The 57671-nt window shown below is 40.6% G+C and carries 55 protein-coding genes (1 of these 55 running past the window's edge); 5 read left to right on the forward strand and 50 right to left on the reverse strand.

The window, feature by feature from the left end; all coding sequences use genetic code 11:
• Nucleotides 1-21 precede the first annotated feature (21 nt).
• The gene (locus FZF09_RS11550; protein ID WP_158736751.1) at nt 22-459 is read right to left on the reverse strand and encodes a hypothetical protein; all 438 of its coding nucleotides are present in this window, start codon (nt 457-459) and stop codon (nt 22-24) included.
• A 172-nt stretch (nt 460-631) separates the two neighbouring features.
• Between FZF09_RS11550 and FZF09_RS11555 the strand changes: the two genes are divergently transcribed.
• On the forward strand, nt 632-1750 hold the full coding sequence (locus FZF09_RS11555; protein WP_158736752.1) for a cysteine desulfurase family protein: 1119 nt from the start codon (nt 632-634) through the stop codon (nt 1748-1750).
• Nucleotides 1751-1936: 186 nt separating this feature from the next.
• Here FZF09_RS11555 and FZF09_RS11560 read toward each other — a convergent pair whose 3' ends face one another.
• The 25 genes from FZF09_RS11560 to FZF09_RS11680 form a co-directional block, all read right to left on the reverse strand.
• Entirely contained in the window at nt 1937-2845 is a 909-nt protein-coding gene (locus tag FZF09_RS11560) for a cation diffusion facilitator family transporter (RefSeq protein WP_158736753.1), read from the reverse strand.
• A 628-nt stretch (nt 2846-3473) separates the two neighbouring features.
• Nucleotides 3474-4220 carry a glutamine amidotransferase gene (locus FZF09_RS11565; protein WP_158736754.1) on the reverse strand — a complete coding sequence of 249 codons (747 nt, stop codon included), beginning with the start codon at nt 4218-4220 and terminating at the stop codon, nt 3474-3476.
• Between the two features lie 17 nt (nt 4221-4237).
• Nucleotides 4238-5347 carry a M28 family metallopeptidase gene (locus FZF09_RS11570; RefSeq protein WP_158736755.1) on the reverse strand — a complete coding sequence of 370 codons (1110 nt, stop codon included), beginning with the start codon at nt 5345-5347 and terminating at the stop codon, nt 4238-4240.
• Nucleotides 5347-6378 (reverse strand): phosphotriesterase family protein, encoded by a 1032-nt coding sequence (locus FZF09_RS11575; protein WP_158736756.1) that lies wholly within the window; start codon nt 6376-6378, stop codon nt 5347-5349. Before FZF09_RS11575 ends, FZF09_RS11570 begins: the two co-directional genes overlap by 1 nt.
• 9 nt (nt 6379-6387) lie before the next feature.
• Nucleotides 6388-7395 carry an ABC transporter permease gene (locus FZF09_RS11580; protein WP_199256781.1) on the reverse strand — a complete coding sequence of 336 codons (1008 nt, stop codon included), beginning with the start codon at nt 7393-7395 and terminating at the stop codon, nt 6388-6390.
• Nucleotides 7392-8147: an ATP-binding cassette domain-containing protein gene (locus tag FZF09_RS11585; protein ID WP_199256782.1), complete on the reverse strand. Its 756-nt coding sequence runs from the start codon at nt 8145-8147 to the stop codon at nt 7392-7394. Before FZF09_RS11585 ends, FZF09_RS11580 begins: the two co-directional genes overlap by 4 nt.
• A gap of 39 nt (nt 8148-8186) precedes the next feature.
• Complete coding sequence (locus FZF09_RS11590; protein ID WP_233269479.1) at nt 8187-9212, reverse strand: substrate-binding domain-containing protein; 1026 nt, start codon at nt 9210-9212, stop codon at nt 8187-8189.
• 219 nt (nt 9213-9431) lie between these two features.
• A complete protein-coding gene (locus FZF09_RS11595; RefSeq protein WP_158736757.1) occupies nt 9432-10352 on the reverse strand; it encodes a ribokinase in 921 nt (306 codons plus the stop codon).
• The gene (locus FZF09_RS11600; RefSeq protein ID WP_158736758.1) at nt 10345-11208 is read right to left on the reverse strand and encodes a BtpA/SgcQ family protein; all 864 of its coding nucleotides are present in this window, start codon (nt 11206-11208) and stop codon (nt 10345-10347) included. Before FZF09_RS11600 ends, FZF09_RS11595 begins: the two co-directional genes overlap by 8 nt.
• A 133-nt stretch (nt 11209-11341) precedes the next feature.
• Nucleotides 11342-12103, reverse strand: a complete 762-nt coding sequence (locus FZF09_RS11605) for a GntR family transcriptional regulator (protein ID WP_158736759.1) — start codon at nt 12101-12103, stop codon at nt 11342-11344.
• Nucleotides 12104-12229: 126 nt separating this feature from the next.
• Nucleotides 12230-13342, reverse strand: a complete 1113-nt coding sequence (locus tag FZF09_RS11610) for a M20 family metallopeptidase (protein ID WP_158736760.1) — start codon at nt 13340-13342, stop codon at nt 12230-12232.
• A 43-nt stretch (nt 13343-13385) separates the two neighbouring features.
• A complete protein-coding gene (gene rbsK / locus FZF09_RS11615) occupies nt 13386-14288 on the reverse strand; it encodes a ribokinase (protein WP_158736761.1) in 903 nt (300 codons plus the stop codon).
• A gap of 15 nt (nt 14289-14303) precedes the next feature.
• On the reverse strand, nt 14304-15287 hold the full coding sequence (locus tag FZF09_RS11620; RefSeq protein ID WP_158736762.1) for a LacI family DNA-binding transcriptional regulator: 984 nt from the start codon (nt 15285-15287) through the stop codon (nt 14304-14306).
• Between the two features lie 203 nt (nt 15288-15490).
• Entirely contained in the window at nt 15491-15637 is a 147-nt protein-coding gene (locus FZF09_RS11625; protein WP_158736763.1) for a hypothetical protein, read from the reverse strand.
• A gap of 90 nt (nt 15638-15727) precedes the next feature.
• The gene (locus FZF09_RS11630) at nt 15728-16999 is read right to left on the reverse strand and encodes a murein hydrolase activator EnvC family protein (protein ID WP_158736764.1); all 1272 of its coding nucleotides are present in this window, start codon (nt 16997-16999) and stop codon (nt 15728-15730) included.
• A gap of 40 nt (nt 17000-17039) precedes the next feature.
• Nucleotides 17040-17936, reverse strand: coding sequence for a permease-like cell division protein FtsX (gene ftsX, locus FZF09_RS11635; RefSeq protein ID WP_158736765.1), 897 nt, complete (start codon nt 17934-17936; stop codon nt 17040-17042).
• Nucleotides 17926-18612 (reverse strand): cell division ATP-binding protein FtsE, encoded by a 687-nt coding sequence (gene ftsE, locus FZF09_RS11640; RefSeq protein WP_158736766.1) that lies wholly within the window; start codon nt 18610-18612, stop codon nt 17926-17928. The genes ftsX and ftsE overlap by 11 nt, the downstream gene beginning before the upstream one ends.
• 613 nt (nt 18613-19225) lie before the next feature.
• Nucleotides 19226-19552, reverse strand: coding sequence for a c-type cytochrome (locus tag FZF09_RS11645; protein ID WP_158736767.1), 327 nt, complete (start codon nt 19550-19552; stop codon nt 19226-19228).
• A 50-nt stretch (nt 19553-19602) separates the two neighbouring features.
• Nucleotides 19603-20463, reverse strand: coding sequence for a YitT family protein (locus tag FZF09_RS11650; protein ID WP_158736908.1), 861 nt, complete (start codon nt 20461-20463; stop codon nt 19603-19605).
• 127 nt (nt 20464-20590) lie between these two features.
• Nucleotides 20591-21376 (reverse strand): SDR family oxidoreductase, encoded by a 786-nt coding sequence (locus tag FZF09_RS11655; protein ID WP_158736768.1) that lies wholly within the window; start codon nt 21374-21376, stop codon nt 20591-20593.
• Between the two features lie 91 nt (nt 21377-21467).
• Nucleotides 21468-22572, reverse strand: a protein-coding gene (prfB, locus tag FZF09_RS11660) for a peptide chain release factor 2 (protein WP_158736769.1) whose coding sequence is annotated in 2 segments (ribosomal slippage) — nt 21468-22499 and nt 22501-22572 — 1104 coding nt in all. Because the reading frame shifts where the segments join, the coding sequence is not laid out codon by codon here.
• Between the two features lie 170 nt (nt 22573-22742).
• Nucleotides 22743-25271 carry a preprotein translocase subunit SecA gene (gene secA, locus FZF09_RS11665; protein ID WP_158736770.1) on the reverse strand — a complete coding sequence of 843 codons (2529 nt, stop codon included), beginning with the start codon at nt 25269-25271 and terminating at the stop codon, nt 22743-22745.
• 332 nt (nt 25272-25603) lie between these two features.
• A complete protein-coding gene (gene hpf, locus FZF09_RS11670; protein WP_158736909.1) occupies nt 25604-26188 on the reverse strand; it encodes a ribosome hibernation-promoting factor, HPF/YfiA family in 585 nt (194 codons plus the stop codon).
• A gap of 220 nt (nt 26189-26408) precedes the next feature.
• On the reverse strand, nt 26409-26606 hold the full coding sequence (locus tag FZF09_RS11675) for a cold shock domain-containing protein (protein WP_158736771.1): 198 nt from the start codon (nt 26604-26606) through the stop codon (nt 26409-26411).
• Between the two features lie 492 nt (nt 26607-27098).
• Complete coding sequence (locus FZF09_RS11680) at nt 27099-28526, reverse strand: NAD-dependent succinate-semialdehyde dehydrogenase (protein ID WP_158736772.1); 1428 nt, start codon at nt 28524-28526, stop codon at nt 27099-27101.
• Nucleotides 28527-29480: 954 nt separating this feature from the next.
• On the opposite strand from FZF09_RS11680, the gene FZF09_RS11685 reads away from it, so the two are divergent.
• Entirely contained in the window at nt 29481-30542 is a 1062-nt protein-coding gene (locus FZF09_RS11685; protein ID WP_158736773.1) for a DUF6612 family protein, read from the forward strand.
• 95 nt (nt 30543-30637) lie between these two features.
• On the opposite strand, the gene FZF09_RS11690 is transcribed toward FZF09_RS11685, so the two are convergent.
• From FZF09_RS11690 to FZF09_RS11735, 10 genes are all read right to left on the reverse strand, one after another.
• Entirely contained in the window at nt 30638-31033 is a 396-nt protein-coding gene (locus FZF09_RS11690; protein ID WP_158736774.1) for a DUF8042 domain-containing protein, read from the reverse strand.
• A gap of 764 nt (nt 31034-31797) precedes the next feature.
• Nucleotides 31798-32160 (reverse strand): flagellar protein FliT, encoded by a 363-nt coding sequence (gene fliT / locus FZF09_RS11695; RefSeq protein ID WP_158736775.1) that lies wholly within the window; start codon nt 32158-32160, stop codon nt 31798-31800.
• A 1-nt stretch (nt 32161) separates the two neighbouring features.
• Nucleotides 32162-32719, reverse strand: a complete 558-nt coding sequence (fliS, locus tag FZF09_RS11700) for a flagellar export chaperone FliS (RefSeq protein WP_370514454.1) — start codon at nt 32717-32719, stop codon at nt 32162-32164.
• A gap of 45 nt (nt 32720-32764) precedes the next feature.
• Nucleotides 32765-34969, reverse strand: coding sequence for a flagellar filament capping protein FliD (fliD, locus tag FZF09_RS11705; protein WP_158736776.1), 2205 nt, complete (start codon nt 34967-34969; stop codon nt 32765-32767).
• Between the two features lie 553 nt (nt 34970-35522).
• Nucleotides 35523-36368, reverse strand: a complete 846-nt coding sequence (locus tag FZF09_RS11710; protein WP_158736777.1) for an alpha/beta hydrolase family protein — start codon at nt 36366-36368, stop codon at nt 35523-35525.
• A gap of 59 nt (nt 36369-36427) precedes the next feature.
• Complete coding sequence (tatC, locus tag FZF09_RS11715; RefSeq protein ID WP_158736778.1) at nt 36428-37138, reverse strand: twin-arginine translocase subunit TatC; 711 nt, start codon at nt 37136-37138, stop codon at nt 36428-36430.
• A gap of 264 nt (nt 37139-37402) precedes the next feature.
• Complete coding sequence (locus tag FZF09_RS11720; protein ID WP_158736779.1) at nt 37403-37642, reverse strand: twin-arginine translocase TatA/TatE family subunit; 240 nt, start codon at nt 37640-37642, stop codon at nt 37403-37405.
• Nucleotides 37643-37665: 23 nt separating this feature from the next.
• Nucleotides 37666-38250: a RidA family protein gene (locus FZF09_RS11725; protein WP_158736780.1), complete on the reverse strand. Its 585-nt coding sequence runs from the start codon at nt 38248-38250 to the stop codon at nt 37666-37668.
• A gap of 26 nt (nt 38251-38276) precedes the next feature.
• Nucleotides 38277-39896, reverse strand: a complete 1620-nt coding sequence (locus tag FZF09_RS11730) for a flavin monoamine oxidase family protein (protein ID WP_158736781.1) — start codon at nt 39894-39896, stop codon at nt 38277-38279.
• A 644-nt stretch (nt 39897-40540) separates the two neighbouring features.
• Nucleotides 40541-40804 (reverse strand): hypothetical protein, encoded by a 264-nt coding sequence (locus FZF09_RS11735; RefSeq protein WP_158736782.1) that lies wholly within the window; start codon nt 40802-40804, stop codon nt 40541-40543.
• Between the two features lie 365 nt (nt 40805-41169).
• On the opposite strand from FZF09_RS11735, the gene FZF09_RS11740 reads away from it, so the two are divergent.
• On the forward strand, nt 41170-41664 hold the full coding sequence (locus FZF09_RS11740) for a L,D-transpeptidase family protein (protein ID WP_158736783.1): 495 nt from the start codon (nt 41170-41172) through the stop codon (nt 41662-41664).
• A 580-nt stretch (nt 41665-42244) separates the two neighbouring features.
• Here FZF09_RS11740 and FZF09_RS11745 read toward each other — a convergent pair.
• The 12 genes from FZF09_RS11745 to FZF09_RS11800 form a co-directional block, all read right to left on the reverse strand.
• Nucleotides 42245-43825: a flagellar hook-associated protein 2 gene (locus FZF09_RS11745; RefSeq protein WP_158736784.1), complete on the reverse strand. Its 1581-nt coding sequence runs from the start codon at nt 43823-43825 to the stop codon at nt 42245-42247.
• Nucleotides 43826-43966: 141 nt separating this feature from the next.
• Nucleotides 43967-44326, reverse strand: coding sequence for a flagellar protein FlaG (locus tag FZF09_RS11750; protein ID WP_158736785.1), 360 nt, complete (start codon nt 44324-44326; stop codon nt 43967-43969).
• Between the two features lie 67 nt (nt 44327-44393).
• Nucleotides 44394-44630 carry a hypothetical protein gene (locus tag FZF09_RS11755; protein WP_158736786.1) on the reverse strand — a complete coding sequence of 79 codons (237 nt, stop codon included), beginning with the start codon at nt 44628-44630 and terminating at the stop codon, nt 44394-44396.
• A 54-nt stretch (nt 44631-44684) separates the two neighbouring features.
• Entirely contained in the window at nt 44685-44885 is a 201-nt protein-coding gene (locus FZF09_RS11760) for a YjfB family protein (protein WP_158736787.1), read from the reverse strand.
• A gap of 90 nt (nt 44886-44975) precedes the next feature.
• On the reverse strand, nt 44976-45863 hold the full coding sequence (locus FZF09_RS11765) for an RpnC/YadD family protein (RefSeq protein WP_158736788.1): 888 nt from the start codon (nt 45861-45863) through the stop codon (nt 44976-44978).
• A gap of 298 nt (nt 45864-46161) precedes the next feature.
• Nucleotides 46162-48936 carry a ZmpA/ZmpB/ZmpC family metallo-endopeptidase-related protein gene (locus tag FZF09_RS11770; RefSeq protein ID WP_158736789.1) on the reverse strand — a complete coding sequence of 925 codons (2775 nt, stop codon included), beginning with the start codon at nt 48934-48936 and terminating at the stop codon, nt 46162-46164.
• 245 nt (nt 48937-49181) lie between these two features.
• Entirely contained in the window at nt 49182-50573 is a 1392-nt protein-coding gene (locus tag FZF09_RS11775) for an MFS transporter (RefSeq protein ID WP_158736790.1), read from the reverse strand.
• Nucleotides 50574-50689: 116 nt separating this feature from the next.
• Nucleotides 50690-51232 carry a cucumopine synthase-related protein gene (locus FZF09_RS11780; RefSeq protein ID WP_158736791.1) on the reverse strand — a complete coding sequence of 181 codons (543 nt, stop codon included), beginning with the start codon at nt 51230-51232 and terminating at the stop codon, nt 50690-50692.
• Nucleotides 51213-51650: a hypothetical protein gene (locus FZF09_RS11785; RefSeq protein ID WP_158736792.1), complete on the reverse strand. Its 438-nt coding sequence runs from the start codon at nt 51648-51650 to the stop codon at nt 51213-51215. The genes FZF09_RS11780 and FZF09_RS11785 overlap by 20 nt, the downstream gene beginning before the upstream one ends.
• Before the next feature lie 25 nt (nt 51651-51675).
• On the reverse strand, nt 51676-53172 hold the full coding sequence (locus tag FZF09_RS11790) for a sodium:solute symporter family protein (protein ID WP_158736793.1): 1497 nt from the start codon (nt 53170-53172) through the stop codon (nt 51676-51678).
• A gap of 16 nt (nt 53173-53188) precedes the next feature.
• On the reverse strand, nt 53189-53467 hold the full coding sequence (locus tag FZF09_RS11795; protein ID WP_158736794.1) for a hypothetical protein: 279 nt from the start codon (nt 53465-53467) through the stop codon (nt 53189-53191).
• 101 nt (nt 53468-53568) lie between these two features.
• Nucleotides 53569-54705 carry an aminotransferase class V-fold PLP-dependent enzyme gene (locus FZF09_RS11800; protein WP_158736795.1) on the reverse strand — a complete coding sequence of 379 codons (1137 nt, stop codon included), beginning with the start codon at nt 54703-54705 and terminating at the stop codon, nt 53569-53571.
• 226 nt (nt 54706-54931) lie between these two features.
• Here FZF09_RS11800 and FZF09_RS11805 point away from each other — a divergent pair, with 226 nt between their 5' ends.
• A complete protein-coding gene (locus FZF09_RS11805) occupies nt 54932-55636 on the forward strand; it encodes a Crp/Fnr family transcriptional regulator (RefSeq protein WP_158736796.1) in 705 nt (234 codons plus the stop codon).
• Nucleotides 55637-55661: 25 nt separating this feature from the next.
• Entirely contained in the window at nt 55662-56030 is a 369-nt protein-coding gene (locus tag FZF09_RS11810; protein WP_158736797.1) for a hypothetical protein, read from the forward strand.
• 155 nt (nt 56031-56185) lie between these two features.
• Here FZF09_RS11810 and FZF09_RS11815 read toward each other — a convergent pair whose 3' ends face one another.
• Both FZF09_RS11815 and FZF09_RS22795 read right to left on the reverse strand, forming a co-directional pair.
• Nucleotides 56186-56326, reverse strand: coding sequence for a hypothetical protein (locus FZF09_RS11815; RefSeq protein ID WP_158736798.1), 141 nt, complete (start codon nt 56324-56326; stop codon nt 56186-56188).
• 220 nt (nt 56327-56546) lie between these two features.
• Nucleotides 56547-57671: the 3' portion of a flagellin N-terminal helical domain-containing protein gene (locus tag FZF09_RS22795; protein ID WP_304503064.1), read on the reverse strand. The gene runs 369 nt beyond the window's last position; 1125 of the gene's 1494 nt are visible here — the last part of the coding sequence; the start codon falls outside the window, past its right edge — the gene reads right to left on this strand; the stop codon is at nt 56547-56549.

Here is a 57671-nt window from a genome sequence, read left to right on the forward strand (position 1 = left end):
TCAGCTCTTCCTTCCTTCTTTTCAGCGCTTCTTTTTTTTCGGCGTTTCTTGCTTCGGGTTCAGCTCTTCTTTTCTCTCTTTCAGCGCTTCTCCTCCTCTTTTCAGCTCTTCCTTCCTTCTTTTCAGCGCTTCTTTCTTTTTCGGCGTTTCTTGCTTCAGGTTCAGCTCTTCTTTTCTCTCTTTCAGCGCTTCTCCTCCTCTTTTCAGCTCTTCCTTCCTTCTTTTCAGCGCTTCTTTCTTTTTCGGCGTTTCTTGCTTCGGGTTCAGCTCTTCTTTTCTCTCCTTCAGCGCTTCTCCTCCTCTTTTCAGCTCTTCCTTCCTTCTTTTCAGCGCTTCTTTCTTTTTCGGCGTTTCTTGCTTCAAGTTCAGCTCTTCTTTTCTCTCCTTCAGCGTTTCTCCTCCTCTTTTCAGCTCTTCCTTCCTTCTTTTCAGCGTTTCTTTCTTTTTCGACACTTCCAACTGGGGTCGGCTCTTCTCTTTTTCCCGCGCTTTCAACACGAGTCTGATCTTTCTTTTACCCTCCTAATACCAGCAGAACAAGCCGGCATAAAGAGGCTTCATTCCAATTTTGTACATTGCGAGTAAGAGAATAATTAAGGTAAAGTAAACAGAAAGGAGGAGTGTATAAGCAATGGAAAACATCTACATGGATTACAATGCGAGCACGCCGCTTGCTCCAGAAGTAAAAAAAACAATAACCCGTTTGCTTGATGAAGCATATGGCAACCCTTCCGCTTCTCATTGGGCTGGCTCTCCTGCTAAAACAGCATTCGAGAAAGCACGAGGACAGGTTGCAAGCTTAATAGGTGCTGCCTCAGAAGAAGTTATTTTCACAAGCGGCGGCACGGAGTCTAACAATCACGTCCTAAAAGGGATCGTGGAAGCAAACCTTGGGAAAAGCTGCCATATCGTTACAACCAAAGCAGAACACCCTGCTATCCTTGAACCGTGCCGCTATCTAGAACAGCATGGTGTTTCAATAACGTACGTAGATACCGATACATATGGAAAAATAGACCCTGCTGATATAAACGAAGCCATAACAGAGAACACAGTGCTTGTGTCTGTTATGCACGCCAATAATGAAACCGGAACCGTTCAGCCGCTCGAACAGATCTCAGCCATCACGAAAAGACATGGCATTCCTTTTCACACAGATGCCTCTCAATCTATTGGAAAAATTCCAGTAAATGTCGACAAGCTAGGTGTTGATTTTCTAACGATAGCTGGTCATAAATTATATGCTCCAAAAGGCATTGGCGCATTGTATATGCGAAAAGACAAGACGCTCCCTTCCTTTATGCACGGAGCAGGTCATGAACAAGGCAGACGAGCAGGCACTGAAAATGTCATTCTTGCCGGGGCGCTCGGACAAGCTTGTCAGGCTGCGCAATACGACAAAAGTATGGAAACCATTCAAGCGCTGCGAGACGATTTTTGGGAAAGGCTGCAGGAATCATTTGGGTCCAGAGTTCACCTCAACGGACATCCTGAAGAACGTTTACCTAACACATTAAATGTTAGTTTCATTGGATATACCGGCCAGGAGATTCTTGCCCGCATCCCAGAAGTTGCCGCTTCTACCGGTGCGGCATGCCATTCTGATACCGTTGAACTTTCTAATGTGCTCCAGGCCATGGGAGTAGACGAGGAAGTCGGAAAAGGAGCGATTCGTTTCAGTCTTGGACGTTATTCTGAAGTTAAAGATATACGTACCGTTGTTGAAAAGCTGAGAGAAGTTTTAGGATAATGTTGAAAAACGGAAGCTGAACGCGACCTCCGTAAAACCTTGTTTTAAGTCCATTTTGCAGGACGTCCTGTAATATGTTTCCGCGTATGGGATTTTTGTACAACTATTTTAGGAAATTTATTCAACAAATAAGCCAACCTTTCATGTACTGCTAGGTTGGCTCTTTATATGCCAGGGGTACTCCGTTTACAACGCCCATTTTCTATCTTTGGTAAAGGAGAGAGTAAACCAATTCGTATGTCCTTCCATTTGAAGTTTCTGATATAACTCCTCTCGAACCATATCAAATTCATCCACCGTCTGTATGCTTGTATGTTCGTCTAAAACAAAGTCAATCTCAATAAAAATGGTTTTCCCTACCTTAGTCACTCTCGTGAAATCTTCAAAGATATGATATTTTTCTTTTGTCTCTTGTACTGCTTGTGTAATTTGGAGTTGAATATGAGCTGAAGGTGCCATCCACAACAATTCTTTGGCATTTTTTATCAGCATTTGAAACGGAACTTTCAAAAAATACAATGAAATAATTAACACCATCACGGGGTCAATATAGGAAGTTAGAAAAGCAAATGTTGTCTCTTTTAGTAAAAGCGCGATCACAAAACCAGTAAGTACAGCTCCACTTAATATAGTGTCCATGAACCATTGGGCAGCCTCAGCTTTTACAAATTCGGAGTTCCCCTGTTTGTTTTTCATAATGCTGTAAATAACACCACATAAAACAGTAGCAATCAATGCATATAAAGAAGCAGAACCAATGGCAACCTCCCGTCCTCCTTTAAAAAAGTCAATCATCGAAGTAGAAAAAGCAAACAGGCACATAGCTATAATTGCACTTGCCTTAAAGATAATAACCAGGGGTTCAATGACATCTTTACCATATTGAAAACGTTCTTGATCTTCTTTCTGTATAAATGAATAAGCAAAAAGCGACATTAAAGAAAGACCCAAGCTAATAAAGGAATATAATCCATCAAAGATGATCATTTGTGAATTGGCGGCAATTCCCCACGTAATCCCCACGATAGTAAACAAAAATCCGCCAAAGACGGATATTTTTAAAATGTTGGAATCATTATTCTTGTTTGATTGCATAGCTAAATCCTTACTTATCAATGTGAATTTATTACAACTAATCATATCAAATGATGAGAACCCTTTCAAAGTAAGGTTTATAAAGAAAACTTGTTGGCGTGCCGCCACCATCTACCGTGAAAAACAATTTGATCTCTAAAATCGCATATGAACCTAATTAAATGTTTGTTTTCATACAAAAACTTTGCTCGCCATCGACTTATGGCAATATACTTTGAGCCTTTAACAAAGGTAATGCTTTCCTAAAGTATAAAAAACACATCCTTTAAACATATGAACAAGGATGTGCATAAATATTTTGTTGTGAAATATGGTTGACGATAAAAGAAATCCCTGTAAAATCAACGTTTACAGTAAGAGAATAGTTTTCTGTAATATATTAAACGGTTAATTACTCCAGACTAAAAGAAGTGTAAGGAATATCCCCTAGCAGCAACACCCTATCATAAAGGTCTTTATTTACTTTGATATATCTCCGCTAAGTTTCCAAACCATGGTAACGCTATGAAGATGTCGTTTTTCTGTCCAGTGTAAATTAGTACTTTAAAGTACAATTCAGCAAGATAAGGTCCGAAATCTCTCGTTCATATGATGACGTTTTATTACAACATAGTTAAAAACAATTGATTTAGTTATTCGCAAGCCATTCCACTAATTGTTTCCAAAAAATATTATAATATTTCCATTCTACAAATTCCGGCGGGCCCCAGTGTGGAGCAAAGTCGCTGGAAAAAGAAGCTGTACGTCCCTTGCCATAAGAACCCGTCACAAGAAAAGGATCGTTATCTTTTCCGATAGTCATTACTAAATCACTTTCATTCTTGACTGTCACCCGGTTATATCCTAAGAATCCAGGCCATTCTTTTGGAACATCCTTTAATACCAAATGATTGTCATGCACAACGGGTGCTGCCCCTTCAGGAACTTCGACCCGGTCATCTCCGCTTTCTAATTGAACAGGCAATATTTCTTCAATAACTGTTCCTTTGAATTTCGCCTTCGCTTCAATTCCTTGAAAAGAAAGGTAGCCGCCAATCATAGCAAAGCCCCCGCCATCGTTTACATAGTCTTTAACCAGCTGCAAACGGTTTGGTGTGCGTTTAGAGTGATTAAACGTTTGAGCGGGCAGCAAAAACGAATTGCTTCCGATATCACTAAAGAGAACCACATCAAATTCCTTTAAGGACCCCAAGTCTAAAGGAAACTTTTCATCAATTTCATGAGCACGTATATAGGTTAAGTCCATACCTGCTTCTTTCATCGCCGACCGAAACCAGTGGGCCCCTTCTTCATATTCTGAAGTCGTAAAAGAGTCAAAACCTTTCACATGAATAGTATGTTTTGTCCACGATTCTCCTACTAATAATACGTTCATGTTCATAACGTCTCCTTTTATTTATAATTTTCTAAAATATATTTTACGTATTTTGCTACTTTTTTCATATTTTCAAAGATATTCGTGTCCGGTTCATCTTTAAAAGTATGAATAATCTCTTGATCATTCACGGTAAGCATGAGTGCTTCACAGCCTGCTTTTACAAAGGGATGATGATCGGACCCTGGCGGAGGAGGAATGACTACAGATGAATTCGGAAAAAGGTTTCTTTTTTCCAGATCTGCATAAGCAAGTTTCCGTTCTATGTTAGAAGTAGACCAGCTTTCTAAAACTTCCCCGCGCCCAATCCCATCAATGTTTAACATGAAGCGAGGCGTTTCTTTTTTCTCCTTCATGGATTGGACGTATGCTTTACTTCCTGATAATAGTAATTCTTCCAAACCAAAAAAGACGATGTTCACGTGTACAGGCAGCTGTTCTGGTTTTATCGTTCGAATCAATTCGAGTAGAACGGCTGTTCCAGAAGCATTATCATAAGCTCCTCTTGTATTGTACATACTATCGTAATGCGCGCCGACCACCACTGCTTCTTTATTTTCGCCATTGGAGAGAGAAACACTGATGTTCTCCCCGTCAAATCTAGTCTCCATTTTCGTTTCCAACGAAAAGGCGACCACAACTTGTTCTCCTTCCCGTAGAGATTTTTCCCATTTTAAATACGTGGATGCCCCTATAATCAGGTGCGGGTAAGCCCACTCTTCTAATAAGGTTTGACTGAGTACTTCACCATCCGGCCTGGCCGTAATATATGCTGTAACACTCCCTTCTTTATCTACTACAGCATACCTCGGCCACTTATACATGTCCCATATGTTGGTATAACCGATACGCTGGACATAACCGTTAATATTTTTAGCGGAAGTGCTTCCAACAGCAGGAAAAGATTCTATCGTATCCTTTACGGGGTGCAGCTGCTTTAAGCCTGAAAAATAAGTGAGCTCCCAGCTTGTATACGGAAATTTTTGCGAAGAAGCTTCATATCCTTCCTCTGCAATTGCTGCCTTCAGCCAATTTTTTATCGTTTGTTCATTTTTACTGCCTGCTGGTCTTGGGCTGTGATGTACGATGTTCAGCCATTGTTCATGCATTTTTTCTTTTTTATTCATTAACCTTCAGCTCTTTTAAAAACTTGTTTGGGGTTTTCTATTAACAACTGGTCGATTTCTGCATCAGAAACGCCTAGACGCTTCAACCTCGGTACAAAGTGCTGTAAAATATGAGCAAATCCTCCGCCCCCGTAATGTTTTAACAGACTTTTCAAAAAGACATCCTGAGAGAGCAAAATAGAAGACTCATAGCCTTTTTCTAACAGTCTCACGATAGCTTCTGCACTTTGCTGGTCAGATGGTGATTGCCCTTCTGGAAACAATAGCTCAATTCCAATCATATCGTACTCTAAAAATGCTCCCCGATCGGCCAAGGATGTTTGATATTCCATATCGTTTAAGCTTGGATTCATATGATCTAAGATGACTTGTTCAGGATTTGCCCCTTCCTTTTCAATAATATCAAGCACAGAATGGCCATAGCGCTCCCATCCTGGCAGATGAACGGTTAATATTTTCCCCGTTTGTTTTTGAGCTTTTGCTGCACCTCGAAGTACTTTTACCTCTTGATCTGTCATATTGGGGCCTATGCCAATTTCTCCAATAATACCTGCTTTAATGTTTGTTTCCCCTGCACCCTCAAACAGATCATGATATATACATTCGGCAATTTCTTCTACTGAGCGTGTTGAAATGAAAGAAGGATGGGTATTTTCTAAATAATATCCACATCCCATTATGATAGGAGAGTTGGTTTTTACAGCTATATCTTTTAAGCCTTCAGGGTTTCTCCCTATACCTACCGGGGTGACATCTACAATGGATCGGCCCCCGGCTTTTTGAAATACTTTTACTTCTTCTGCTGCAAGGTCCGTATCCAAATAATAGTTATTATCAAAATTGGAATACGGTTCATGCCTTAGTTCGTTTAATATGGGCATGGAGACGTCTGCATAAGCAAAATCATCCGAAATATGCGCTGGTTTTTTCCAAAGGTGGCGCCTGTCTACCAAAAGATGCTCATGCATTAAAGTAATTCCTAATTCATTAATATCAACTTCTCCAAGTACCGTTTGAACTGTTTGCATCATAAAAGCTCCTTACATTCTTTTTTTGCCAAATACCCGAACGTTGATTATAACGGCCATTAGTAAAACGAGCCCTTCCATGATTTGAATAATATATGGAGAAACTTGCATTAAAGTAAGTCCGTTATTGATAACCCCAATCATGGTAACCCCGATAAGAGAACCTAAAATAGTACCGGCTCCGCCAAACAATGCAGTACCGCCAAGTACAACAGCAGCAATAATATCTAATTCAAACATCATGCCAATGTTAGATGACCCTGAACCTAATCGTGAGGCCAGAATAAGGCCGGCCAGCGCTGCTGCTCCTCCACTAAACATATATGTTATTAATTTTACATATTTTGTATTAACACCTGCGCGCCTCACTGCTTCTTCATTTGCGCCAATACCTGTTACATACGTACCATACCGGCTGTTCCTTAAAGCAATCACACCAAAAACCATAATGATGACAGCTAAAATCGCTGGAACAGGAACCCCCAGAAAGGACCCAATACCTATTTTCGTGAGTCCTGCATCACTAGAAATGGCTATAGAATAACCGCCAGTGATAAGAAGTGCCAGCCCTCTTACGTATAACATGGCTGCTAAGGTAACAATTAAAGGAGGAATATTATGATAGGCCACAACATAACCGTTGATGCATCCCATTGCTATCCCTGCTATTATTACAATCAGCAAAACAAGGGGACTGGCTGTTCCAGCGCTTAATAATACAGCCGTTAAGGCGCTGGCCAATGCAAGAATAGAACCTACGGAAAGATCAATGCCCCCGGTCGTAATAACGAAAGTCATCGCAACAGCAACAATTAAATTAGGTGCCAGCTGCATGACTAAGTTCATCATATTGCTATAGCTTAGAAAGGAAGCACTCGCAATCGAAAAAAATGCGCTAATCAATAGTAATATTCCGAATATACTTAGTATTTGTTTGTGATCTATCATCCATTGTTTCCATGAATGGGACAATTCCAAGTTTCGAACATCCGTGGTTACCTGTGCTTTTTCTTCCCTCATACCATACTCACCTCTTGCGGATTACCCATGATTGATTGAACAACAGATTCTAATGTAAATTGGTCAATGCCGCGGTCATCAATACATTTACCTTCATGCAGAACCATCAGCCGGTCGCATACTTCAAAAAGATCTTGTAAACGGTGAGTAATTAAAATGACACTGACCCCTTGTGCTTTCACGGTATTAATTAAATCCAAAACCATTCTTACTTCTTTTACACCTAATGCCGCTGTTGGTTCATCCATAATTAAAACTTTCGGCTGGAAAATCATGGCTCTTGCTATAGCAACAGCCTGCCGCTGTCCGCCCGACATATTTTGAACTTGAAGCTTGGTTGAAGCAATGTTTATCCCTAATTTATCTAGTTCATTTCTAGCTTGCTGATGCAGTTTTTTTTGATCTATTAATCTTCCAGATTTTAAAGGTTCTCTTCCCAAAAACATATTACTGGCTACACTTAGCGTGTCGCATAAAGCTAAGTCCTGAAAGACTGTTTCTATTTTTATATTTTTCGCCTCTTTCGGGTTACTAATTCTAATTTCTTCCCCTTCAAAATAAAACGTTCCTTTATCAGGCATAATAACACCGCTTAAAATTTTCATTAAGGTCGATTTCCCTGCACCGTTGTCCCCTAAAAGACCTAAGCACTCCCCATTTTCCAGTTTTAAGTCAACACCTTGGAGGGGCTTAACAGCCCCAAACGATTTTTCGATATCCCGCATTTCTATTTGATAGTCAAAGTCTTTCATTGGAACAGCTCCTTTATTTCAGACGAATGATTGTACTTTTTATTCAAAGAGAGAACGGAATTCATCAACATTGTCTTCTGTTACAACGGTTGCAGGAACATCAATTTGTTCTTCTACTTCTTCTCCTTCCACCAGGGCCAGAGCTGCTTTTATGGCTTCCGATCCATATTCGTCCGGATGTTGTTGTAAAGCTGCTTCTACATATCCATCGTCAATACCCTCAACAACCTGCTCACTCAAATCCCATCCAAATAATTTAAGATTGTCTTGAGCCTGTTGGGAGCGCACCCCAGACACCATTCCTATAAATGCCGGCTCTCCTGTTGCAAATGCTGCTTGCATATCTGGATTTGCAGTAAATAAGTCTTCCGAAGCGGAAAGAGCTTTCTCTTGAACGTTTTCCCCATCTACTGTATTCACCAGTTCTACATTTTCATTTTCAAGGATGGTATCCATGAAACCGTCTTGGCGGTTTATTTGAATAGGAGAGTTCAAAGCAGAAATAGCACCAATTTTCACTTCTTCATCTCCCCATTGTTCTTCTGCATATTCATTAAAGTATTCACCTAATTCTACACTGGACTCATAATTGTCCACTCCTATCTGCACGTCTACTCCGTCATGCTCAATAACTGAATCAATTGAAATAACAGGGATACCTTCTTCTTCCGCTTTATCTACAATCGGTTTCATAGCTTCTACATCGATGGCATTTATAACTAAGGCATCAACCCCAGCACTAATATAATCTTCCGCTCCATTGTATTGTTCTACTGAATCATTATTTGCGTTAAACACGGTTAAATTAACATCCGCTTCTTCCGCTTGGCTTTCTGCTCCTTTTACCATTTCAGTAAAAAATAAAGCTTCCTGGTTAATTACTGTCATGCCAATAGTTGGAGCTTCTTCATCATCTGTTTCAACAGCCGTTTCTACATCTGGTTGCTCACCGTTTGCTTCTTCTCCGCCATCCATTTCGCCAGTGTTTTCCACTTCCCCGCAAGCTGTTAGCAAAAATAACATAGAACCAAATACCCCAGCAGAATATTTCCAATGACGTTTCATTATATTGCCCCCTATTTATTTAATGGAAAAACATGTTATTTTCTTACATTCCTAACGATATAAAATAAAGCTTGAGATTATCTTTTCTTCCGAAAGGCTTTTACATTTAATAAATCTCAATAATATAAATAAAATGAAAATTCAAATAAGTGTGATGGTAAATCAGCTTTACCAAATATATTGTAAACACGGTTCACTTGCTGGTAAGGAGATTAGGCGTTAATGTCTGCTTATACAACCGGCCATTTCTTTTTCAAATGGCAGAGATGTTGTTGCCCCGTAGCGGGTAACTGATAATGAAGCAGCATACACAGCCTTTTCAACTGCTTTTAACATATCTTTATCTTTTAACCAGTAGGCGGTTAACGCCCCGCAAAAACAATCTCCAGCTGCTGTTGTATCTACCGCTTTAACTAATGGTGCTTTGAAAAAATAGAATTGCTTTTCACTGTAAACAAGTACGCCTGCAGCTCCCATAGTAACCACAATTGTCTGCTCGCTGTCTTCTTTAATGATAAGAACAGCCTGCTTAGCTGTTTCTTTATCAAATACGTTCATACCGGCTAATTGAGACGCTTCAATTTCATTAACAATGAGGACATCTACCAATTTACGAATCTCTCGTGAAAATGAAATGACTGGTGCAAGGTTCATAAAAATAGGGACATTTTTTTCTTTTAATAGTGTTATAATAGTGGCGATAACATCTGGAGGTACTTCTAATTGTAAGAGCGCTGCATCTGCATTCCCCAATGCTAAAAGTGCATGCTTTGCTTCTTCTTTAGATACCTCCGCATTTGCCTGCAAATTTGTAACTACCATATTTTCGCCTTCTTCATTGATGGTTATCATCGATGTCCCAGTAGATAATGTTTCAGCCACCCTTAATTGGTCAATATCAAGCCCTTCGTTTTTTAATTGTTTTGACAATTCCCTGCCGAACGAATCACCCCCTAATTTTCCTACAAAGGAGACTTCTGCTCCCATTCGTTTTGCAGCAATGGCCTGGTTCGCCGCTTTTCCTCCCAAACTTTCTATATATTTTGTGGATGCAATTGTTTCCCCAACTACTGGAAAACGCGGAACTTTAGCTATAAGGTCCATATTAATCGTTCCCATCACTACTAAACGATTACCCATCTAAGACCGTTTCTCCTTCTCTAGCTTTTTCCACTTCTTCCATAAACAATGTAACTTTGTCTTTTGAAACAGGCTCCCACCATTTATTTTCTTTTTTCAATGAACTTCCAACAATACAGCCATCTGCAATGGAGAGGAGCCGATGGGCATTCTTGATATCCATCCCGCTTCCAATAATGACCGGTAGTTCTGTATGATCTTTTATTCCCAGGATCTCTTCTGATTGAGTTTCGCTTCCTGTTCTTGTTCCCGTGGCAATTAGAACATCACTATCAAAGAAAATAGCATCATGAGTTTGATCGGATAAACTTCTATCCGCTACAATCGAATGACTTCCATGTTTTACATGAACATCCGTGAAAAGCTTAATATTTTCTCCTTTAATAGAGGAACGATAGCGCATAGCCTTAGCAGACGCCCCTTCGACAAAGCCTTCATTGGCAATGTAAGCATTCACCCATTGATTAACACGGACAAATGGCAGATCTGCCGCGCAAGCAACGGAGAGTCCCTGCACAGCACCATTAGCTAAACAGTTAATTCCTATGGGCAGTGAAGTATATTGTTTCAGTTTCTCTGCTACTGCTGTCATAGAAGCGACCGTTTCATACCCTATATCTTCTGGTTTGGAAAATGGCAGGTCCCATGCGTTCTCTATGATAAAACCATCTGCCCCGCCAGCCTCTAATGCTTCTGCATCTTTTACAGCCCATTCAAAAACTTCTTTCAATCCTCCTCCCTTGTAATGAGGAGCTCCTGGAAGTGGTTTAAGATGAATCATGCCGATAACAGGCTTGTCTTTCTGGAAAATACTGGTGATATAATTAGGTTTTTTTGGAAAAATTTTATCACTCAACTCATTCCCTCCCTTTATTGATTATAGTTTTTCTTAAACGGCAGAAATAAGAATTTTAAACTTATTATCAGCTGAATCTATTTCATAGTGCTATTTTGATTATCAAATCGAATTTAATCTTCGTTATAATGATTCAGTATAAAATAGTTTTATATTTGTATTTATCTGCTCGATAAATCATATCCGCCGCTTCAAACAACCGTCCATCCTGAAGCTTTGTAAATCGTTGTAACTTCAAAACCAATGTGTCTGGTTCAACATTTAAATGATTTGCATGTTCGAAAGAAGCAGTGCTTGCTTCCACCGATTCATGAGCTTCTCCTAGAGGAATGTTATATTTTCTCAGCGTTTCGTATAATGATTCTGATTCAAAGTTATGTTTTTCCAGATTGACCTCTGGATACAAATTCATATTTAAAATCGTCCGGTGGATTCCAATAACGACTCCATTTACTCTTCGCAGCCGGTTAAGGCGATATACTTTGTTTCCTTCATTTAAGGAAAAGGGATTCCATTCTTTCCCCTTTACTGTTTCCCAGCCTTCATTTAAAATCAGTGAGTCTACGACATGACCTTCATCTTCCATATCCTCTTTAAAACCCGTCAATTTCGGGCGAATAGGCTCTAATTTAGGTTCAGCAACAAACGTTCCCCGCCCTTGTATTTTATATAAAATACCTTCTGATACGAGTTCGCTTAAAGCCTGCCTTACCGTTGTGCGGCTCACTTCATATGTTTGAATGAGACTCATTTCTGTCGGGATTAGATCTCCCGCTGCCCAAATGTTTTTATCGATTTTTGTCTTTATAATTTCTTTTAATTGGGCGTAAAGAGGTACCGCATTTTGTCGGTCTACCAGCTGACCTCTAATAAAAACCCCTCCCCTTTGTGTCATTCATTTGTTATGTCATTATGATGTTATGACAAATCTTATAATTAAATTTAGACTTTTTCCAATAATCCGTCAATACAAAATAGAGAAATATTCTGGCAGATTAATTCACGCGACTTGGGGGACATATTACGTATCTAGTACTTGCATAATAATATTCTTATAGTAATTAATCGATTGCAGGTATGCATCGATAGAGACAAACTCATTTGGCTGATGTGCCATTTCCACCTGGCCAGGCCCAAACATGATCATTGGTATACGAGAGTCCTGATTAAATACAGAGCCGTCAGTATAATAAGGAACCGTTCTAGTATTCGTGGAATCTGTCCATTTGCAAATATCTTGAACAAATTCATTGTTTGTTGGAGTAAAGACAGGAGGACGGTCCAATAAAACGGTCAATGTGACATCTTTCCATTCTTCTACTTGTGTTTGCAGGGCTTTGAATAATGTTTCATGGTCTTCCGGCGGAACAGTTCTTATATCAATTACAGCTTCACAGTAATCGGGTACAACATTGGGCTGATTTCCCCCAGCCATTTGATTAAGAGAATACGTACTTGCTCCTAGAGTGTCATGAACCTTTTTTCTTTCTTCCAAGGTTTTATATATGTCGCGTAATACACGATGGAGACGATCAATAGCATTGATTCCGTGTTCTGGCATGGATCCATGCGACGTTTTTCCGAAAGATTGAACCTTTATCCATAACGCACCTTTATGCCCTACAGCTATTTCATTATTGGTTGGTTCCCCTATCATGATTCTTTTAACCAATGACCAGTTTAAATCTCCAAGAAGCTTTTTTGCTCCTACACAATCAACTTCTTCTCCTGCAGTTAATGCAAGTGCTATGTTCTTATCGGTATGTTGCATCTCTTCTGATACTTGTAATAATGCTAAGTACATAGCGGCTAAACCACTTTTCATATCAGCAGTACCTCTGCCATACATGCTGCCGTTTATTATCTCTCCATCAAACGGGGGCGTATCCCACATGTCTAAAGAGCCGGTTTGGACCGTATCCATATGCGCGGACAACAACAAGTCAATTTCCTTTCCTTCCCCCCATTCCAAAAGTAAGTTAGAACGATTCTCTACTAGCGGTGTTTTTTGTATTTGAAGGTTACTATCTAATGCATGGTTTTCTATAAAGTCTGCTACCTTGTTCTCGTTACCTGGCGGGTTGGTAGTGTCGATTTCTATTAGTTTTTTTAAAAACTGAACAGATTCATTCATTTTTACACCTCCACAAAATAAAGACTGGGATTTAGCATTTCACTTAGTCTTTAATTACCTTCTTTTGTTTGTTTGATGAGATAAAATGTTGAACAGCTTTCATATTGGGCATGCCTGCCTGTGCCCCCAATTTTTGTACAGATAAAGCAGCAGCAGCGTTAGCAAACGTACAGGCTTCACTAACCGATTTCCCCTTGGATACCGCAACAGCTAAAGCTCCGTTAAAAGTATCTCCTGCCCCTGTCGTATCCACCACAGGGACTTTATAGCCTTCAATGTTTATTTCTTCATCATTGTCCGTAAACAGAACCCCATCTTTTCCCTTTGTGATAACGCATTGTGATTTTCTCTGCTGCTTTTGTGTTTTTGTAAATAATTGGTCAAATTCATGTTTATTGGGAGTTAATACATCAATATAATTTAATAGGGTTTCGGGTAAATATTGGACAGGAGCTGGATTCAAAATCACTTTTGTACTATGTTTATTGGCAAGTTCTGCAGCTTTATGGACACTTTCGAGCGGAATTTCGAGCTGTAACAACATGATTTCTGATTCAGCAATAACCTTTTCATGCATTTCTACAATAGCAGGTGTTACAGCCTGATTTGCTCCCTGCACAACGATAATTCGATTGTCTTGTTCTGAAAGCAATACAGTAGCAATGCCTGTCGGAAAACCTGTAACCGGTTCCAGGTTGTCTATAGAAACACCTTGTTGATGCATATGCTCCATTAATTGATGGCCGTACAAATCATTGCCAACACGGCCGATAAAATGCACATCTCCTCCCAATTTAGCGGCAGCTGCAGCTTGATTTGCTCCTTTTCCACCTGGTACCATAGTAAAATCTTCTCCAAGTACTGTTTCTCCTTGTTGAGGGACTGTGCTTACTGTTGTCATAAGATCCATATTAATGCTTCCTATTACCGTTATACGCGGCCCCATCGACTTCTCTCCCCTTCAAACTTGCAATGTCGAGCTTCTTTTTTTAAGAGTTGCTTTAAAAGGTTTTGGGTATTCTACAGTTACATTTCCTTTTATTAAAGAGAGCAGCAGTTCAGATGCTTTTTTTCCCATTTCATCTATTGGCTGACTTATGGTCGTTAAGGACGGGTGCATCATTTCACTCATGAAAATGTTGTCAAATCCGATTAATTGCAAATCTTCTGGAATGTTTCTTCCTGTCTTAATAGCTGCTTTCATGACTCCAAAAGCCATCACATCGTTTCCTGCAAATATTCCATCTACGTATGGGTGTTTTTTTAATAATGAAATGGTTGCTGCTTCTGCTGTTTGCCATTGGTATTCCCCAGGTACAACAAGCTCTTCTTGAAATGAGCCATTCTTTTCTATTTCCTGTTTATATCCTTGATAACGCTGCTTTGCATTAGCAATTGTAAGCGGGCCTTGTATGTGAGCAATATGTTGACAGCCAATTTCCTTCAAATATGAGACAGCTAAACATGCACCGTGAACATTGTCAGAATAAACAGATGGCACTGTATGCTCGAGAGGACGATCCAACCCGACAAGCGGGAGTTCCCATTCTTTAATATGATCCTGCTGCAGGGTGTTGGTAACAATCATGACACCATCCACATATTTTCTCTTTAACACATCTAAATAATGTGCTTCTTTTTCTGGATTTGCATCACTATTACAAAGGATGACGGTGTAGCCTCGCTTGTTCATAACGTCCTCTACCACACGTGCTAATTCAGGGAAAAACGGATTCATAATATCTGGAATAATTAAACCTATAGTTTTTGATTCTTTTTTAAACAAGCTTCTTGCAACTGCATTTGGTTTATAATTTAATTCTTCAATAGAACGTACTACTTTTTTTTTCGTATCTTCGTTCACATATCCATTATTATTTAACACCCTTGATACGGTCGCAACCGAAACCTGTGCATGTTTTGCTACATCTTTTATCGTTGTCATACCTAACCTTCCTGTTACCATCTTAATAATATCCGCCGAGTCCTTATGGCGAAAGTTATAGTTTTTACTTATCCTTTGATCCTTTAACAAAGTTAAACTAAAGTATAAAATGATGTGTAACCCGTTACATATCATCAATGTAAACTAAATTATAGGACTCATTTTAGTTAATGTCAACAATATTTTGAAAATTTATTATTTTTTTATGTGATGTTACCTTTCATAAGAAAAGCGCAAGCGCCTTGCTCACGAGCGACAAGTCCTGGAGAGGCGGCATACGGAAAGCTGATCTTTGCTTTCCATTGACGGACCGAAGGAATCTCGAGCGAGTAGGCGCTTGCGCTAGACATAAAATGCCAACTATTTATAATTTCTTACCTTTTGAAAAAAACTGCCCCATAAGTCATTTCATAAACGACTTATAGGACAGTCTGTTTTTTCTAAAAATCTACATATTTACGTGGGTTCACAGAATTTGATTTTGATCCATTCCAAGGTCCTTCGTGTACTTCAAAATGAAGGTGAGGCCCTTGAGATGCACCGGTGTTGCCCATGATTCCGATGTTATCTCCTTTTGATACACTTTCTCCAGAAGAGACGCTTATTGAGGACATATGAGCATACAAGGTAGTAATTTGTTTGCCATCTATACGGTGAGAAATGAGGACGGTATTACCGTAGCCGTTCATATATTTGGCCTGGACAACGGTTCCATCACCAGCTGCCACAATCGGAACGTTCGAACGGCCGCCTTGCCCGATATCCGTACCATGATGCATTCTACCCCAGCGCGGCCCATATTCGGAAGTGACAGAACCAGTAGCTGGTCTCATCAATTCTCCACTCGCGTTTGCTGATGGGACATCATCGCTTGGATTGTCATTTGAGCTTCCACCGCTTGAGCCGGAAGATGATTTTTGTTGTTTTTCTTTTTGACGTTTTTCATAAGCTTTTAGTTCTTGTTCTGCAGCTTCTTCTTGCTTTTTAAGCAGTGCCTCTTCATCTTCTAGGGAAAGGAGTGCTTCTTCTAACAGTTCCTCTTCTTCTTCAAGGTCGCCTAGAATATCACTTTTATCTTCTCTTTGCCCTTCGAGTTTTTCTTTTAAGTCCTCTAATTCTTCCAAGCTATCTTCAAGAGATGCTAGCTCCTTTTCTACTTCTTCTTTTGCATCTTCTAACTCTTCTTGATCCTTAATATGTGCTTCTAAAATTTCTCTATCCTGTTCAGCAATCGTGTTTAGCGCAGATACACGGTCAATAAAATCTCCGAAGCTTTTTGCACCCATGAGAACTTCCAAGTAATCAACGGAACCGCCATTTTGGTACATCGCTCGCACCCGGTCTTTTAATAATTCATCCCGTTCGGCAATCCGTTCTTCGAGCTCTTTAATACGCTCCCGAAGGTCATCGATTCGATTTTCCGTTTCTTCTATTTCCTCTTCTTTTTCCGAGATTTTTTCGTTCGTCTCGGTCATTTCCTCATCAAGCTCTCTTAATTCCTTTTCTACTTCTTTTATATCATCCTCAAGTTCTTCCATTTCTTTTTTCGTTTCTTCGGATTCTGCTTCATTGCTGTTTCTTTTTTCTTCTAAATCGCTTAGTTTCTGACGCAGTTCCGAACTGGCATTCGCTGTATTTTCTGCATTTCCATATGTAAAGCCTACAGCAATTATAGCAAATGCTAGTACACTCCTAACTAACTGTTTCCTCATCCCCAGGTTTCCTCCTCTATATGTTTCCCTGACCATACATTTAAACTTTTAAAAATTTACGAACAGACGTAAGACTTCCCCAAACGCCAACGAGCGCTCCGATCCCAAGCAGAACAAGCGTCACCTGCAAGGTCAGCGGATAAACCGGCAAAAGCTCTGCAAAATTTAACCGTAAACGTTCGGCGAAATTATCATAAAGGTAGTGATATCCTGCCATTACAGCCGCAACGGGTACAATGGCTCCCAGCACACCGAGCAGCAGACCTTCAAGAAAAAACGGCCAGCGGATAAATCCATTCGTGGCGCCTACTAGTTTCATAATCTGAATTTCTTTCTGTCTAGCTACAATTGTAAGCTTAATAGTGTTCGATATCAAGAACATAGCTGTGAACATAAGCCCTAACACGAGGACAATCCCTATCGTTCTCAACACGTTCGTGACATTAAACAACTGCTCCACAACTTGTTCTCCGTAATCAACCCGGTCTATATGAGGAAGTTTATCCGCTTGTGAAGCAACTTCCTCAGTAAGCTGCGGTTCATCCGCTTGTAGAATAAAAGCATCATTTAATGGGTTCTCATCACGTAAAGACTCAAAAGCTGCTCTATCTTCTTCGCCAAGGCTTTCTATTAACTCATCAAGGCCTTCATCTTTTCCTAAGTATGTAATACTTTCTACGTGATCTATTTGGTTAAGCCCTTCTTCTAATTCCTTTTGTTCCTCTTCGGACGCAGTTAAATCAACATACACTCGAACTTCTACATCTTCTTCTACAGTCGACATAAAATGGTTCATATTTAAAATAAGAATCAAAAAAACACCAACAACCATTAACATAATGGTCACTGCACTAATCGATGCAAAACTCATCCAGCCATTGCGGCCGAGATTTTTCATGCCTTCCTTTCCGTGACGTACAAGAGTTCTACCTTTCATAACCGTAGTCCCCCCTCATCTCATCACGAACAATGCGGCCGGATTCTATCGCGATTACTCGTTTTTTTATTGTGTTTACGATTTCGCGATTATGGGTAGCCATAAGAACAGTTGTGCCTCTGCGATTAATATCTTCGAGAATATCCATGATCTCCCATGACGTATCTGGATCGAGGTTGCCAGTTGGCTCGTCCGCTATCACTACACGCGGGTTATTTACAATGGCACGAGCTATGGAAACTCTTTGCTGTTCGCCCCCTGATAATTCATCAGGCAAAAATCGAGCTTTATTTTTAAGCTTAACGATATCAAGCACTTCCATTACACGTTTTCGCAAGACATCGCGCTGTTCTTCAATAACTTCAAGCGCAAATGCAACATTTTCAAAAACGGAAAGCTTTGGAAGCAGTTTAAAATCCTGAAAAACAACGCCGATTTTGCGGCGCAAATACGGAACGTGCTTTTCTTTAAGCGTAGTAAGATCAGCTCCGTTGATTATAATGCTGCCTTGAGATGGCTTTTCTTCCCGGTAAATCATCTTTATAAAAGTAGATTTCCCTGCTCCACTAGGGCCTACAACGTAAACGAATTCTCCTTTTTCAATCAAAATGTCGATATCATTCAAAGCGTTCACACCATTTGAATAGGTTTTCGACACATCTATCATTTCTATCATACTCATCACTTCCTGAAGCAAACAATTTCTAAGGGGCAGATAACTGAGCTGCTTGTCCGCTGCTTGCTGAGTTTTTACATCATAAAAGCGCAAGCGCCCTGGTCAACCGCGACAGGTTCTGGAGCTTTCGAGCAGGGTCGCCTGCGGACCGGCGTCGAAGGGGAAGAAACCCTATTTATAATTTCTTACCTTTTTAGAAAAATTCGGCTGCCGAGTCTTTATGGCGGATGCCGTAGTTTTGCTTATACTTTGATCTTTTAACAAAGTTAAACATTCCTAAAGTACAAGAAAAGAGGCTTAACAAAACCAAGCATGTCGTAATTTTGCTGTCATTACATAGAATTTGTAGAAAAAAGGAAAGAAACATATTTTTATGTCATCTTCCACCAACACATTATATCATCTTTTAAACTAAAAAAATGCTATAAAAGTATTACATTTTCATTTCAAAATAAACGAGAAAAAAATAGATTAGGAGAAAATCCTTTTAAATAAGGGGTTTTAGAATAGAAAAGATCTGTAATATGAATAAGTGGGAAGGGAATATAACTAGGAAAAAAGACTCATTTTCTAAAATTGGTATAGGACCGGGGTGCCCCGGTCCCCTTTTTCACTATTGCTCTGCAACCCAAGCCGCTACGTTTTCAGCTTCTTCGCCTTCAATAATGTCGGACGGCATACCGCTTCCGCCGTTTTCAATCATTTCAAGCACTTCTTCTTGAGAATGGTCTCCTGGAAGTTCCGGACCATTCATACCTTCTAGATTTTCACCATGGCACTGTGCACAGTTTGCTTGATAGCTTTCTTCAGCAGCTGCTTCATCAAACGTTTCGCCGCCGCCTTCATCCCCGCCGGACTCTCCAGTGTCTTCTTCCCCGCCGCCACAGGCGCCGAGGATAAGTACAGCGCTTCCCGCGACCGCCATCAGAAATTTTTTCATGATGCACCCTCCTACAATAAATATATAAATGAACATTCTTCCAATTTCGCTTACTTATTATACCCTACTGCTTCTTTTTTAAAACCCTCACCAAGAACTTCTGCAGCGTTAGTAACAACGACAAAAGCTTCCGTATCAACAGTTTGAACTAATTGTTTCAATTTAGTGACTTCGTTGCGATTTACTACACACATTAATACCTGCCGTGGATTACTTGTGTATCCGCCGCGGCCATCTAATTTCGTCACACCGCGATCTATTTTCGTTAAAATTAAATCAAGTACTTCTTTTTCTCGGTCCGTAATGATTAAAGCAATTTTTGCATAACCTACACCAGTTTGAATAATATCAATTGTTTTTCCCGTTACAAACAGACCGATTAAAGCGTATAGAGCGAACTCGAGACTAAATACAAAAGCAGACGCTGCGACAATCAGTCCGTCCATAACAACTACACAAGCTCCAAGAGATATGCCTGTATATTTATTTATAATTTGAGCAGCGAGGTCTGTCCCTCCGGTAGAGGCATGCGCGCGGAAAACGAGGCCGAGTCCAATTCCTACACCGATCCCTCCAAATAGAGCACCAAGCAAGGGATCTTCTACAGCAGGCTGGACGTTTCGTGTTAAGTAAACGATAAACGGAAGAAATAACGTGCCTACTAATGTTTTTCCACCATATTTCCAGCCGCCTAAAAGTAAAATTCCAGCGGCAAACAACGGAATATTTAATGACCAGAGGGTAATGGCCGGTTCTATTTCAACAACCTCAAAAACAATCGTTGCAAAACCGCTTAATCCCCCTGACGCGATACGGTTTGGCAGTAAAAATAAATTATAAGATACAGCTACAATGGCTGATCCTAAGAAGATAAGTATCGTATTGATTGCAACCTGAAGGTTTCGCGGCATCGGCTGCCGCCGTCTATCCCAATTCCACAACCCGCATACCTCCTGCTGTCAGAAACATGATACTTTATTTAGAGCAGCTCTTGTTTCAGCAGTTAAAACCGCTGCATACATTTATAGTTTATACTCTTTAATAAGCTTTTACTAAACCGCCTTCGACAAGCAATGTCTGTCCGGTAACATATGTATTTGCACCAGAGCCGAGAAACACTACCTGCTTTGCAAACTCTTCCGGTGTACCATATCGTCCAGCCGGAATCGATGCTTCTAGTTCTGTTCTTATTTCTTTAATTGATTTGCCAGTACGCTCCGCTTTTTTTTCATCCAGCTTCTTTGTGCGGTCGGTAGCGATTCTTCCAGGCCCTACTGTATTAATAAGCACTCCATCCGGTGCAAGCTCTCTGGCTAAACTTTTAGATAAACCCGCGATTCCCATGCGAAAAGTATTAGAAAGAATAAGATGATCGATCGGCTCTTTTAAAGAGGCTGATGCAATATTTACGATGCGCCCTTCGTTCTTTTTCAATTCAGGAAGCGCTCCACGAATAGCACGGATAAAACTAAACAGCGTCAACTCAAAGGCTTCCTGCCAGTCACTGTCTTTCATATCCATAAATGTCCCAGCAGGAGGACCGCCGGCATTATTAACGAGCACGTCAATACGTCCCAATTTATCTTTTGCTTCTTCCATCAATGCTTCGATATCTTCTCCTTTTGAAACATCGCATGTTTTCCAATAAACCGGACTGTCGCTTTCAGTATGAATTTCTTTTGCGGTTTTTTCTAACGTGTCTTCACTCCGTCCAGAAAGCATTACTTTTGCACCTTCTAGCGCAAACTGGCGGGCCGCTGCTTTGCCTAGTCCTTTACTAGAAGCTAATACGACAACTGCTTTTCCTTTTAACTCAAGATCCATACGTTAAACCTCCTCCAATTAGTGAAAGCCTTTACAGTTCTATGTAAAAATGGAGCCGGCCCCGCTATGCAGGCCAGACTCTATGTTCCCCCTATGCCTTCATACTTGAACGCAAATATTCATCGATAAATGGATCAATATTACCATCCATAACCGCAGACGTATTACCAATTTCATGATTGGTGCGGTGATCTTTAACCATATTATAAGGATGGAAAACGTAAGAGCGGATTTGACTGCCCCAGCCAATCTCTTTTTGTTCTCCCCTAATTTCATTTATTTCTTTTTGCTGTTCTTCTATTTTCATTTGATATAGTTTAGCACTGAGCATTTTCATTGCTCGTTCTCTGTTTTTAATCTGAGAACGCTCGTTTTGACATGTAACGACAGTATTAGTTGGAAGATGTGTAATCCGTACAGCCGAATCCGTTGTGTTTACGTGCTGACCACCGGCACCGCTTGAACGGTACGTATCAATTTTAAGATCTTCGGTGTTTATTTCAACTTCTACATCTTCATCCATCTCAGGCATCACTTCACAAGACACAAATGACGTGTGACGGCGCCCAGAAGAGTCAAATGGTGAAATTCTGACAAGCCTGTGGACTCCTTTTTCTGCTTTTAAGTAACCATACGCATTGTGGCCTTTAATAAAAAGGGTCACACTTTTTACGCCTGCTTCATCTCCTGGCAGATAGTCCAGCGTTTCGACGGAAAAGCCTTTTTGGTCGGCCCAGCGTTTATACATACGCAATAGCATTTCCGCCCAGTCCTGTGATTCGGTACCGCCAGCACCTGGATGAAGCTCTAAAATAGCGTTGTTTTTGTCATATGGTTCACTTAAGAGCATCTGTAATTCAAATTCATTTAATTTTTGGTTCAACTCATTGACGCCGTCTTCGAGCTCCGTTTTTAACTCTTCGTCATTTTCTTCTTTAACGAGCTCATACGAAACTTCTAAGTCATCGTACATACTTGAGAGCTTTTTAAACCCGTTCACACTCTCTTTTAAACCATTTGATTCATCGATGACTTTTTTTGAAAGCTCCGGATTATCCCAAAAACCAGGCTCCGTCATTTTTTCTTCGAGCTCAGCAATGCGCTCCTCTTTTTCAGAAAGGTCAAAGAGACCCCCTAAAGTCCGCTAAACGCTTAGCCATATTAGAAAGTTCATTGCGTATCTCTGCCATATCCATCGTAGCTCACCTCATGTAAAGTTGGAGTTTCTTACCGGTTAATCGAGAAAAGGTGCTGCAAACGCCCCATCCTGCGGTTGGAGCATTGATTCCCGTCGTTTTTAATGCCAGCAGTAGTATTAGGAAAAAAAGAGGAGGGGGGCGCTTATCCCCCCTCAAATTTGTGTTTTCTATTGTGCCGCTTCCTGCCGGCCGTGGCAATGCTTATATTTTTTGCCGCTTCCGCACGGACAAGGCTGATTTCTTCCTACGTTTTCTGTTTTTCGAATCGGACGTTTTTTTGTGTTCTGGCGTTCTGTATTGTTGCCGTGCACGGCTTTTCCTTCTGCTACTTCCTTACGCTCGATGTTATTCTGTACTTGCGCTTTCATAACATACGTTGCCACTTCTTCTTCGATGGATTCAACCATTTCTTCAAACATATTAAATCCTTCGAATTTGTATTCACGGAGCGGATCATTTTGACCATATGCTCTTAAATGAATGCCCTGGCGGAGCTGGTCCATCTGATCAATATGATTCATCCACTTCCGGTCAACGGCGCGAAGCATAATGACTTTTTCAAATTCGCGCATCATTTCCGGTGTCATTGCTTCTTCTTTTTCATCATACCGGGCGTTGACTTTTTCTAAAACAAGCTCTGTTATTTCTTCTGGTTCAAGTCCTGTGATTTCTTTTTCCGTAATGTCTTCTGCTGTAAGGACTGTACCTTTCAAGTAATTCACAAGTGCTTCAAGGTCCCAATCTTCCGGCACTGTATTTTCCGGAGTGTGCAAGGCAACCGCTCGTTCGATTACCGACTTAATCATGTTTTTCACGATTTTGCTGAGATTATCCGATTCAAGCACTTCCATACGCTGTGCATAAATGATATCACGCTGTTCACGCATCACATCATCATACTGAAGGATTTGTTTACGGGCGTCAAAGTTGTGGCCTTCCACCCGTTTTTGAGCTTGTTCGACCGCGCGGCTGACGAGTTTGCTTTCAATCGGCTGATCTTCTTCCATCCCTAAACGCTCCATCATGCCGCGCATATTGTCAGAGCCAAACCGGCGCATCAGTTCATCTTCCATCGACAGATAAAACTGAGAAGCACCTGGGTCGCCCTGACGACCGGAACGACCACGAAGCTGGTTATCAATCCGGCGGCTCTCATGACGCTCTGTCCCGATCACATACAGACCGCCAAGCTCTGTTACACCATCACCAAGTTTAATGTCGGTTCCGCGGCCGGCCATATTGGTGGCAATGGTAACCGCCCCTTTTTGTCCGGCATCTTCAATAATTTTCGCTTCGTTTTCATGGTTTTTGGCATTTAAAACGTTATGAGGGACCTTCCTTTTTTTCAACATTCTTGAGACAAGCTCTGAGGTGTCCACGCCTACCGTACCGACAAGCACCGGCTGTCCTGCCTTGTACAGTTCTTCAATTTTTTCGGCTACTGCTTTGAATTTACCTTCTCGGGATTTATAAATCATATCTGGCTTATCATCACGAATAATCGGTTTATTCGTTGGAATAGCTGTTACGTTCATTCCATAAATATTGCGAAATTCCTCTTCTTCCGTTTTTGCTGTACCTGTCATTCCGGCCAGCTTTTCATACATACGGAAATAGTTCTGGAACGTGATCGATGCTAGTGTCATGCTTTCTTTTTGCACCTGCAGGCCTTCTTTTGCTTCGATCGCCTGGTGCAGACCGTCGCTGTAACGGCGGCCTTTCATCAAACGACCGGTAAATTGGTCAACGATAACCACTTGACCTTCCTCTATGACATAATCACTGTCCCGATGCATGGTAACGTGAGCTTTTAACGCCTGATTGATGTGGTGGATCAACTGTACATGTTTTTGGTCAAACAAATTTTCAATTTGAAAGGCCTGCTCTGCTTTGTTGACGCCTTCTTCTGTCAGCTGTACATTTTTCGTTTTTTCATCATAAGTATAATCTTCGTCCAGCTTAAGGCGGCGAACAAAGGCATCCGCAGCCATATATAATTTGGTAGACTGTTCTACTGACCCTGAAATAATAAGCGGCGTTCGTGCTTCGTCCACTAAAATGGAGTCCACTTCATCGACAACCGCAAAATAAAGCGGGCGCTGTACCATTTTTTCCTTATACAACACCATGTTGTCGCGCAAATAATCAAATCCAAACTCATTGTTTGTACCGTACGTAATGTCTGCCAAATAAGCCTCATGTTTTTCTTCTTTCGTCATTCCTTTTTGGTTCAATCCGACGCTAAGACCGAGAAAACGGTAAAGCTCCCCCATCGTTTCACTGTCGCGTCCAGCCAGGTAATCATTCACGGTGACAACGTGAACGCCTTTTCCAGTTATCGCATTGAGATACACTGGCATGGTTGCAACCAAGGTTTTCCCTTCCCCTGTTTTCATCTCGGCAATGTCGCCGTCATGAAGAACAATCGCACCCATCAGCTGAACACGAAACGGTGTTAAACCGAGCACACGGGTGGATGCTTCCCGTACAACAGCAAACGCTTCTGGGAGCATTTTTTCTAAAGACTCTCCGCTGGCATAACGTTCTTTAAATTCTTCGGTTTTTGCTTGCAGCCCATCATCGGAAAGTTTTTTCATATCATCAGCGTAATTTTCGATCTCATCGACGGTTTTTTGAAGTTTTTTTACGCTTCGCTGATTCGTATCACCGATTACTTTTTTTAGTAAACCGATCATGACGCTATCATCGTCCTCTCTTTTCCTTCTACGGAATATATCATAGAAAAGCATGTTGCCCGCATGCAATGCTGCAACAGATTCATATAGTACTTTTCATAATAGGAAGGTTCTACACTCTAAGGTTTGTCCCTTCCCAGTATATGGAGAATCTTTTCACACTTATTCATCATTTTATCAGTTTCCGTGTATCCTTACAACGGGGAGGAAACCTGGCCAAACGGAAGAGGCTGCCTCAAAAAGAGACAGCCTCATTCTTTATTTAGATGGCAAATGCCATTCTTATATTCTTTATTCAGGACAGCTTTTATTCTGCTGTCAGCATGTACATATTATTCCGGCTCAATTAAACCGTAACGTCCATCTCTTCTTCGATAGACTACGTTTGTATCACCATTCACAGCGTTGGAAAATACGAAAAAGTTATGTCCCAGCATATCCATCTGTAAAATAGCTTCTTCTGTATCCATCGGTTTTAAATTAAAACGCTTTGTACGTACGATTTCATAATCATCCACTTCGCTTTCCGGGAATTCATGGTTAGAAAATTCACCGTTAACGAGTTCTTCATTTAAATCTTCAATATTATCTTTAAACATGTATTTTACACTGCCGTCCTGACGGAACTTGCGGTTCACTTTTGTTTTATGCTTGCGGATCTGCCGTTCGAGTTTTTCAACGACAAGATCGATGGCGGCATACATATCTGCGTGTGTTTCTTCTGCTCGAAGTAAGAGCTGAGGCATAGGAACAGTAACCTCAATAATGTGTTCGCTGTTTTGGACCTGCATTTTCACATGCACTTCAGCCACCGGCGTGGTATCAAAATAGCGTTCTAGTTTGCTCACTTTCTTTTCCACGTAATTCTTAAGTGCCGGAGTTACCTCTAGGTTTTCACCGCGAATATTGTAATTCATCAAGTAAACTCCTCCTTTCGATTACTACTACATATTCTATATTCACTTTCAGACTCCTTCTTTAAACTGAAAAATCGTCTAAAAAAATCGAAAGAATGAAAAGAAAATGAAAAAATTTGTCGAATAACTTTGCTTTTGACATGAAAAGGCCCGCCTCATCGCTGAAAACGGACCTTTTTTATACAGAGGCCTGCTCCAATGGACGAAGCAGGTAAATATTTTATAGTTTGTTTACATTTGCAGCCTGCGGGCCGCGCGCACCTTCCACAATCTCAAACTCAACATCCTGTCCTTCTTCAAGCGATTTGAAGCCTTCTGCATTAATAGCGGAGTAATGAACAAATACATCATCTCCATCTTCTCGCTCGATAAAACCAAACCCTTTTTCATTGTTAAACCATTTTACTTTTCCTTGCATGTTCCACATTCCTTTCGAAAGTTATGCGCGGGCATTCCCACTTTTTTACTATAGCAGATGAACAAGTCAGCAGTCAATAAACTTTCAAACTATTTGCACATTTTTGGATGCAGAGGAAATTGTAAAAAATAAATACGGAGACGAATGGAGGTATGGAACCCAAATGTTGTTATTGGACTGGGGTTTGAACGCATCTGATTTAATGGGTGAAATGGTCTCTCATCTTTTCGTTGTTGAAGGCGTCTTCATTCATTCTTGGTTACTATTCTTTCAAACAACGTTTTCGGGCTCATACAATCCATAGCAAATCTATTCAGACTACGCTGTTAAAAATGATGAAGCTGTCCCATACGTCCGCTTCAGGCATTTGCAGCTGGAATTAACCTTCTCTCGAGCACAAACCGCTCACTGCGGGGTCTTCGCTCCCCGCAGGAGCCTCGGATATTCCAGCTGCTGGATGACTATCATACCTAAAGACAGCTCCTTTTTACTTTAAACACCCATAGAAATATATTTCGTTTCAAGAAATGGTTCTATTCCTTCACTGCCGCCTTCTCGCCCGATACCGCTTTGCTTCCAGCCTCCAAACGGTGCTTGAGGAGCAGATGGGACGCCGTCATTCCAGCCGACAATACCATATTCCAGTCCTTCTGCTACTTTCATTCCACGGCTCAAGTTTTCTGTGAAGAAGTAAGAAGCTAAACCGTATGGCGAAGAATTCGCAAGACGTACGCCCTCTTCGTCACTAGAAATTTTCTGCACTGGTGCTACCGGGCCGAACGTTTCTTCTTCCATAATTACCATTTCATGTGTGATGTTTTTCAGCACTGTTGGTTTATAGAAGTAAGCACCGTTTTCTTCAAAGCCTTCTCCGCCGCAAACAAGCTCAGCTCCTTTGTCGAGCGCGTCTTTTACGTGACGGTCGACTTTTTCATAGCCGCCCTGGTTAATAAGCGGGCCGATGTCGACGCCGTCTTCAAAACCATCACCGACATTCAATTTTTCAGCTTCCGTTTTAAATTTCTCGATAAACTCATCATAAATGCCTTCCTGTACATAAATACGGTTGCCGCATACGCACGTTTGCCCGGCATTTCGGAACTTGGAAGCGATCGAACCTTGAACAGCTTTATCTACATTTGCATCATCTAATACGATAATGGGGGCATGTCCGCCTAATTCAAGGGACAGCTTTTTAATTTGTTCGGAACCTTGTTTCATTAATAAGCGGCCAACTTCCGTGGACCCTGTGAAAGTAATTTTGCGAACCGTTTCATTTTCCATCAACTCTCCGCCAATTTCAGAAGCTTCCTGTCCGGATACTAAATTAAATACCCCTTTAGGAAGACCTGCTTCTTCACAGATTTCTGCAAATTTGACTGCCGAAAACGGCGTGTCTTCACCCGGTTTTAATACGACCGTACATCCCGAAGCAAGAGCCGGTGCTACTTTACGGGTTATCATCGCTTGCGGAAAGTTCCACGGGGTAATTGCACCAACAACACCAACAGGCTGATGAATCACCATCATCCGTTTTTCGGTAGAACTGGCTGGAACCGTTTTTCCATAGACACGTTTTCCTTCTTCTGCAAACCATTCAAGAAACGAAGCTGCATATTGAACTTCCCCTTTTGCCTCTTGAAGCGGTTTCCCCATTTCTTTCGTAATCCATTCTCCGAGCTCCTCTTTTTTCTCCATCATTAAACGATAAATTTCTTTTAAATAGCCTGCACGTTCTTGAGCAGTTAATGCTGACCAGCTTTTAAAGGCGTCTTCGGCTGCTTTGACTGCCTCTTTCGTCTCTTTTTTCCCGCCGTCAGCTGCTGTTCCTATTTTTTTCCCATTTGCAGGGTTAATGACAGGAAAAGTACCTTTTTCTGCTGTTTTCCATTCTCCATTTATATACAATCTAGTGTCCATTTTGCTATCTCTCCTTTTTTATGCGATTAGAAAAGCGCAAGCGCCTTGCTCCTGAGCGACAAGTCCTAGAGAGGCTCGGCATATGGAAAGCTGATCTTGCTTTCCATTGACGGACCGAAGGAATCTCGAGCGAGTAGGCGCTAGAGCTAGACATCAAAAACGCCAACTATTTATCATTTCTTACCTTTTTAGAAAAACTCGACTGGCCGCCGAGTCCTTATGCCGGAAGTCGTTGTTTTGCTTACGTTGATCCTTTAACAAAGTTAACTATTCTTAAAATATATGAAAAACGAAAGCTATCAACGTACAGGACGTACTTCCACACGACGTGGTGTGCTGCACATTCATCGTCAAAAACGCCACGTCCTGTGGCTGACGTGTGCTTTTTTAGTGGAAGTACCTTCAACTAGGCAGTTTCCTTTATTGATAACGGCAAGCCAATTTTTCTACCACCTCAGGTACACATTTTCAATTTCCTATACCCGAAATACATGTTATGTATGCATTTATTTTTTTATTTATTACAGTAATTCAACTTTTGTCCCCTTTATCCCTGCAAACATTTAATTTTCTGTCAGCAAATATTCAATTTCCGTAAACGTATAGACTCCAAAATTAAATTTTCTACACTTTAAATTATTTCAGCCTTATGTACAATGAAAGCAGGACAAAAAAGAAATACATACTTTTGTTCATTAACAACGTCCCAGTCCCTCTTTATAACATAATCCTCTATACTTTCAACAGCATTCCGGCCTTCCGATTCCCGCTGTATGAACCGCCCGCTTCCTAAAAAAGCCGGTTCAAAACCTGTCAGGATCTGATCTTGTTTATCAGATCCTGCTTTCTTATTGTTTCTGCTCGTTTCCCGTATATCCTTTTCCTTGCTCTACCCAAGCTACCATACATGTGATACTATTTTAATGACAGCCTTCACACAGAGGAGGATGAACCATGGCTCAAATCCGTAAGGGGCTGCTTCTTATTATGCTGGCTGTATTTACCTCAGCATGTATGTCGGAAGCAGAAACGGATGAAAACGGCAACAATACCGAACCTCCGGAACAAGAAGAACCACCGGAGCAAAAAGAATCCATCGATTCTGATGAAGTCCTCGATAATGCCATAGATATTATGGAAGATTTAGAGAATTATGCGATAGATACAAATATGAATCAAGACATCCAGTTTAATGAAGAAGGATACTTAAAAAATAAATATCGCTCCCACACCGTTGTTAACCTTGACCCGATTAGCTACCATGAATCCTCCACAATTCAAACAACCGAAGAAAACGGTGAAAGTGACACATCAACCAATGTTGTCGGATTAGAACGTTACTTTTCAGAGGAAGGATATTATATTTTTGATTCAAATGACGGGCGCTGGATAAAATTTCCCGATGAATTCACCGAAGACCTTCAATCCTATGATGAATCCTTTGAAAAACCTGCCCACACCCTTGAATTAATAGAAGCGTATACGGATGACATTCATATTAGTGAAGGTGATCAGCATTACAGACTTACTTTTTCTGGAGAAAATGAGCAGCTTCAGCAGATTGCTCTGGAAATGATGCGAATGGTCAATACCGACTTTTCTGAAATGATGGAAGATATGATGTACATGACGGAAATGGAGGATCTTGAGTTTGAATTGTTGATCGACAAAGAAACGTTTTATGCTAAAACCCTGCGAATGGATATGAATATGAATATGAACAGTGAAGAAGGACAGTCCTATAACTCTACTCATACTGTTGTCGCAAGGTATAGTGAGTTTAATGAAGCAGAAGAAATCTCGATTCCGGATGATGTACTTGAGAATGCAGAAGAAATGGAGCTTGAAGAATTCAGCGGTTTTAATGATATGGAAGAATTTGATACGATCGAAGGCATAAAAATTGAAGAATTTTATGAGGACGAAGATGAGGAAAATGAAGAGGAAGACGGGGAAGAAATTGAAATTGATTTAAACGAATTTCTTAGTAACGATGAGGACGAGGTCGAATCATAAAGGAAAAATCCCCACTAACTTTTGGAAAACGGAGCTTGGGATCATCCCGGCTCTTTTTTCGTTGAATCAAAGAAATAAGGTACATTAATTGGTTATTATTGCCTATCCTGTCTTTTTGGTTCATCTCCTACACTTTGCACTAGCAGCTTCCATCTCTGAAATGCAGGCATCAGGTCAGACGCCACAAAACGAAGGCGTGCATTAGACGTGTCATATGATGATATCGATTTGGCGTTCTCCACCTTTTCGTGAAAATGCTGCATTTCCTCTGCTATTTCTACTTTTTCCGCAAACAGATAGCGCATCGTCATGTTATCCGAAGAAAAAGGAGCAAATCCTTCCATCATTTGCACGAGCAGCCGATCGCCATTTTCCACATGCCCTTCCCGGTAAAAATACGCTACAGAAGATAGGCCTTCTTCCACTGTATGTAACCATTCTTTGTATCTCTTTAAAAAAACACGCTCCGCTTCCCGTAAGCGCTGAGACATGATAACCTCTCCTTTCGAACAATGTCAGGTAATTTGATCTTAGCATGTTTGTGCTTTTTTTGTATAGAAGGTAGACAGCGTCTTTTTGAAGGGCTGGCACGAAGGCATGAAGTCTGCTGCTGTTTGTTCTTGGTTTTAGGTTTTATGAGCATATTCTTCGGGTTTATAGTCCACTTTGTCTGGAATTCGCATATTTATTTGATTATTGTGTGTTGATTGGAGATGGTTTTGCTCCAATTCTAGCTTTGTTTTACTGCTGTTTCATTATGGAGGGGCAGGCTCCGCGATTGGATGGGGCTTTTGTTGATTTTTGAGAGCTGCTTTGCGTGAGGATCTGCTGATGCATCACGGTTTGAGATAGATTTGTTTCACTCTGGTGTTTCGAACTTCCTCCATTATCAGAGTTGACTCCGAGGCTGTTTTCTATCGTTTTATGAACGCCCGAAATTTGCTAATATTTCCGGTTGATGTGCTCTCGTTTCCCCCCTTTTCAAGCTGCTTTCTTTGGGATATGCTTTTCTTTTCGGTTATTACGCTTCCTTTTACGAGTGTTCCCTTCACCGCTTCTTTTTTTATAGGGAATTGGCATCAAACATAAAACGAGCAATTTTCTTGGATTATGAGCAAATTTTCAAAGGAATGATCCACTTCCTTTTTATCGTGTGCGCCTGAGCGGCTGGGCGCTGAAGCTAGACATCAAAAACGCCAAATATTTATCATTTCTTACCTTTCAAAAAAGCAGCCTAGTTTCAGGCTGCTTTACTTCAATTCTTTTTATCAAAAAACACACCGTCTACAGTAGGCCCGTTGTATGGTCTTTCATAACGCTTGCTGGATTCCTTCTTTTTCTTTAATCGCTGCATATCTAAACGCAGCGCGCCTTTGGATGCTTCCATCTTTTGTTGAATATCGGCATTCATCTTAACCATGGCACGGCCAAGCTTTTGTTCGGCTTCATTAAATTCTGTTTTCTGTCTCATTTCATCCAAAAGCTTGGCACGCTTTTGCAAATAGTTCTCTAGTTCTTCTACGTAACGATCACGGTCATCGAGTTCTGTGGGGAGGTCGCCGGAAACATGCTCGTGTAAGGCTTTGGTTACAAGAAACAGTTCTTTAACCAATGCCATGTTATGCTTGATCTCCTTCTCCATAGCGCTGCTGCCGATCTAATTTAATCGTTTCTTTCCACGTATCACGAAACTCTTCGACCAACCCGCGTGCTTCCGTAAGCGCCTCTTTATCATTATTAATATTCGCATCTACTAAACGTCGGTGGATAAAATCGTACAACCGAAACATATTTTGTCCGATTTCGGAATCGGTTTTTAATGTTACCATTAATTCACGGATGATATCTTGTGCTCGGATAATAAATTTATTTTTGCTTTCCATATCTTTTGCATCCATTGATTTGCCAGCTTTATCGATAAATTTCAGGCAGCCGTTATAAAGTAATAGTGTCAAATCACCACGAGAAGCCGTTTGAATGGCATTTTGTTGATATGCATTGGTGGATGCTGGTTTGGTGCTTGGCTTTTGCAGTGCTGAGGCACCAGGAGCTGCTGTATCCTCAGCTGCAGCTGACGGTGTATACGTCTGTTCTTTTTGGGCTGGAGCTGTTTTTTTATAGGCTTCGGCCTGTTTCATATTTTTTTGATAAACAGCTTGTGCATTTTGAAATGCCATAACTATTCAATCCTCCTGTGTATCTGCATTACATGATGAGTTAAGTTAAAAGCCGCCAGCGCCTCCGAACATCTGCGTGTAAAAATAATTGGCTTGTTCGTTTGCGCGTGCTATAGCTTGTTCCATAGCGGTAAATTGCCGCCAATAGCGGTCTTCGGTCTCGGAAAGACGCCGTTCAAAATGAGAAATTTGGTCGTCGATATTGTTAATATTTCTCCCGAGAGTAAATTGATGGTTTTGTATTTTGCCCTTGAATCCGCCCGCTCGTTCAGCCAATGATTCGATTGCACTGTCAAGCGTGCCGCGAAGTCTTCTAGCTATACCCTGCTCTCGTCGTGTGTCCCCGTCCGCTGCAAACAGTTCAAAGACACTTTCTGCGTCGTTTTCAATCGCTTCACGCAGCTTCGTTTCATCTACCTCTAGTTTCCCGCGGTCCATGTAATTGCTTGTGGTAGAAATACCGATCGTTGTCAATTGATTGTAGGCAGTATCATATTCGGTGTCGACTCTTCCATAAAGATCAAGTCGGAATGTATCAGTAAAGCTGGAAATCGTGCGGTCGTTTTTAATTAACCCGCTTTTTGCTTTTTCTTCCCATAATTCAATTTCCCGATCCGTCATTGCTTGTTTTTGTTCATCGGTAAGCGGCGGATAATCACGGTAGCGATCTTCCCCTAATTTTTCGTTAATAGTGTCCAGCATATCGTTGTATTCATCGACAAATCCAGTAATAGTGTCAAAAATAGAATCTGTGTCGACAGAGGAACGAATCGAAACTGTTTCTTCTGATGCTGTAAAAGTATCTTTTAAGGTCATCGTCATACTGTTTACGGTAAATGTATTACTTGTTCGTTCGGTTTCCAATCCATTTAGAGTGAACTTGGCATTTTGTCCGCCTTGAAATCCAAGGTATGTAAAATTGCCGTTTTTATCTGTCTCACCGACTTCTTCCCCATCTACGGTAATCGTTTCATTCGCGACGATTGCGCCTGTACTATCCTTTAGTACTCCCTCTTCTAATGTCCAATCATTAAATTCCGTTTTGTCTCCATTTGGATCAGTAATAACCAGATTTCCATCTGCATTCGTGCCCACATTAGAATTGGTCATTCCTAAGGCCTCTGTAAACAAAGTACCTTCGAAAATCATCTCTTCTCCATCGGTATTAAAATTTCCAGCTTCTGTGCGGTTAAAAGCAAGTTTGCCGGAAAAGTCATCGTAAAAGGCACTAACTCCAAGCGAAGAGCGGTTAATATCCTGCATAAGCTTGTCCATCGATTGGCTGCTTTGAACAATAAAACGATCTTTAACGGCTTCTCCCTGTTCGTTAAAGGTTGTCAAGCCGCCGCTCATATACTGCTGAGTATATGTCACGTCAACCGGTCCTTCTGTTTTAGCGCCTAAACGAATTTTCCCCGTTTCCGTGTCAACGTAAGCCTGATCGGCTGTCAATTCCACATCAGAATCGGTTATAATTTCGAGCGGACTGCCTCCATCTATAGTAACCGTCATAGAATCAGCGGCGATTGCTCCTTTTTTCAGTTGAAAACTATCTTTCGCTTCCGAGGGCGTAAACGTTTCAGAAGCGTCTTTTGTAAAATATTGAACAGAAATGTCTGAATCAGCAGCGAGCGCTTCGGAAAATGCAAAGTCGATTTTGTCGTTTTCTGCAGAAAAGCTGACGCGTACTTGATTATCTTCTAAAGGTGTATCATCCGTTACTACGTCATACAGCTTGCCATTTACTGTAACTACCATATCTTCTGCAGCAGTATCCAGCAGATTTTCTTTTTCAATAGAAAATGTCTGCTGCCGATCATCCAACGTGATCGTTTCCTTCTCCACCATCCCTGCTTTCCAGTTATCTGAGCCTTCCCACTCTTGTGATGCCAGACTTTTCGAAGAATCAAAGGCAGAAGAGCCAATGCGGCTGCTGCTTGTTTGTGAAGCGGCTTGAGCGAGCTGCTTTACTTCTGATATTTGGTAGGAAGCATTTCCAGCTGTAGAAGATGCCGTTGCTGTAATGCGGCTATCGTCGGTGGAGGAAGCGGAACGGGCCCCCATATTCGCCCGGCGCATGACCGTGTCAAAAATATTATTACGAAATTCGTCAAACAATCGGTTTATGCTGCGATATTCTTCCATCTGCCACTCTATTGTCTGACGTTTCTGTACCATTTTATCCACGGGCACTCGCTCGGCCCGCATCAAATCTTTCACCATTTGATCAATATCCATACCAGACGCCATACCCGAAATCCTCATCGAATGTACGCCTCTCCTCTCTATATTCAATTGTCAATTTTAAATGAAGAAACTTCTTGTATTTTATATCGGCTTGCCAGCGGTTTTATTTAGAAAATATTTGTAAAGTGCAAACGCCCTAAAAAAGTTCGCAACAGCCTGTGTTCCCCCCTACCAAAGCAGAACATTTGGATGTGGTAAAAGGCATGCCGCCAAGTTCAAATTGGGAAGTCTTGCAAAGGGAACCTTCCCTAAATTACAAAAGACAGTTCGTTAAATGATCATTTTTAAAAGCCTCCATGGAACCGACTAAATTTCCGCTTCATTTTAAATCATAAATGTCATGCGCTAATGGCTTTTCAAACAATCCCCTCTCTCTCATTCCAATGTTCTTAATAAAGAACATAAATTATCTTATTATACAAAATCCATAAGACGCGTCCTCCTTTATGGGACATTAACATAAATGAATAAGTTCTATATAAAGAATTAACGAACAAAAAAATACTTCTCTCAAGAAACATCACTCGAGAGAAGCAAGGGAAAAGTAGAGATTTCATTATAAAAGGTTTTGAAAATGGGAGATCGTTTCTTTCATGGCTTCGTCAAGCTGCGATGTCGTTTCGGTTAAAGGATGGCCAGCGTTAAACGTGTGATTTGCACCTTGAATAAGAGCTAAAGAGTGCCTGGAAGACGTTTTTTCCATTTTGTCCGCTCCTTTAACGAGCCACTCGCCATCAGCATCCCCTTGTATGATACGAACGGGAGCTTTTAACGCTTCTAAATGGGTCAATAAATGAAAACGTTCTTTATTCGTTTCCATATCATCTAAAACATCTGCCTTTAACGGCATGTTTTGATTGGTGCGCTTGTTTGCAATGTAACCGACGCCGCTCTCACGCATGTCTTTTTTTAGATCATCTCCAAAAAAGTCAACATCCCACACGCCATTCCACGTTACCACGGCTTTTACTTCTTCCGGATGTTCAGCTGCAAAAAGAAGCGCATTAGCCCCGCCGCGGCTGTGGCCAAGCACCCCGATTTGGTTAAGATCAAACTGCTTTGAAAAAGGCAGCTTTTCCTCTTTCATATGCTCAAACAAAACAGCCAAATCAGCTTGTTCTCGCGAATATGTATTCACCGCGAATTTTTCGAGCTCATCAAAATCTTTCTCGTTCACTCCGTTGTGCGAAAAATTAAAACGAATCGCGTAAAAACCGGCGTTCGCTAATTCATCACCGAGATAAGGAAAGAAATTCCAGTCTTTAAACCCTTTGAAACCGTGGCAAATGATCACGACGGGCTTTTTTGTACGTTCCATCGGTGCATGAACGTTTCCGCGAATATACAAATCATTTTCCATAGAAATCGTAAATGATTGATTCTCTATCGTATCAGATGACATCGATATCCCCTCCTAGATTGCATGTTATCATACATTTTTTGAGAAGAGGGCGAGTGATACTAATTTTTCTTTCTTCGATAAACCATTTGGGAAAGGATAATACTTACTTCGTATAAAATTAATAATGGTCCTATAATTAAAACATCTGACAAAAAGTCCGGTGGTGAAATAAGTACAGATATGATGATAAGTATAAAATAAGCATATTTTCGATATGCCGCTAACTGATGAGGATTAATAATACCAAGGTGAGTAAGAAATAATACAATGACTGGCAATTCAAAAAAAAGAGCTAAAGGAACGGTTGCCTGGAATAAAAATTTAAAATATCGATCTACCGTAAACATCGTTTCAAACTGCCCGTCTGCTATTCCCACCAAAAAATTCATCATTAAGGGAAAAACAATATAAAATCCAAAAGCAAGCCCTATAACAAATAACAGTAAAAATACGGGTACATATAAAAATGTTGCTCGTTTTTCTTGTTTTTCCAAAGCAGGTGCAACAAAACTCCATAATTGATAAGCAGCGATTGGAATAGTCAGTATAAGGGATGCCAGAGCGGCTAAAGCCACATACACCCACAGGATATCTCCCGGACCTAGCACTGCTAATTTGCCCTCCACGTCTTTTATCAAGAAACTATAAATTTGGTCTACAATTAGAAAGGATAACAAGAAAAAGAGAATGAAGCACCCGCCAGTTATGATGATTCTTATTCTTAATTCTTCTAAGTGATTTAACAATGGTGCCGACATTGCCTTTTCCATAATTATTCCCCCTCTTCTTTTTAGAAAGCTCGGCTTAACGTGGAGTTTTTGGACAGCACCCGTAGTTTCACTAACACGTAAGCAGAAAACTCTGCTAGCACCAAGTCTTTAGGCAAAGGCGATTGCCTAGTTGCACTTATACTGATTTCCTCAACATTTTGACGACGTCGTTGTTCATATACGCTAAAATTTTATACATCAGTGTAAAAAAAGAGCAGGCACTGTTCCTGTATGAAAGGTTTCAGTCCTGCTCAGCAACACACCTTAATTTGCTTTTCTATGTTCTTCCTTTGTTGTTAACGTATTGACTTTCTCACTTGCATATTCTCTATCATTTATTTCATCACTAGAATCATCAGACACTAGTTCTTTTGTTGAATGTTTAAATTCATGTAGCGTTCTTCCAAAAGCCCGTCCGATTTCAGGTAGTTTGGAAGGACCAAATATAATCAAGGCAATAACTAAAACCAATATCAACCCTGGTACACCAATATTTTGCAACATAAATATACCCCTTTCATATTCTTCTATTTGTTGATTCTATTAGCCATTTCATTGGTTGGAGGATAAGCAGCAAAAGCTTCTATTTCAATTAACCAATCCTCATTGACAAGGCCAGCTACTCCTACTGTGGAACGAGCCGGTTTCACCGGATTTTCTTCGGTATCAAAGAATTCTGCATAAGCATCAAACCAGCCTTGAAAGTCAATTTCTCCGTCTTTATTTGGGTCAGGTGTGACATATACACGTAAATAAGTGACATCTTCCATCGAAAGACCTTTTCCTTCTAAATCTTCTTCAAATTTTTCAAGAATTCCAATTGCTTGCTGCTTTGTATCTCCATATCTCTCGTACATATTATCCCCATCCTCATCAATCATTGGAGGGACCGTACCGCTATAATGCAGCGTAGCTTGATTAGCTGGCATAGCTACTGATGAAGAGATAGAAGAAGATTCATTTCCATAAAACGTCACTTCTTTTGGTTCGATATTAGGATTTTCCCCCTTCCCTTCACTTGGAGAAGAGAATACGTTTGTACTGGTAGCACCTATAATGACTAATGACAGTATCACTGCCGTTACTATATTCTTTTTTATCAGATTTTTCATTTTCACTTAATCTCCTTTATTGTTAATTAACTAGCATTGGACGTAACTGGCTCTTCTTTTATGACACGCTGATGGATTTTGTCGACCACGTATTGGGCCGATTCAAATGCTCCAGCCATCCACCCCGTGTAATAACTCAAATGCTCTCCGGCAATATAAATTCGCCCATCCGGCTCTTTAAGAACTGGATAATACCTTTCTCGATCTTCCTGGCTGTAGCTAGCCCAGCCGCCAAGATTATATTTCACTTTATGCCATGCTACAGAAAAGGAGTTCTCAAATTCATCGGGATACGCAGGATGAATTTTTGTCCCTTGTTTTATGGCATGGGCTTCTCGTTCCTTTATGGATAGGTCACCAATTTTTTCAGCATTTTCACCGAAATTATAATATCCGACTAAAATGCCTTTCTGGGACAAATAATCAGAGGACGGGTACCATATTTGAGTGATATCCATATTGGTGTTTGTCATACCGCCATAAATGTTTTCGTCTTCTTCCCAAAACCTTCTTTTAAACTGCAAGGCAATTTTACCGGTACTTGCATAGTTAATACTTTTAATAGCTTCTGCCATTTCAGAGCTGAAATCAGCTGGAATATCTTTAAGTACTGGAAGAGGAATCGTGCATATGCAATAATCCCCGTTGATTTCTTTGGGTCGGGACGAACGGTCTTTGTATACGACTCGTACACCATCTTCTGACTGGCGAATTTCTTGGACTTCTGTATGAAATGTGATCATGTTTTTCACTTGTTTTTCAAATGCTTCTGGAATTTTGTCCATGCCGCCAACTGGCTGAAACATCATCATCTGCTGGTTAAAACTATATTCTGAACTAAAATTATTTCCGAAACCGGACTGGAGAAGAGCACTGAAGTCAAAAGGGTCTTCCATTACCCCTTCATCCACGCCAGGAAGAGTGTTATATCCACGAGCACTGGATCCTTCATAAAATAAGTCTCGAGAAAGCCCACCTTCTGATCGAAGAAAAGAAGTAAGTCTTTCTTTATCTTCTGAAGTGAGAGGCTGATCTAAAGCGTTTTGATCGAGGGCTTTTGCAAGCAGTTCGGAAGTATACCCCCGCATATCCGCTTTGGCAGCACGTTTACGAATTTTTTTATTCGATAGTAAACCAACGTCTTCATTGTAGTAATAGGCCGCTTCATTGACATTGGTGAATGGTTCAATGGGAACACCCAATTCCCGGCAATAGTCCAGGGTGACGTGATGCTGAGGAATTCGTGCAGGCCCCGCGTTAAAATATAGATCCTTATCAAAGGAAGCTTTTTGAGTTACCCCGTCTGTGTCTGTTTCTTCCGTATTTTTTCTAACTGTCCAATTCCTGCCGCCAGACCTTCCCCGGGCTTCAAGGATTTGGCAATCATAGCCTGCTTTACTTAACTCATAAGCAGCAGCCATCCCAGCTAGCCCGCCTCCTAAAATAATAATGCGTTTGCCGTTTTTCTGGACAGCAGATAAATCACTTTGTTTGGGAGGCTCAAACGAATTTGCGTTTACAGAAGGTGCTGATAATAATCCCAAACTTTGCATAGCTCCAAAAACAGTTACCGTGCCGCCGACTTTGCCTAATCCATTAAGAAACTGTCTTCGAGTAATGTCCTTATTGAATTGAGAATATTTCATTTCATTCCTCCTAAAAGTATTGATACGACGTGGTTGTACAGAACTATTTGGTTCCCCCCTTTCAACATTCACTTTAACTGAATATTTAGATAATAAAAATAATTCTGTTATATTAACTAACAATTTTTTTACAATTATGTACAAAATTCCCATTGATTTTTACATGGTGCAAACATTGGAGATAAAGCGTTTCATAACGTGTTGAAAAAATATGGCACATCCAGTCGACGGAAGTCTTTGTAAAATATACATTTCTCGAAATTAAGAAAAGCAAAAGCGCCCTGGTCAGCCGCGACAGGTTCTGGAGCTTTCGCGCAGGGTCGCCTGCGGCCCGGAGTCGAAAGGGAAGACATAAGACGTTCAGCTAATTTAAATGAACTTCTACTAAGATCGCACACGTCGACGCATAGGATGTGCTAATGTCGCCAATGCCACAGGACGTGGCGTTTTTGGCGACGAGTGTGCAACGTAGAAGTCACCACATCGTGTGGAAGGACGTCCTGTGACAACGCTGAACTGGCTTGCACAGGAGGTGTTGACTTTTGCGTTGCGACAGGACGTTCGCGGTTTTAGCAAAAGTTCCTCTTTCTCGTGTGCCCCTGAGCGGCTGGGCGCTGAAGCTAGACATCAAAAACGCCAACTATTTATAATTTCTTACCTTTAAATAAAACCAGAGGTCTCCCCTCTGGCTTTTTCAGGCGTAATGTGTTCGTATAGGAATCGCCGATAATACATTTTTCATTTTCAAAGAGCGAAGACCGCGTTTGGTGTGACACCATCCTAAATATGTCTTTTTCATTCATTCGGTGTACGGTCACGGGGCGATGGCTGAGTCTGCCGTCTTTTGCTTCATATATTATTTCCACTGGTTTCCCACTTGCTAATGCTCTTTTCAACACACCTTCCATGGGATCCCTCCATTCTTTCATTTCTTCTATTATACACGAACATAAGTTCTATATTAAACAATAGCCACCTTACAATTTTTATAAATTTTTATGTTTTTAATCTACTATATTATGGCTGCAGGAACTACCCGTTTACTTACTTAAAAGCTCGCTTATCGTCGTTCTTACTTCTTTGACATGGAGACATTCACTCCTATGTCAATATTTCCAGAGGAAACTGCACCATCTCTACAATTCCTCCTATGTTCAAAAATAGTACCTCCAGCGTAAAGACAGGGCTGCGTACCCTTCTTTTTGAATCGGGGAAGATCATGAATCGTAAGGAAGCACATAAAATGTAATGAAACCAGCGGGAGGTGCTTGCATTGATTCATACAGTTAAACCCGGTGAAACACTGACTCAGATATCAAGGGATTACCGCACTCCCTTATCCGCCATCATTAGTGCAAACCCGTCGATTAATCCAAATGTTATTTACCCTGGTCAATCTATTGTCATACCAGGGTTTCCTGATCCCTACACCCTTCCATACCAGATTGAAGTATCCATTAATAATCGCTGGCTGCGGTTACTAAGAGATGGTGTCCTGCAAAAACAGTATCCTATCGCGGTGGGAAGAATACTGTTTGATACACCTATAGGCAATTTTATCGTCATTAATAAAGCCCCTAATCCTGGAGGACCGTTTGGTACGATGTGGATGAGTTTATCAAAACAGCATTACGGAATCCACGGAACAAATGACCCAAGTTCGATAGGTCAAGCGGTATCAAGAGGATGTATTCGAATGTATAATCACGACGTGGAGGAACTAGCAAGTATTATACCAATAGGGACACCGGTTTCGATCCATCCATAGTTTATTGGTGGCAGATATCTTTTAGGCGCCTATCTCCGGTTATGATTGAATATTAGGATACAATGAAAAATATCGAAAATATTGCAATAAATTAAAATATAAAGAGAAAAAATCCAAGATGACTCGATAAAAATAACCAGAATTCTCTTCAATTAATGGTTACATTTCTCCTCTTACAAAAGGAGAAACAACCGTGTAAGCAGCCCAAATAGGTTAGGAACGCGTTCTTTTTTGACAGGATAAAAAAACGAAACAAGGAATAAAGACAAAACAAGAAAAAAGATAATCCAAACCAAACAACTCCGACATTGCCCACATATGCAATACCAGCACTCTCATAAACGTTACGTAATAGATTTTCAGCTAAGAAAAACCTAAGACTAAGAAAATCAGTTATTTCCACAAAAGTGACAGCATACATTTTCCAAATATCCATTATTCACATCCTTATTTGACTCGTTTTATTCCTGAAGAGGAGACCCTATATCCAAAATATTTCCATGAAAGAATAATAAAAGGATTGGTAATAAAAAATATAAGAGCAAGGCATTTCGCCCTGCTCTTTATAAATGTTCCCTTCTTACATCATGCCGCCGCCCATACCAGCCATTTGCTGCTGCATTTGCTGGGCCTGGGCATTTGCTTCTGCCATTGCTTGTTCCATGCGGGTAAATTGATCCCAGTAACGCTCTTCGGTTTTCTGCATGCGGCGTTCGAAGTTACTCATCCGATCATCGAGATTATTCATTTCACGCCCGATTGTAAATTGATCAGGAGAAGGCATGGCGGGACCACCGGCACGTTCGGAAATACTATCCATCGTATGATCAAGAGATTCCCGAACGCGACGTGCTACCCCTTTTTCTTCATAGGATTCTCCATCAGCAGAGAACAACTGATACACCGCTTCAGAATCTTCTTGAATCGCTTGTTCTAATTCGGTTTCGTCTACTTCCAGCTTTCCTCGTTCCCGGTAGTCACTGCTTGTCGTGATACCAATCTCCGTTAAATGCGAAAAAGCAGCGCCATCCCCGGTATCTACTTCCGCGTACATATCCTGGCGCATCGTATCCAGCCCGTTTGTCAAAATACTATCACGGCGAAGATAGCCGCTTTGAGATCGTTCTTCCCATTGTTCAATTTCTGTTTCGTTCATTTCACTGCGCTGCTCCTCTGTAAGAGGAGGATAATCTCTGTAATACTCTTCACTAAGCTTCTCATCTGTTTTTTCGATCATTTCATTGTAATCTTCCACAAATCCCATGATGGTTTCTTTAATACTTTCTGTATCTGCGCTCACATTAATACTAGCAGATTCATCACCTGTCGTAGTATTGTTCAAGGTAAACTGTACGTTATCTTCCTCAAACGTATTGGAAGTTCTTTCTGTTTCTATTCCATTCATTTCGAATATCGCGTTTTCCCCGCCAGTTTCATTCTCAGAATGTAGACTCAAAACATTTCCTAAAAAATTTTCCGAAAATTCCATTTCACTTCCACTTTGGTTGAAATTCCCCGTCTCACTTCTTGTAATTGCTACCTGACCAGAAAAATCATCGTAATAAGCATTTACACCAGCATTAGAGTTATTAATGCCGTCTAACACATCATTTAAAGTATCCGTTCCACTAAAAGTGAATTCCTCTGTATGAGCTCCATCCTCATTATACATCGTCATGTTAAAGGAAAATTCACTGTTTTCCCCATCTGCAGTATCCCAATTAATTGTATTTTGTAATTGATCCCAAAGCGACTCATCTGGATCCAATCGTTCGCCGTTATCGTCCGTTACCTCAACCGGATCTCCATTCGTATCTTTACTTTGATTCGTGGCAGCGCTGGCCAACTGTGTGATATTTGAAATCGTATAACTTCCTTCATTGGCGTCAGCAGAAGCACTGGCCTCTACTAAATTTTCATTCGAGCTTATCGCTTCTTTAGCAGTTGTATTAGAACGGCGAATAATTCCATCAAAAATAGAATCACTGAAAGATTGATATTCCCGGTTCATTTCCCGGTAGTCTTCCATTTCATATTGCAGCCTCAAAGCGTCTTGTTCCATTTTTACAAGTGGCTGCCGTTCCACTCGCATTAAATCCTGCACCTGCTGGTTAATGTCCATCCCAGAAGCAAAACCCGTTACTCTATTATCTACTTGCACACCCGTAACCTCCTAAAATAGAAAAAAGAGCCGCCACGGTCTCTCTTTCTATTGTTATCTGCTATTTATATCGGAAGCTATCTACTATATTTAAAGAAAAAAAGAAAAAACAGCTCCGAAAAAGGAACTGCTTCACGAAACCTATGCTTTTTCGTCAACTAAAATACCTACCTGCTCCAGCATCGACGCGACCATATCTAAAAACTTTTCAGGCGGAATTTCTCTCACGATTTCTTCGGTTTCACGCTCGAGCACCTGAACATAAATACGGTCCAAATCTTCATGCACATTGAATTTCAAATCCGTGTAGCTTGCTTCGAGCATTTTATTCATGCCATCTGCCTGCTCCTGCAGTTCTTTCGGATCAAGCATCGCGGCCCGGTGATCTTTGGCAGCGTGCTGAATTTCTTCTGTCATCGAACGCTCGGATGACTTTCCTTCAATAAAAGAACGAGCAGAATGGATACCCTCTCCATTCGCTCCTGATACGGAAAAACCCATTATCCCATCCTCCATTCCCCCATAGGTTTTTACTTATATCGGTTAAACGAGATAAATATTTAGATTATTATGTATTTTTAATGGAAATTGCCCGTTCCCGTACCATTTTACGTATACGGTCAATCGATACCCCGGTGGCATTACTCGTTTCGATCATTGTCGCCTCTTGGGTTCCTTTTACATACTGCCTCACTTTCACAAAATCCTCCCGATAGCTCGGAAAACAATCAGCACATAAGCCCGCCCCCATATTAGGGGTCAGTTTTCCGCAATCATCACACCAAACTTTATGATTTTCCGTCATGATTCTAACTCCTTTAAAAGCCTTCCCCGAAACACGGAGAAGGCGGATGGCTTCTTAAACCGAAAAATCGACAGAACTGCCTTTGTGCGGTTCAGCCGCTTGCTGAACAGCCTTGCCACCAGAAGAATCCAGCATCTTGTCCACAAATTCTCCTTGCTGTTCCCCTGTTTCCATCGCCTGCTTCATCACAGACATACTAGCCTGCTGTTTGACTTGTCCCTGGCTCATCGCCATTGACATTGCACCAATATCCATGTTTCCACCTCCCATAGTCCAAATTCATGCATGTACTTTTTATTTATATCGACATAACTTGTCATAGTTAAAATGTAAAATTCTCTGCTTTTATTTTAACGTGTCATCGTTTTTCTTTAGACTTTCTATCTTTTCCTTGGTAAGCCCAGTCACTTCCGAAATAATCGCTTCATCCATTCCCTTTTTCACCATATTTCTAGCTGCTATTTCTATTCCTTCTTCTATTCCTTTTTCTATACCTTTTTCCATTCCCCTTTCCAAACCTCTGCGCTCATAGGACACCATCACTTCCATTATTTCGTCTCCTTCCTTGTCTTTCATCTGTTTCACCTCTTTGATTAATTGCTCTTCTTCCGGCGGGGTGAGGGTGAGGTAGGTTTCGAAAAAGCCAGTGATTAATGTTTGGCTTGCCGGATTTATGTTCATGCGTACAATCATGCGCAAAAACTCTTTTTTTACTTCAATTCGTTCGTCTATAGTATACCCCATTTTGGAAAGTAAGGCAGCGGCTACGGGATTGTTTGACCGAATATAACGACGCCAGTTTTGTTGTTTTAACACAAGTGTGAGAAAGCGAAATTGAAGTACATTGACAAAAGGAAAAGAAACTTGGAAAGTGTCGGGTTCATCCCGGATATGATCGTAGCTGAAAATAGCAATGGGAAGAATCTTTCGGCGGTAGGTTTCATACAAACGGCTGAAGTAAAGAAACATTCGTTCATTGAATTGATGTTGTACGTAACTTTGGGGCTCAACATGGATAATGATAAGGGTATCTTCCCCTTTTAACCGCGTCTCAGCCAACAAATCAACACGATACGTTGCGCCTTCGGTTACGTCTGTGAATAGCTCTTCGGAAAGAAAACGGGTATCTTGAAAATCAATCATTTCATAGACGTCGGGGAAAAATAACAGTATAAACTCTTCAAAATAGTTAAACAACAGCTCTTTAAATAAGCGGTCATGATCAATGGGCATAGCTTTATCTCCTCCCAATAAGGAACATATGTTCTTATAAAAAGAATATAATATACACTTTAAACAGGCAAGAAAAAAGAAAGCCGAATGTATGTTAACCCCTAGCAGAAGATGCTATATAGAGAGGAGCTGATGTGTTAAATATAAGAAACATCTAATAGGGTTTGAATAGAACTGTGATTTGTGTAAATTGAAGTATTTCTTTACCTTTTTAAAGTATCGTTCCAATGTACTATCCTACATTTGCAGCAAACTAGAAAAAAGACTCCAGCATAAGCTGAAGCCTTTGATCACTCTATTAATCTGTTACGGTGAACGTAACGATAGCACCTTGAGTAAGATTGCCGCCGTCTTCTCCTTCTATGTCTTCCATGAGAAACATTTCATATTGACCCGGTACAAAAGAATCATCGTGATGGACAAAAATTCGGTCGCCGCTTGCTTCAATTATAACATCGTTCACGCGATCTTGATGCTCATTAAAAATTCTCACGTTATTGGTATTCACTGTATCACTATTCAGCGCTTCTGTAAATTTGATCGTTACGGTACCCTCTGGATTCAAGTTGTTATATCGTGTCATTTCCTGAAAGCCTGCTGTTTCACTTTCGTCTGGGTAGGAAGAATCCGTATTTTCATCCTGATCATCATCTTCCCAAATAAATCGTAAGTAAGAGTAAGCACTCACTTGATCCTCTTCATCGTCTTTTTGGAGACGTACGCGTAAATAAACGGTATCGGTTTGGTTTAACTCGATATTTTCATCATATTCTGTCCATCCATCGGCCTGGGTATAATATTCTAATACGAGATCATCATGATTGTCTTCATAAGAAGCGGTGATCTGAATTGGCTCTTCTTGAGATGCTTCGACATAAACCGATTCTCCATTTTCATGATCCAAATCAACAGAGCTTCCATCATCGGTATAAGTCATGCTGGTAAATTCTGGTTTCGGTATAGAATCAATGCCAATGGAACTGTCTTCGATTTCATCGCCTTCTCCGTCGTGCGGAATAATTTCATAATTATACATTTCCATCGGATCTATTGGATGATCTACGTAGGAATGTAGACCTTCACCATCCTCATCTTTCACATAAATAGTCTCTCCGTCACGGTTCAGCTCATAATAAGCCGCTCCAGGAACCGGTTCCCAAGCAATACGGATGAAATCAGACCCTATTTCAATGCCAGGGCCAGCTGGCTCTTCTAAATCTTCTGGCTCTTCTACCGTAGGTTCATCTGGAGGATTGCCTGGGGTACCGGGATCGTCAGTACCTGGCCCTTCATTTCCGCCTCCGTCGTCGTTTCCACCATTATCATCGTTTCCACCACCGCTATCGTTTCCGCCGCCGTCATCGTTTCCGCCGCCGTCATCGTTTCCGCCGCCGTCATCGTTCCCGCCGCCGTCATCGTTTCCGCCGCCGTCATCATTTCCGCCGCCGTCATCGTTTCCGCCGCCGTCATCGTTTCCACCGCCGTCATCGTTTCCACCGCCGTCATCGTTTCCACCGCCGTCATCATTTCCACCGCCGTCATCATTTCCACCGCCGTCATCATTTCCACCGCCGTCATCACCCGGTCCTGGTTCCGGCTCGACATCTATTGGATCCCCAGTCGTTCCGTCACTAAAAATCGGTTCCACACTATATTTGTTCGTTTCACCCACTTGCGCATTTTCATCTACATAAAAAGTGTTTTCTACAACGGCGACTTCTGCATCATTTTTAAATACACGATATTCTTCCGCTTCGTCACCATCATCGTTATACATAGGCAGCCAATTAAAAATAAGTTCCTGATGCACATATTGATTAATCCATTCGCCCGTTTCAGGGTCATACTCTACTCTTGCCGGGTTGAATTCCAGATAAGGCAGTGTCTCTTCTTCATCAATACCCCATACATTGGAAAAAACAAAGCCTGTATCAGAATAAGTTGACTCTTCCAGTGCTTCTGTCGTATCTATGGTATCGATCATATAGGAGGAATGCCCGGAACCTTCTGTTTCTGACAAGGCATAGACTCTTGAGTATGTTCCACCTGTCATATCGCCAAATGTTCGTCCGACTTTACTGTCTCCCGTCACCTCAGGATTTAAGGCAAACGCACGAAACACGGAACCATCCAGCTCACCTACAAGTCCCCCTGCTGTTTCACCCCCATCAATATTCCCTGTAGAGTAGACACGATTAACACTAAAGTCATCAGCGAAACCGACAAGTCCACCAACTTTTTCTTCTCCTGTTGTATCTCCAGTAGCGTATGCATTGTCTAGGGCGGCTCGATAACCTCTTCCGATCAAGCCTCCAACATTTACTTCACCATTTGCCTCCCCAATAGCAAATGCCTCTTCCATATTAGAATTAGAACCGCGGAAGTGTCCTGCCAATCCGCCTACTTGATTTGTTCCAACGACATCTGCAGATGCGTAGGATTCATAGACTGATGAAGTATTACTGTCTCCAATCAGACCGCCTGTATCCGCTTTTCCTTCTACTACACCTTCGCTGACAGAAGAGTTACGGACCACCGAATTATTGTAAGCAAATCCGATTAATCCGCCTGTATTATCATTTCCTCGAACGGTGAGATGATGAGCAGATATATCATTGATGGTTGAGTTATTCGCATACCCAGCCAAGCCTCCTGTATAACGATGTCCTTTTACATCCCCATGCTGAAGCGTAAAGTTTTCAATAGTTGCACCTTCTATGTAACCAAACAAACCGACGTTGTTTGTCGATTCGTCAACGGTTAAATGACTGATCACATGACCATCTCCATCAAGCTCTCCTGTGAATGGGTCAGATGAGTCACCGATTGGCTCCCAGCTTTCTCCAAAAAGATCAATGTCCTTACCTAATTTATAATCTCCGTTCAGATCGTTTTCCATATTTTTCAAATCATCGACATCATTAATAATAATATGGTTATTTGCTTCAACTACTTCTTCAAAGCTGCTATCCGACATACTTACAGCAGCCGGTACAATAACAGCTGCCGACAGAACAGCTGCAGTATATTTAGCTGCTCTCCGGTAAAATCTACCTTGCTTCTTTTTCCCCATATGTTTCCCCTCCATATAAACAACTAAAGACCTATAATAATATTACACTATCTTCATCTAATACAAAAGTCTCAAATGACAAAATGTAACTTTTTTCGCTCCACCTTTTATCCGATAACATCCAGGCCTCTTCTCTTACATGATGAGCGGATATAAACCACTCTTCAGGCATGCAAATAGACCGCAACCTAGAAAGCTGCGGCAAAAAATTATTTTGAAACCGGAAGATACGAATTCCAAAGCGATCATTCTTGTGTGATTGTTTTTTGCAAAAAATAATGGATAATGAAAGCCACAAAAGAGAGCAATGTTAAAATAAGAAAGGTATCACTGTACTGTACACCTTCCCCTCTCCAGAATAAGAGTAGAGCATTCTCCCGTTCGGAGAGCGTATTTAATAGTTTACCCGTTACAGTAGCTCCAAACGCACCTCCAAAAAACTGCATAAGCTGAAATCCTCCCATCCCAACACCTACCTGATTTTCCTTTAGATACATAGAAAGATACTTAGGTATTCCTGTATTTGCCGATGAAAAACTAAGCATCGATATCATATAAAACAATAATACCGACAAAGAAGAGTGGTACCCAAAGCTGGAAAATAACAAACACGACAAGCACAAAAACAACATACTGATTCTTAGAATGATTGCCACTCCAAAACGATCAAGTAAGCGGGCTATAAATAATGCAGCCAATGCAGATCCAATTGCCCCTGGAAAAATAATAAGTCCAATTTCCTGGGCTGAAGACTCGAAAAGATTAGCCATCATTAAAGGAACGATAAACATAACGGAAAAATTAATAAAAAACACTAAAAAACCGAGCAGAACTGAAAGAATGTATCTTTTATCCGTTATTAAATTTTCAGGAATAAAGGGAGATTTTTTCACTTTTCGTATATGCAGACGGAAAAACAACCAGCAAACCGCGCCGAAAGCAAAAAACCAGGAACCGCTTATTACAATCAGCAAAAGTGATATAAGTCCGGCAGAAAACAATAGCAGGCCGACTATATCAAAGGAGGTATCCGAATTTTTTTCGATGGGAAGGTATTTTACATAAACAGGAATCATGACTGCAGCTGAAGCTGTCATCAAAAATAAAGCAGACCAGCCTAAATAGTACGTGACTAAGCCGCCTAATAAGGGGCCAAATCCCATACCTAATATAGCTGCTGCATTCAATTTCCCCATTGCCAATCCACGCCGGCAAGACGGAATATATATTGTGGTTAAAACCATCCCCAGGCCGGGAATACAGGATGCCCCTGCTGCTTGAATGAGACGAGCCAGAACCAATATAAAAAAGTTAGAGGCCGCAGCTCCGCTTAAAGATCCAACCCCAAAAAGAATCAGTCCAAACGTTAGCAATGAACGGATAGAGAAACGATCAGATAATCTTCCATAACAGATCGAACCAATAGCAAAAACAACAGAATAGCTCGTTACTATCCAGGAGGCTGCAAACGGCGTGAGAGAAAAATCATTTGATATATCAGGGATGGCGATATTAAACATAGAAGTATTCATTACAGTAACGATAAAATTAAAACATAGAGCAAAATAAACAAAGCCTTCTTTTTCTATCCTTTTCTCATCCGTACTGTTTTCAACAAGAGGTTGTATGCCCCTCACCTTCTTTTTAAAAACTCCATTTTGAAGACTAATATGTAAAAGAATTATAATGATAAACACCGGTAGGTAAACACGTTCCTACCGGTGATAGCAGCTGCTTTGTGTCCAATTAAAAGTCAGCTCTTCTTCTCTTTTTGTGTGAGCTTTTCATACAACTCTTTATACTCCTCTGGATTCTTTTGTTTAAAAAACATGGATAGCGACCAAGGAAAGATTTGGTGGAGCCACATTTGATAACGGTTTGTTAACGTGAACATGCTTTTCGTTATTTTTAAAAATTCATCTTTTGTTTCTACCTTCTCAACTAGATCATAATACTCGTCTAAGAAATTAGCGTAGGACGGGAGACCGAAATATCCAATGACGCCGCAATCGATTGTAAGCATTCGTTTTACCATCAAACGTAAATGTATCATTTCAAACTCCTGTTTCTTCCCTAAATCTATTAAATCAGCAAAAATATGAATGGCTAGTGTTCTCATTTCCCCGCTCAGCATAACTAATACTGAAAAATATTGATTATAAATTCCCGCTCCTGAGGGTAGACATCCGTTTTTTAATGCAAAAACATCATGCGGCTCCTCTAACCAAATATGATCAATTTCCGCCTCCACTTCTTCAACGAATTTTAATGTTTTATCAAGCGTAATGATGATCACCGCTTTCTCTCATGAGAACTTGGATATAATTTTCAGAGTATAAAAGATTATGCCAAACTTTCTCTCCGACAGTACACAATTTTTCAATATCTTCATCAATCACTTGTGCAATCGGAAGTGCAGATACAGGTTCTGTCATCGGCCCATAGCTCATGGCGATATATTGAAAGTCCAATTCTATATTAATTCTGCCAAGAGGCTGCGCGTTCATTTTTTCATATTGAAAGGATTTGGAAGAAGGAAGCAGCCGGTAAGGAAAGTACATCTGTTTCCCAGCAACGACTGCGTGGCTCTGAATGCTTTTAAATGGCAATGTATCTCTTATCTCCGCACATAGGTCTGCATGAAATTCAGTTAATAATCGGGCGCGTATGGTCTCATGTAATAGAGGCCATGATAATTCGATATCGTGACGCATAGGAAACGTACTCCTTTTGTCTTGATTATAGTTTTAACATTTGTTTTGCTTCATCAGAATCTAAAAATCCATGGAATTGACGAATCAATCGCGCTGGCTGCGGCCGCGTGAGAAGACTTACGATAATAAAAACAAACGTATTAAAAATGAGCGCCCAAAAACCCGGCATCATATTAAATAAATTAATACTCCCCAATTCAAACCACACGATAATAACCGATCCCACGATAAACCCAGAGAGTGCACCAGCCTTTGTGGCTCTTGGCCAAAATAACGCCCCCACTAACATAGGAAAGATTTGAGCCATCCCCCCAGTAGCTAAGGCAATTAACATTGCCAGTAATGGCGGCTGCTCTAAAGCGGCATACGCTGAAAAAACGAAAATAACTAATATGGCTAAACGTCCTACCATTAATAACTGTTGTTCGCTAGAATCTTTTTTTAAAGTGTTAAAAACATCCCGGGTAAGCAGCGCACTAGAAGCATGCAACTGTGAGTTTGCCGTTGAAAGCATAGCTGCTAAACCACCTGCACAAATAAGGGCTGCGAGGATAGTCGGCGTGTGTTCAAACAAAAACCTCGGAAAAATTTCATCAGGATACTCAACACCTGGGTGTAACGCTTTTGTCCCGATACCAAACCATACATAGGAAATATAGATCCACACAAGAAACAAAGGAGACAGCACTGCTACCCACTTTAGTACACGAATAGAAGTAGCAGAAAACATTCTCATAATCACGTGCGGGGCAGCTACACTTAGACCAATAGTAATGATAACCGTCCAGGAAAATGCCATTGGTAAAGTGAAATATCCTGGCTCTCCAGGCAGAACCAGCTGTTCAGGTGCAACCTCAGCTACTGTTTTCCATGCTTCATTCGGTCCTCCAAACATGATATTAGTGAGCACCCAGCAGCCAATAACAATAGCAAAAAACATAAAAACACCCATAAAAATATCAGTCCATGCTACAGAGCGCATGCCGCCTAGATAAACGTACACGAGAACAACTAAACCTAGAATAACTGCACCCCAAGTGTATGGAACAGACCCGAAAGTGACAAACTCGGTAATCCAGCCTGCACCGGCAAGCTGCAACTGAACATACGGAATCACAAAAGCTGCTAAAACGATACCTGTTATAATTTTCAAGAAATTACTTTCATAAAAAGTACCTAACAAATCTCCTGGAGTATAAAACCCATATTTTTTTCCTAACAGCCAAACGCGGCTGCCGAAGATATACAACAGAATAGCTCCTAACGTTTGTGTGTAAGGGCCGATAGCCCAATACGCAATACCATGCTGGTATAAGAATCCTCCTGTCCCTAAGAATGCGGAAGCGCTGTGATATGTGGCAGTATATGTGAAAAACAAAGCGAAAAACCCAAGCGTTCTGCTAGCTACAAAATAGTCACTGGCAGTGGAATCAAGTTTTCGGGCCCAGCCAAAAATACCAATGGAAAGGACAATAAAGGTAAAGAGAACGACAATCAGTATAGATACAATTGTTTCCTCCACATGTTAACCCCCTTATTTAAACCCACAATTTTTTTGCTGCAATAATTCCTGCTGCCATGATGACGTGCACCCAAAACGTCAGCCACACATAAGAAAAAGGCATACCTAAAATGAAAGGCTCTGCTATATTAAATACCATTAAACCAGGATAAACCATCAGAAAGGCAAAAAAGACAATAGTCGAAAGCACCCAACCTAGTTTTGTTCTTGGGAGTAAATACGTGTGTTCTTTAATTAAAAGATCAACATTCTCGTCTTCTTGAACAGGAACATCCTTTTCCAACTTGTTCGCCAAAGAATTAACCCCCTTTATGATGGTAAACACAGGCACCGTCAGTGATTCATCGTATGGATACCTCTCCATGCCGACTATGACATGGTCGAACTCCTCCTTCGTTAGAGATTTGTGGTGAAATCGGCAACTGCTTCTACTGCCGTTATCACCTCCTCTTCCGTATTGTAAAAATGAGGAGCGATACGTAAAACATCATTTCTAGCAGAAAGGATAATATTTTGTTTTAAAAGACGACTCTCTGCCTCAGAAGCATTGTTCACTAATATAGCTGTGTTAGACCCTTTTCGTTCCAGATCTCTTGGACTTTTGACTTGCAGCCCTCGTTTATCTGCTTCTTCAATAGCGATCCCGGATAAGTATTGAAGCCTCTTTTCTACCTCATCCATAGAAAACTTATTTAATACTTTTAATGCAGCCTCTGCAGCAAACCCATTAACCATTGGAAATGTTCCCGTATCAAACCGGACGGTACTGTCGGCATAGTCTGTATTTCTTATGTCAAATAAAAAAGGATTTCTTTGACCAAACCAACCGGTTATTTTAGGTGTTAGTGATTGTGCTATCTCATTTTTTATATATAAAAATGCAATGCCTGGTATGCCCAATGCATATTTCTGCAGGCCTGTTGCAAGCATATCTATGTTCATTTTCTTCACATCGATTTCACATTGTCCAAAAGATTGATAAGCATCGACGAATAAATAAGCACCTTTATGATGAACGACATCTGCAATTTCTTTTAAGTGTTGTTTGTAGCCATCATAATACGAGACATGAGAAGTGCTGACTAATAAGGTGTTCTCATCTAACATGGTGTTATAATCTTCTTTGTCTATCCAATCGTTTTCTTTGCCTTTAATAAATGTGACATCAAATGAATCTCGGTGCGACTGCCAAACATGACCGATAGTAGGAAAATCAAGTTCTGTAACTAATATTTTCTTTCTATTGTTTTTGATCAAACTCGTTGCAATACTAGAAGCGGCATGAGATACACTGGATACGATAGCTACTTCCTTTTTATCTGCATTAATCATTTTGGCAAATGACAAACGAGCGTTTTCACACGCTTGCATCCACCCTTTCCAATCCATCCCATTTACTTCCCATGTGCGAAAATAATCATTAACTGCCTCTTTTACCGATACATGCATTGCACTTTGTGAGCAGCTAGAAAGCTGAATTTTCTCTTTAAAAATTGGAAAATTCAGTCTTTCGGTACGAAATGCTTCTAGCATATAATCACTTCCTTTCTGAAGGGGGAAGAGAATTAAATGAACGTATCGTTGCATAAGGTAATAATACAATTATGAAACGAGTTTTATATATTTTCTGTAAACTGCTTTACATTTTCGTTCAAAACACTCCCAAGGTCTTTCTGTATTTCTACTTTTAAATGTTTTTATTTGATGATAGTATTTATTTACTATTTATAATTTTCAGTTAAATTAGAGGGGGGATAACATGGTTAATGAAAGTACGAAAAGAACGGAACTATTATACAAATTAGCACCGCCATGGTATCATAGCCGGTTTGATGATTTTCGATCAATCTTTACTAATGCCCCAGAAAAAACCTACAAGAAAAATGAAATCATTTATGTACAAGGAGACATGAATCATTATATTTATTTCATTGTCGAGGGACGAGTCCGCATGTCTCTTTTTGACCAGGCAGGGAACGAAAAATCGGTCATTATATTAAACCCAGGAAGTATTTTCGGTGAAAATTGTGCGCTCGAACGTCAACCAGCTCTTGTAACTACCACAACTAATACACCTTGTCGGATAGCTTTCATTCACCGCAATGACTTTCTAGAAAAAATTTTTAAAGATAGAAATTTAAATGAAAGACTTATTTATAACTTAACGGGCAAGTTGAATGCTATGATTAAGCATATTAAAGAAATTAGCTTTATGAATGCCAATGAACGTATTATGACCTACCTCTACAAATTATCTGAGGTATACGGGCATGACACTGACAGGGGTCGTAAAATAACCATAAAATTCACCCATCAAGAAATGGCTGATTTATCAGGTATATCCCGGGTCAGTGTATCTAATATCATGACATTATTAGACAAAGCGGGAACTATTAGTAAAACGGATGGCTATTACTATATTAATAATGTGGAGCACTTAAAAGAATGGATAAAAGAAGAATAATATAAGGCGGAAAGGAGATGAAATAATGGAAACACCTAAAGACGTGCTTCGACCTAAAGCTCAACCTCCATTCAGAGTGTTGATTCAGTTTGAATCTACTGGATGGTTTGATACAACATCAGAAGAAAAAAATACTACACTTATACCTCAATTGAAGGAAATTTTTGAGGAATGGAAATCTGGTGATGCGACATTGATTGGAACCATTGACGCAGACCTGTTCTCCTCAGGACCAGGCAACAATATCGGGTGGCATGCTTGTTTTCTGTTTGAAGTTTCTGATCTCCAAACCATAACTAATATGACGCATGCATTCAGGGAAAGAGGACTTGATCGTTACTTTCGAGTAGAAGCCATTATTGGAAGATCATTTCCTTTACTAGAAGACAAATAATGTACTTCATCCTGCCTTCGAGGCAGCAGGTTATTAGTGATCACACAGCCGCGGTCCATACACCCAACATGAATCTAGCCTGCATGTATTTTTGGCAGAGAAGAGCTTGTGGATAAATTTGTTTTAAACAACCAATTAACATCAACTAGTTTTTATCACTCCTGACAATGCTGCATAAGAAAAGCGCAAGCGCCTTGCTCACGAGCGACAAGTCCTGGAGGGTCGGCATATGGAAAGCTGATCTTTGCTTTCCATTGACGGACCGAAGGAATCTCGAGCGAGTAGGCGCTAGACATGTAAAACGCCAAATATTTATAGTTTCTTACCTTTTTAAAAAACTCGGTTTGCCACCGAGTCCTTACGTGCCGTAGTTTTACTTATACTTTGATCCTTTAACAAAGAAAGTTAAACATGCCTAAAGTAAAACAATTTTTTCGGAGTCTTTAAGTACAGAATACAAATGATCCGTCAGCTGTTTTGGTAGTTGGAGATATTAAGGGAGTAATCTATCCTCCCTTATTGTAATAACTGCAAGATCCCCTGCGGCAGCTGATTGGCTTGGGCGAGCATGGCAGTTCCTGATTGATTTAATATATTATGTTTTGTAAACTCAGTCATTTTTAAGGCCATATCTGAATCACGTATATTAGATTCAGAAGCGGTTAAGTTTTCTCGATAAACTCCTAAGTTATTGGTTATATGTTCTAATCTATTTTGATACGTCCCCCATTTTGCTCGTTCGCTTGAGACTGTTTCAATCGCTTGATCAATACGTTCTAGCGCATCTTCTGCTTGAGAGGGATCAATAACCTGCACGTTGTCCATTCCTAGAGATTTGATCCGAGCATCGGTTAATGCGACCTCAAATTGTTCGCCTTCATTTGCTCCAATTTGAAGTAGTAAATCTGGAATATGGATGATATCATTATTTCCTGAAACATCATTCCCAATAGAATCTCCAATAACCTCTAAATTCTCTTCAAAATCACCTGATATATCGTAGTACCGCTTCTCTTCTTCATTATCTGTATTTGTAGAAGCCAATTCTTTTAATTTCTCATATCCCTCAAGCGTACTATTTGCATTAGATATGATAGAAACTTGTATATTTTCTTTTTTTAGTTCTTGACTCACTTGTTCCGAAGTATAATCAGAACCACCTGTGGTGTCACTAGTATGGTTAGGAGCATCTGTAAGTTTAATCAATTGTTTTGAGGCAGTATTTCTATAGTCAAAGCTTAATGCCCCATTATCATTATCCATTATTGCTTCTAAACCAGATTCTTCCGTGTCTCCCCCTCCGAAAGGATTAATTTCACCCAACTTTGTATCTAATTCCTCGAGATCTGTGGTAAATTCACCGGAAGAAAAGTTAATTTTCGTTACTGGAGTGGGGTCCTCTATATTTATGTCGGAATAAGTTACTAACCCAAAGCGGACATCGCTAACTTCCTTATCTAACCGCTGTTGAAACGCTTGTAAATTTTCCCGCACATTCGTAATGTGAGAACCCATACTTCCCGTACGGTCAATCACAAATACAACGTCTGCTTCACCAGAGTTTGATGGCGGAGATCCCTCTTGAACAGCCTGACCTTTAATTAATGGGCGGACACCGTTAAAGTCGGTGTCATGAGCAAC

The organism is Alteribacillus sp. YIM 98480 (genome assembly GCF_009765375.1).
Classification (GTDB): domain Bacteria; phylum Bacillota; class Bacilli; order Bacillales; family Marinococcaceae; genus Alteribacillus.

Coding starts and splice junctions, on each gene's coding strand:
- FZF09_RS11750 (WP_158736785.1), bottom strand. CDS start 44,326: ATGGGTTTTTCCGTATCAGGAGCGAATGGAGAGGGTATCCATTCTGCT.
- FZF09_RS11565 (WP_158736754.1), bottom strand. CDS start 4,220: ATGAACGTATTATTAGTAGGAGAATCGTGGACAAAACATACTATTCAT.
- FZF09_RS11710 (WP_158736777.1), bottom strand. CDS start 36,368: ATGTCATCTGATACGATAGAGAATCAATCATTTACGATTTCTATGGAA.
- FZF09_RS11815 (WP_158736798.1), bottom strand. CDS start 56,326: ATGTCTAGCGCCTACTCGCTCGAGATTCCTTCGGTCCGTCAATGGAAA.
- FZF09_RS11800 (WP_158736795.1), bottom strand. CDS start 54,705: ATGCTAGAAGCATTTCGTACCGAAAGACTGAATTTTCCAATTTTTAAA.
- tatC (WP_158736778.1), bottom strand. CDS start 37,138: ATGGAAAAGGCAATGTCGGCACCATTGTTAAATCACTTAGAAGAATTA.
- FZF09_RS11690 (WP_158736774.1), bottom strand. CDS start 31,033: ATGTCTCAGCGCTTACGGGAAGCGGAGCGTGTTTTTTTAAAGAGATAC.
- FZF09_RS11595 (WP_158736757.1), bottom strand. CDS start 10,352: ATGGGTAATCGTTTAGTAGTGATGGGAACGATTAATATGGACCTTATA.
- FZF09_RS11645 (WP_158736767.1), bottom strand. CDS start 19,552: ATGAAAAAATTTCTGATGGCGGTCGCGGGAAGCGCTGTACTTATCCTC.
- fliD (WP_158736776.1), bottom strand. CDS start 34,969: ATGGCGTCTGGTATGGATATTGATCAAATGGTGAAAGATTTGATGCGG.
- FZF09_RS11675 (WP_158736771.1), bottom strand. CDS start 26,606: ATGCAAGGAAAAGTAAAATGGTTTAACAATGAAAAAGGGTTTGGTTTT.
- FZF09_RS11685 (WP_158736773.1), top strand. CDS start 29,481: ATGGCTCAAATCCGTAAGGGGCTGCTTCTTATTATGCTGGCTGTATTT.
- FZF09_RS11605 (WP_158736759.1), bottom strand. CDS start 12,103: ATGACACAAAGGGGAGGGGTTTTTATTAGAGGTCAGCTGGTAGACCGA.
- FZF09_RS11575 (WP_158736756.1), bottom strand. CDS start 6,378: ATGATGCAAACAGTTCAAACGGTACTTGGAGAAGTTGATATTAATGAA.
- fliT (WP_158736775.1), bottom strand. CDS start 32,160: ATGGCATTGGTTAAAGAACTGTTTCTTGTAACCAAAGCCTTACACGAG.
- FZF09_RS11610 (WP_158736760.1), bottom strand. CDS start 13,342: ATGAATGAATCTGTTCAGTTTTTAAAAAAACTAATAGAAATCGACACT.
- fliS (WP_370514454.1), bottom strand. CDS start 32,719: ATGGCATTTCAAAATGCACAAGCTGTTTATCAAAAAAATATGAAACAG.
- FZF09_RS11650 (WP_158736908.1), bottom strand. CDS start 20,463: ATGCCGCGAAACCTTCAGGTTGCAATCAATACGATACTTATCTTCTTA.
- secA (WP_158736770.1), bottom strand. CDS start 25,271: ATGATCGGTTTACTAAAAAAAGTAATCGGTGATACGAATCAGCGAAGC.
- FZF09_RS11765 (WP_158736788.1), bottom strand. CDS start 45,863: ATGCCCATTGATCATGACCGCTTATTTAAAGAGCTGTTGTTTAACTAT.
- ftsX (WP_158736765.1), bottom strand. CDS start 17,936: ATGAAAGGTAGAACTCTTGTACGTCACGGAAAGGAAGGCATGAAAAAT.
- FZF09_RS11730 (WP_158736781.1), bottom strand. CDS start 39,896: ATGAAATATTCTCAATTCAATAAGGACATTACTCGAAGACAGTTTCTT.
- FZF09_RS11760 (WP_158736787.1), bottom strand. CDS start 44,885: ATGGATATTGGTGCAATGTCAATGGCGATGAGCCAGGGACAAGTCAAA.
- FZF09_RS11810 (WP_158736797.1), top strand. CDS start 55,662: ATGGAAACACCTAAAGACGTGCTTCGACCTAAAGCTCAACCTCCATTC.
- FZF09_RS11680 (WP_158736772.1), bottom strand. CDS start 28,526: ATGGACACTAGATTGTATATAAATGGAGAATGGAAAACAGCAGAAAAA.
- FZF09_RS11725 (WP_158736780.1), bottom strand. CDS start 38,250: ATGAAAAATCTGATAAAAAAGAATATAGTAACGGCAGTGATACTGTCA.
- FZF09_RS11770 (WP_158736789.1), bottom strand. CDS start 48,936: ATGGGGAAAAAGAAGCAAGGTAGATTTTACCGGAGAGCAGCTAAATAT.
- FZF09_RS11590 (WP_233269479.1), bottom strand. CDS start 9,212: ATGAAACGTCATTGGAAATATTCTGCTGGGGTATTTGGTTCTATGTTA.
- FZF09_RS11755 (WP_158736786.1), bottom strand. CDS start 44,630: ATGACGGAAAATCATAAAGTTTGGTGTGATGATTGCGGAAAACTGACC.
- FZF09_RS11805 (WP_158736796.1), top strand. CDS start 54,932: ATGGTTAATGAAAGTACGAAAAGAACGGAACTATTATACAAATTAGCA.
- FZF09_RS11570 (WP_158736755.1), bottom strand. CDS start 5,347: ATGAATAAAAAAGAAAAAATGCATGAACAATGGCTGAACATCGTACAT.
- rbsK (WP_158736761.1), bottom strand. CDS start 14,288: ATGGGGCCGCGTATAACGGTAATAGGAAGCATTAATATGGATCTTATG.
- FZF09_RS11580 (WP_199256781.1), bottom strand. CDS start 7,395: ATGAGGGAAGAAAAAGCACAGGTAACCACGGATGTTCGAAACTTGGAA.
- FZF09_RS11585 (WP_199256782.1), bottom strand. CDS start 8,147: ATGAAAGACTTTGACTATCAAATAGAAATGCGGGATATCGAAAAATCG.
- FZF09_RS11620 (WP_158736762.1), bottom strand. CDS start 15,287: ATGACAACGATAAAAGATGTAGCAAAACATGCACAGGTTTCGGTTGCG.
- hpf (WP_158736909.1), bottom strand. CDS start 26,188: ATGAATTACAATATTCGCGGTGAAAACCTAGAGGTAACTCCGGCACTT.
- FZF09_RS11720 (WP_158736779.1), bottom strand. CDS start 37,642: ATGTTGCAAAATATTGGTGTACCAGGGTTGATATTGGTTTTAGTTATT.
- FZF09_RS11655 (WP_158736768.1), bottom strand. CDS start 21,376: ATGGATCTTGAGTTAAAAGGAAAAGCAGTTGTCGTATTAGCTTCTAGT.
- FZF09_RS11785 (WP_158736792.1), bottom strand. CDS start 51,650: ATGCGTCACGATATCGAATTATCATGGCCTCTATTACATGAGACCATA.
- FZF09_RS11560 (WP_158736753.1), bottom strand. CDS start 2,845: ATGCAATCAAACAAGAATAATGATTCCAACATTTTAAAAATATCCGTC.
- FZF09_RS11630 (WP_158736764.1), bottom strand. CDS start 16,999: ATGAGGAAACAGTTAGTTAGGAGTGTACTAGCATTTGCTATAATTGCT.
- ftsE (WP_158736766.1), bottom strand. CDS start 18,612: ATGATAGAAATGATAGATGTGTCGAAAACCTATTCAAATGGTGTGAAC.
- FZF09_RS11555 (WP_158736752.1), top strand. CDS start 632: ATGGAAAACATCTACATGGATTACAATGCGAGCACGCCGCTTGCTCCA.
- FZF09_RS11625 (WP_158736763.1), bottom strand. CDS start 15,637: ATGTCTAGCGCAAGCGCCTACTCGCTCGAGATTCCTTCGGTCCGTCAA.
- FZF09_RS11735 (WP_158736782.1), bottom strand. CDS start 40,804: ATGGAAGGTGTGTTGAAAAGAGCATTAGCAAGTGGGAAACCAGTGGAA.